The organism is Streptomyces sp. NPDC050988, from assembly GCF_044456225.1.
In the GTDB taxonomy this organism is placed as follows: Bacteria; Actinomycetota; Actinomycetes; order Streptomycetales; family Streptomycetaceae; genus Streptomyces.
On the sequence record NZ_JBITFQ010000003.1, the window covers coordinates 395,444 to 453,114 of the forward strand.

The window sequence follows — 57,671 nt, forward strand, 5'->3', positions numbered from 1 at the left end:
CCGGCCTGAACCTGACACGGGCCGAACATGTCGTGCACTACGACCGCTGGTGGAACCCGGCCGTCGAAGCCCAGGCCACCGACCGGGCGTACCGCATCGGACAGACGCGGCCGGTGCAGGTGCACCGGCTGATCGCCGAGGGGACGATCGAGGACCGCATCGCGGACATGCTGGTGCGCAAGCGGGAGTTGGCGGACTCGGTGCTCGGGTCCGGCGAGTCGGCCCTCACCGAGCTGACCGACACCGAACTGGCCGACCTGGTGGAACTGCGAGGAGGCACCCGATGAGTGACCCGTACGACAACACCCCGGAGCGCACCTTCGCCGCTCTGCCGCCCGCGCACGGGAGGGGCTTCGCGCTGACCTGGTGGGGGCAGGCCTGGCTGAAGGCCCTGGAGGACGCGGCGCTGGACAACCAGCAGGTGAAGACGGGCCGCAGGCTGGCCCGGGCGGGAGCCGTGGGAGCCGTGTCGGTCCGTCCGGGGCGCATCACAGCGGTGGTCCAGGACCCCGACCGCACCTCGCACCGCGCCGACGTCCTGTTGCAGGAACTGTCCGAGGAGCAGTGGGACCGCTTCCTGGGCATGGCCGTCGAGCGGGCCGGGCACATCGCGGCGCTGCTGGACCGCGAGATGCCGACGCATCTCGTCGAGGACGCGGCGGCCGCCGGTGTCGAACTCCTTCCGGGTCTGGGCGATCTGGAGGCGGAGTGCGATTGCGGCGCGTGGGACCACTGCGGTCACACGGCGGCGCTGTGCTACCAGGTGGCGCGGCTGCTGGATCAGGATCCGTTCGTGCTGCTTCTCCTGCGCGGTCGCGGAGAGCGCGAACTGCTGGACGAACTGCAGGTGCGCAGCGTCCCCCGGACCGAGACCGAGGCTCACGGACAGGAGGAGGCGTACGAGGGCGTGGACGCCGCCGAGGCGTACGCGGACGGGCACATCCTGCCCCCGCTGCCCGACGCGCCTCCCGTGCCCGCAGAGCCGGGACTGCCGCCCTCCCTGGACACGGAGACCGATCCGGCACCCGGAGTCGATCCGGCCGCGCTGGAGTTCCTGGCGACGCAGGCCGCCCGCGAGGCGCACCGTCTGCTCACCGAGGCACTCCGGGCAGGCCACGAACAGCGCTCCAGAGCGACCGAGTTGACGCTCGCGCAGGACGCCGTGCGGCTGGCCTCGGGAGTTCCCGACACTTCAGTGGCCGGCCGGCTCGCGGAGGGGTCGGGCCGGGACCGCGAGGGGCTGGCCCTGGCCGTCCGCGCCTGGGAACACGGGGGCACGGCGGCGCTCGACGTCCTGGAGGCCGACCGGCCGGCGGAGGCGGAGACCCTCGTACGCGCGCGTGCCGCCCTGGAGTCGGCCTGGGAGGAGGACCAGCGGCCTGACCTGCGCGCGTCCCGCAGTGGCTGGACCATGGCCGACGGCCGGACACAGTTGCGTCTGGGGACGGACGGCCGTTGGTGGCCCTATCGCAAGGAACGGGGGCGCTGGGCTCCCGCGGGTCCCGCGTCCCAGGATCCGGCGACCGCGCTCGCCCTGGCGGAGGGGCAGGAGTGACGCCTGCCTGACGGGCACACAAGGCCCGCAGGACATGCAAGGCACGCACGGCACTTGGAGCGCTGAGCACCGGAACCGGCACCGTCCACCGGATGAGTGGTGGACGCCCGGTGTTCACTCTCCGGCCGTACGGCGTTCGGGGAGGGGGCGAACTCTGGCCGCTGTCAGCGAATTCGTGCCCCAGGAGGCCCCATGTCCCCGTACGCCGCAGGCCGGCGCAGCGTCCACCGTTCCGTAGCCGCGGGCGTACCGCTCGCCCTGGTGGCCGCTCTCACGGTGGCGGGCACCGCGGTCGGCGCGCCCTCCGGGGAGGCGCGTGTCACGGGCTCCGCGACGCTCGGCGACATTCCGCTCGGCACGTTCAGCAACGCGCTGCTGCCGGGCACGGTGGGCAACGACCGGGCCGTGGATCTCGGCGGCATCGGCAGCGACATCTACCCCGCGGGCCGCAAGGGCGAGTTCTGGACGGTCACCGACCGCGGCCCCAACGGCCAGATCAAGGTGGCCGGCGAGAAGCGCCGCACCTTCCCCGTGCCCGGCTTCGATCCGGCGATCGTGAGGATCCGGGTGTCCGGTGGCACCGTGAAGGTGCTGGACGCGATCCCGGTCACCACCTCCTCGGGGAAGCCCGTCACGGGCCTGTCCAACCAGAAGGGGCGCGACGAGGCGCCGTACTCCTACGACGCGAAGACACCGCTCTCGTACAACCCGAACGGGCTGGACACCGAGGGGATCGTGCGGGCCGAGGACGGCAGCTTCTGGCTCGTGGACGAGTACGGGCCCTCGCTGATCCACGTCTCCACGCGCGGGAAGATACTCACCCGGTACGTACCCAAGGGGCTGGGCCTGACCGGTGCGGACTACCGGGTGGTCGAGGCCCTGCCCGCCGTCCTGCTGCACCGGAAGATCAACCGCGGTTTCGAAGGACTCGCCCAACTGCCGGGCGGGGACCTGGTGATGGCCGTGCAGAGCCCGCTGTCCCTGCCGGACACGGACGCGGGCGAGGCCTCGCTGACGACACGTCTGCTGCGCTTCTCGACAAAGAAGCGGGCCGTGACCGCCGAGTACGCGTACCGGTTCGACCCGGTGGACGTGGTCGACCCGAGCGAGGACGACACCTCCGAGCTGAAGATCTCCTCCGTGGTGGCCGTCGGCCGCGACCGGCTGCTCGTCGAGGAACGCACCGACAAGGCCGCCCGGCTGCAGGTCGTGAAACTGACCCGCGGTGCGGACATTCTCGGGGACAAGTGGGACGACGACACGACGTCACCCTCCCTGGAGCAGCTCGACGACCCCGCGGCCTCCGGCGTTCCGGTGCTGCGCAAACGTCTTGTCGTCGACCTCGGCGCGGTGAAGGGGGTGCCCGGGAAGATCGAGGGCGTCGCGCGCGTGGATCACGACACGCTCGCGCTCATCAACGACAACGACTTCGGGATGACGGACGGCCCGGAGGCCTTCGACGCCCAGGGACGGCTGGTGGACAGCGGCATCGAGACCACCGTGACGTACGTACGACTGCCGCGCGGGATCTGAACTCCCGCCCCCGCTCGGCGTTTTCACGCCTCCACGCGCGTGTGCCTCACGACAGTGGCTTGGTGAGCTTGCGCTTTCCGGCACCCACGTCCGCGGCGAGACTGCAGGCGACCTTGTCTATGCCGAGCTTGTACCCCGTGGGGTCGGGATACTGCACCAGGGTGCCCCGCACGGTGCCGGCGGGCTGCTTGGCCGCCTTGGTGTCCAGGGTTTTCGCGCAGAGAGCCGATGCCGCCTTCTTGAGGGCGGCATCGGTCGTGTACGCGCCTTCCAGTTCGGCCACATTCACGACCTCGGCGTCGTGCGCCGCGCGGCACGAACGCTTCGCGGCCTGGCCCGGCTTGGTGTCGTCGATGTTGAAGCAGTCACCGGTTCGCAGCATGTAGTACGGCACGTCGTCGCCCGCGAGGGACGGGAGCAGCGAGTCCAGGTCGGTCGGCACACCGCTGGGCAGGCCGGACGGCACCTCGGTGGGCAGGGAGGGCAGTTCGCTGGGCAGCTCCGAAGGGATACTCAGCGAAGGAGTCGGCAGTCTCCCCGTAGGGGAATCGCTCTCCGACGGCGACTTCTTGTCGGACGAACCGTCACCGCTGGTGGCCACCAGGGCTACCGCGGAGCCGGCGCCGAGGGTCACGATCACGGCCAGCACGAGGAACAGCACGCGGCGGCGCCCTCCAGGACCGCCCGGCCGCCCGGGAGGCGGCGACGGTGGCGGTGGGGGCGGGGGCTGCCAGCCTCCTCCGCCGCCCTGCCACGGCGGACCGTTGCCTCCCGTTGGGGGGCCGTAGCCCGCTGGAGGAGGTCCGAAGCCTTCGGGTAGCGGGCCGAATCCACCGCCGCCCGGAGGAGGCGTGTTGTCCGGCGGCCGAGGGGGCTGGGGCGGTAAGGGCGGCGTGGCCATACCGTCAAGAGTCGCCTCGAACCGGTCACGACGCGACCCCTGCGCGGAACTTGATACGGACTCATGGCGTGGATCGCATGATTCCGGAGGATTCGGCGCAGGAGTTGCCGGGCCGTGCGCCGACTGATTACGACCGGTCGAAATCGGCCGTAACCAGTCGGGACCGAACGGGAGCCGAACAGAAGCCGTACGGGATCAGCCGCGGACGCCCAGCAGGTGGTCCATGGCCAGCTGGTCCAGGTGCTCGAACGCCATCCCGCGCGCGGCGGCCGTCTCGGCGTCGAAGTCCTCGAAGGCCGCGCGGTCCGCGAGCAGCGCCTGGAGACCGTCCGAGGCGGTGGGCTGCGCCAGTTCGTCCAGGCGCGAGGCACGCAGGGCCTCCTGGACCTCGGGGTCGGCCCGGAAGGCGGCCGTCCGGTCGCGCAGGATCAGATAGTTGCGCATACAGCCGGCGGCCGACGCCCACACGCCGTCGTAGTCCTCGGTCCGTGGCGGCTTGAAGTCGAAGTGCCTCGGACCCGCGTAACCGGCCGTCTCCAGGAGGTCGACGAGCCAGAACGCGGACCGCAGATCGCCCGCTCCGAAGCGCAGGTCCTGGTCGTACTTGATGCCGGACTGGCCGTTGAGGTCGATGTGGAAGAGCTTGCCCGCCCACAGGGCCTGGGCGATGCCGTGCGGGAAGTTCAGCCCGGCCATCTGCTCGTGGCCCACCTCCGGGTTGACGCCGTACATCTCGGGCCGCTCCAGGCGCTCGATGAACGCCAGGGCGTGACCGACCGTCGGCAGGAGGATGTCGCCGCGGGGCTCGTTCGGCTTCGGCTCGATCGCGAAGCGCAGGTCGTAGCCCTGGGAGGTCACGTACTCGCCGAGGAGGTCGAAGGCCTCCTTCATGCGGTCGAGGGCGACCCGTACGTCCTTTGCGGCGCCGGACTCGGCGCCCTCACGGCCGCCCCAGGCAACGTAGATCTGCGCGCCCAGCTCCACGGCCAGGTCGATGTTGCGGATCGTCTTGCGCAGGGCGTAGCGGCGCACGTCCCGGTCGTTGGCGGTGAAGGCACCGTCCTTGAAGACGGGGTGCGTGAAGAGGTTCGTGGTGGCCATCGGCACGGTCATACCGGTCGTGTCGAGAGCCTGCCGGAAACGCTTGATGTGCGACTCACGCTCGGTGTCCGAGGACCCGAAGGGGATCAGGTCGTCGTCGTGGAAGGTCACTCCGTAGGCGCCGAGCTCCGCCAGGCGCTGCACCGACTCGACCGGGTCCAGGGCGGCCCGAGTGGCGTCGCCGAACGGGTCCCTCCCCTGCCAGCCGACGGTCCACAAGCCGAAGGTGAACCTGTCCTCGGGGGTGGGCTGGTAGTTCATGCCGCGGCTCCTTGCTTGCTCCGACTATTTCGTCATGGCGCTTAACAAATTAGTATGCGGAGGCATCTCTGGGAAGAGACAAGATGTCCTCGAACGGGGACGAGGAGTGGAATGCGCGCCGCGTGGGCCCGGATCCACCCCGAAAACACCAGGTCAGATCCCGCGGAGCCGCGGAAGAGGGAGAGCCCGATGTCAGCAGCCGAGGGTCCGCTCGTCGTCGGCGTGGACACGTCCACGCAGTCCACCAAGGCCCTGGTCGTGGACGCGGCCACCGGCGAAGTCGTGGCGAGCGGCCAGGCGCCGCACACCGTCTCCTCCGGGGCGGGTCGCGAGAGCGATCCGCGGCAGTGGTGGGACGCGCTGTGCGAGGCGCTGCACCAGTGCGGGGACGCGGCACGCGAGGCCGCGGCGGTGTCGGTGGGGGGCCAGCAGCACGGGCTCGTCACTCTCGACGCCCAGGGCGACCCGGTGCGTCCGGCACTGCTGTGGAACGATGTGCGCTCGGCTCCGCAGGCCCGTCGGCTCGTGGAGGAGCTGGGCGGCCCGAAGGCCTGGGCCGAGCGCACCGGCAGTGTGCCGGGCCCCTCCTTCACGGTCACCAAGTGGGCGTGGCTCGCAGAGCACGAGCCCGACTCCGTGCGGGCGACCGCGGCCGTACGACTCCCCCATGACTACCTGACCGAGCGCCTCACGGGGCTGGGCACGACCGACCGCGGCGATGCCTCCGGTACGGGCTGGTGGGCGTCCGGTACGGAGGCGTACGACGAGGAGGTCCTCCGCCATGTCGGGCTCGACCCCGCTCTGCTGCCCCGGGTGGTCCGGCCCGGCGAGGTCGCCGGAACCGTACGTGACAGCGGCGACCTGCCCTTCTCCAGGGGCACGCTGGTCGCGCCCGGCACCGGGGACAACGCCGCCGCGGCGCTCGGGCTCGGGCTGCGCCCAGGCACCCCCGTGCTCAGCCTCGGCACGTCCGGCACCGTGTACGCGGTCTCCACGCGCCGCCCCGCCGACCCGACCGGCACCGTGGCCGGTTTCGCCGACGCGCGCGGCGACTGGCTGCCGCTGGCATGCACCCTCAACTGCACGCTCGCCGTGGACCGCGTCGCCGCTCTGCTGGGCATCGACCGGGAGGCCGTCGAGCCGGGCACGGGCGTGACGCTGCTCCCCTACCTGGACGGCGAGCGCACTCCCGACCTGCCGCACGCCTCGGGTCTGCTGCACGGGCTGCGGCACGACACGACACGCGGACAGCTGCTCCAGGCCGCGTACGACGGGGCGGTCCACTCGCTGCTCGGCGCTCTCGACCTGGTGCTCGACGAGGACGCGGACCGTTCGGCTCCGCTGCTGCTCATCGGCGGAGGCGCGCGGGGCACGGCCTGGCAGGAGACCGTACGACGGCTGTCGGGACGGCCCGTTCAGGTGCCCGAGGCCAAGGAGCTGGTGGCGCTCGGTGCAGCCGCACAGGCCGCCGGCGTGCTGACCGGCGAGGATCCGGCGGCCGTGGCCAGGCGCTGGGACACGGCCCGCGGGCCGGTGCTGGACGCCGTGGAGCGCGACGAGGCGGCGCTGGCGCGGATCGCCGGGGTACTCTCCGACGCGGCCCCGCTCCTGGAGCGGGAGGCCGATCAGCGCTGAATCCCGCGCCCGAGGTGGCGGGGGCCGATCAGCACCGGCGGCCCCCCTTCCGGAGGCGTCGCGCACACCGACAGATCGGCACGCACGGACAGAACAACCCTGAGGCGACCGGCCGGACGAGGACTGAACCCGGACGAGGACTGGACGAGGACTGACGGAGGCATGACCGCACCGCTGCACGAGGCCCATCCCAGTAGTCCCGGTCGTCGGCTGCCCGATACGCAACAGGGCATGCGGCGCCGCAACCTCTCGCGGGTGCTGCACACCGTGAACGCCGAGGGGCCGCTGTCCCGTGCCGCGGTCGCCTCACGCATCGGGCTCACTCGTGCGGCTGTCTCCACGCTCGTGGACGAGCTGATCCGCTCGGGGCTCCTCGATGAGCTGGGTCCAGAGCGGCCGGGGCGGGTGGGGCGGCCCGGCTCGGCTCTCGCCCTCAGCGGGCGCGGTCCGGCGGGGATCGGTGCGGAGGTGGGTGTCGATCATCTCGCCGTCTGCGCGGTCGATCTGCGCGGCGAGGTACGGGCCCGGGCGGTGCGGCACGGTGCCAACCGCGGCCGATCGCCCGAACCGGTGCTGCGGGAACTGACCCGGCTGATACGGCAGGTCGTCGCCGAGGCGGCCAAGGAGGGCCTGCGGCCCGCGGGACTCGCCGTCGCCGTGCCCGGCCTGGTGGCGCGCGACGCCCGGACCGTGGTGCGTGCCCCCAACCTCGACTGGCACGACACGGACCTCGGCGCCCTGCTCCCGGACGAGGTCCCGCTGACCGTCGACAACGAGGCGAACTTCGGCGGACTGGCCGAACTGTGGCTCAACGAGACCGCGCCACGCGACTTCGTGCACGTCTCCGCCGAGATCGGCATCGGCGGGGCGGTGGTCGTGGACGGGCGACTGCTGCGTGGGACGCAAGGATTCGCGGGCGAGTTGGGGCACATCCCGGTGCACCCCGAGGGGCCTTCGTGTGCGTGCGGCGGGCGCGGCTGCCTGGAGCAGTACGCCGGCGAGGAGGCCGTCATGCGCGCGGCCGGCCTGGAACCGGGCGAGGACCGTGTCGGCCTGCTGGCCGAGCGTGCGGCGCAGGCCGACGAGAACGTGCGCCGAGCATTGCGTGACGCCGGGACCGCGCTGGGCATCGCGCTGACCGGAGCCGTCAATCTGCTCGACCCCGAGGCCGTCGTACTGGGCGGGGCGCTGTCCGGGCTCGCGCCGTGGCTGCTGCCGTCGCTGGAGCGGGAGTTGGCCCGCAGGACTACCGGTCCCACCTGCGCGGTGTCCGCCTCCCGGCTCGGCCCCGAGGGGCCGCTGCTGGGTGCCGCGCACTCGGTCGTGCGGGCCGTCATGGATGATCCGGCGGCGGTGGGGGGCGGCGGGGCGTAGGGCACACGCCGAGGATGCCCCCTGGACGCCTGCACGGCTCGGGCTCGGGCAGGACGTCCTGGACGGCTCGGGCTCGGGCTCGAATGGTTCTCGGCCTCGTCTTCAGCCCGCCACAGCGCACTCTTCGCTACGTCCCGGCTCCTCAATCCCCCTTACGGGTGGCGGAGTTGTCCACAGTCGCAGCGTTGTCCACGGACCTGAGAGCGTTCTTCCTCCTCAACCGGCGAGAGCCGTACCGTGATTCACGCGAGACGCCGCCGTCGGACGGACCGGACGGAGGCGTGTCCGGGTTGACGGTGCCGGTGTCGTACGTGGATTCGGTAGCCGCTGCCTGGATGATGGCCGCAGTGGTGGTGCTCGTGGTGCCGCTGCGACGTCGTCCGCCATTCTTCGGCAGAACGGAGCTGTGCACCATGAGCGACCCGCGAATCCTGACCGTGCGTCCCGAACCCGGCGAGTACGCCTGGACGTTCGGCGGTGCGCCGCCCGTGGCGCGCATCGCGCCGGGCACGGTCCTGGACCTCTATACGGAGGACTGCTTCGCCGGGCGAGTGCGGTCGGAGAAGGACCTCGTGTCCGAGGTGTGTGAGTTCCCGTTCCTCAATCCGCAGACGGGGCCGTTCCATGTGGAGGGTGCGGAGCCGGGCGACACGGTCGCCGTGCACTTCGTGTCGATCGAACCAGCGCGGGACTGGGCCGCGTCGACGACGGTCCCGCTGTTCGGGGCGCTCACGTCCACGCACACCACGGCCACGCTGCAGCCGCCCCTGCCGGAGACCGTGTGGATCTGGCAGCTCGACCGGGCGCGCCGCACCGCGCTGTTCAGCGCTCGCGACAGCGACATCCAGATCGAGCTGCCCATGGACCCGATGCACGGCACCGTCGGTGTGGCACCCGCCAACCTCGAGGTGCGCTCCGCTCTCGTGCCGGACGCGCACGGCGGGAACATGGACACGCCCGAGATGCGGGCCGGTGTCACCTGCTATCTCGGAGTGAACGTCGAAGGGGCGCTGCTCAGCCTCGGTGACGGGCACGCGCGGCAGGGTGAGGGCGAGACCTGTGGGGTCGCCGTCGAGTGTGCGATGAACACCGTGGTGATCGTCGAGTTGCTCAAGGGGGTCGCCACCCCGTGGCCCCGCATCGAGTCCGACACCCACATCATCTCGACCGGGTCGGCGCGCCCCCTGGAGGACGCGTTCCGCATATCGCAGCTCGACCTGGTGCAGTGGCTGGTGCGGGACTACGGGTTCAGCGAGCTGGACGCCTACCAGTTCGCGACCCAGACCGTCGAGTCGCCGCTGGCCAATGTCTGCGACACCAACTACACGTGTGTCGCCAAGCTCCGCAAGGAATGGCTGCCCGACCGGGAGACCCACCGGGGCCTGCACGCCCGGCTGCGCGAAACCGCCGCCGCGCTGGGACATTGATTCGCCCCGCCTCCGCACTGAGGCGTTGAGTCGTCCTGCCTCCGCACCGGGACATTGAGCCGCCCCGCCCCCGCACCGCTCTCCCCCAACCCCACTTCCGTTCTCACAGTGAGGCACTCTCATGGACCGAGCCAAGTTCCTGCCCACGTCCCTTCCCAGCCGCCGGCGCCTGCTGCAGAGTGCGGCACTCGCCACGCTCTCCACGGCGTTACTGCCCACCACCCGGGCAGGCGCGAAGCCCCAGGGGATCGACTACCCGCCGTCCGAATGGTCGCCGGCGAGCGCGTCCAACTACACGGTCGCCAACCGCCCGACGAGCCATCCGGTCGACTTCGTGATCATCCACGTGACGCAGGCGACCTACTCGGACACCCTGGCCATCTTCCAGAACCCGAAGAAGAAGGTGTCCGCGCATTACGTCGTCCGGTCGGCCGACGGTCATGTCGCACAGATGGTGCGCGAGCGCGACATCGCCTGGCACGCGGGCAACTGGGACTACAACACCCGCAGCATCGGCATCGAGCACGAGGGCTGGGTGGACAAGCCCGCGTACTTCACCAACGCGATGTACGAGGAGTCGGCGAAACTCACCGCGGCGATCTGTACCAAGTACCGGATCCCCAAGGACCGTTCGCGCATCCTCGCGCACTACGAGGTGCCGGGCAGCGACCACACCGATCCCGGCCCGCACTGGGACTGGACGCGCTATATGAGACTGGTCAACTTCGCCTGACCAGCGGTCCGTCGAAAGAAACCCGAAAGAAACCCGAAGGAAAGCCGAAACAGAGCCGAAGGGGGGTCGAAAAAGGGGAGCATCGGTAGCCACCACGGCTTGTGGTGGGGGCGGGACTCGGTGTGGCCGCAGCACTTGTCCGCATCCGCGGCCGGAGTGACGATGTCCCCAGCCGCACAGCCTTCCGGGGAGGCCGAGTTGACCGATCCATGGGTGGCCCTGGAACCGGGTGCCGATCCCGTCGAGCGGGTGCGCGTCCTGCGCCGCGCCCACGAGACGTTCACGGAGGCGGGCACGGTCCCGCGACCGGTCCGGTCCGTGGTGGCCGATTCGTGGCGGCGTTCGGCACGGGCCGGGGTGGGTCCGGACGGCTCTGCATGTGTGGAACTCACCGACGGGGACCTCGGGTCGTATCGGGCGGAGCACCCACTGGCACGGGTGATGCCACTGTTCCGTGAACTCATGGGGACGTTCGCTGCGGACGGCGAACACCTCCTCGCGGTGTGCGACGCGCAGGGCAGGCTGCTGTGGGTCGAGGGCCATCCCGGGACACGGCAGAAGGCGGACGGCATGAACTTCGTGCCGGGCGCGCGGTGGGCGGAGTCGGCGGTGGGCACGAACGCTCCGGGTACGGCGGTCGCGCTCGACCGGCCGGTACAGGTGTTCGCGGCGGAGCACTTCATCCGGAGCGTCCAGCCGTGGACGTGCGCGGCGGCTCCGGTTCACGATCCGCGTACCGGACGGCTGCTCGGAGCGGTGGACATCACCGGCGGGGACGGGCTGGCGCATCCGCACAGTCTGGGTTTCGTGCAGGCCGTGGCCCGTGCCGCGGAGTCCCAGCTGGCGCTGCTCACCCCGGCTCCGGCCATGACCGACGTGCTCGAACTGACCGCTCTGGGCCGGGACGAGGCGCTGCTCGTCGCGGGCGGCAGCAAGGTGCGCCTGAGCCGCAGGCACAGCGAGATCCTGGTGCTGCTGTCCCGGCACCCCGAGGGACTGACCGGCGACGAGTTGCTGTGCGCGCTGTACGAGGACGAGTCGGTGACGCCGGTGACATTGCGCGCGGAGCTGGCCCGCCTGCGCCGCCTCCTCGGGGCGGGGGCGCTGGGTTCGCGGCCGTATCGGCTCACCGTTCCGGTCGAGTCCGACGTCGAGGTGGTGGAGCGCAAGCTCGGCGTCGGCGCGGTCATGGCGGCGGTGGCGGCGTATACCGGGCCCTTGCTGCCCGGTTCGCAGGCTCCGGCGGTGGTGCGGTTGCGCCGCCGGCTCGCCGACGGGTTGCGCGCGGCGCTCGTCTCCGGCCGCGACCCGGATCTGCTGGCGGACTGGGCGCACGCACCGTGGGGCGAGGACGACCTCGACGCGTGGCGGGCACTGGCGGCGATACGGCCGACGCCTCCGGTACGGGCACGCCTGGAGGAGCTGGAGGCCGAGCAGTCCGCGGGCCGAGGCCGTTCTCCGCGCTGAGGGCCACCACCCTCACAACCACGAGGCGTGCTCACACCGTCGGCAACAGCAAGGCAGCCCTCGCCTAGCCCCACCCTCATTTCCGTACACCCACGCCCCACGCCCACGCCCCACGCCCACGCCCTATTCCCTATGCCCTATGCCGACGCCAGCCCCCAGCCCCCAGCCCCCAGCAAGCCTGAGCCCACCAGCGCCGCCCACGAGCCTCAGCCCACAGCCCACGCCCCGGCATCGCAGCCAGGTCGTCGGCGCAACGTACCTGCAACCTCCGCGCGCCTACCCTCGCGCCGAGAGCCGTCCAACGGCGGGCGGTCCTTCCACGGGAGGCAGAGCACATGACCCGTTACGCGGCGCCCGGCACCGAGGGCGCGATCGTCTCCTACCAGGCGCGGTACGACCACTTCATAGGCGGCGAGTACGTACCGCCGGCCCGCGGGCAGTACTTCGAGAACCCGAGTCCGGTGAACGGGCAGCCGTTCACCGAGATCGCGCGGGGTACGGCGGAGGACGTGGACCGCGCGCTCGACGCGGCGCACGCGGCCGCGCCCGCCTGGGGCCGTACGTCGGTGACCGCACGCGCCGACATACTCCTCAAGGTCGCCGACCGGATGGAGGCGAATCTGGAGAAGCTCGCGGTCGCGGAGAGCTGGGAGAACGGCAAGCCAGTCCGCGAGACGCTGGCCGCCGACATCCCGCTCGCCATCGACCACTTCCGCTACTTCGCGGGGGCGATCCGCGCCCAGGAGGGCTCGCTCGGCGAGGTCGACGACGACACGGTGGCGTACCACTTCCACGAGCCTCTGGGCGTCGTGGCGCAGATCATCCCGTGGAACTTCCCGATCCTGATGGCGGTGTGGAAGCTGGCCCCGGCGCTCGCCGCGGGCAACGCGGTCGTCATCAAGCCCGCGGAGCAGACCCCGGCATCGATCCACTACTGGATGAGCCTGGTCTCAGATCTGCTGCCGCCGGGCGTCGTGAACATCGTCAACGGCTTCGGGGTCGAGGCGGGCAAGCCCCTGGCGTCCAGCCCGCGCGTGGCGAAGGTCGCCTTCACCGGCGAGACCACGACGGGGCGGCTGATCATGCAGTACGCCTCCGAGAACATCAAACCGGTCACGCTCGAGCTCGGCGGCAAGTCGCCGAACATCTTCTTCGACGACGTGTGGGCGCGGGACGACGACTTCCGGGACAAGGCGCTCGAAGGCTTCACGATGTTCGCACTGAACCAGGGCGAGGTGTGTACGTGCCCGTCCCGGGCGCTCGTCCAGCAGGGCCACTACAGCGAGTTCCTCGACGCTGCGGTCGCCCGTACCGAGCAGATCAAGCCCGGCCATCCGCTCGACACCGAGACGATGATCGGTGCCCAGGCCTCCAACGACCAGCTGGAGAAGATCCTTTCCTACCTGGACATCGGCCAGCAGGAAGGGGCCAAGGTCCTGACGGGCGGTCACCGTATCGAGTACGACGGTGAGCTGGCGGGCGGCTACTACGTCCAGCCGACGATCTTCCAGGGCGACAACCGGATGCGGATCTTCCAGGAGGAGATCTTCGGCCCGGTCGTGTCGGTCACGTCGTTCGCGGACTTCGACGACGCCATCAAGATCGCCAACGACACGCTGTACGGGCTCGGGGCCGGTGTGTGGACGCGGGACATCAACACGGCGTACCGCGCGGGCCGTTCGATCCAGGCGGGCCGGGTGTGGACCAACTGCTACCACGCGTACCCGGCGCACGCGGCGTTCGGCGGCTACAAGCAGTCCGGCATCGGCCGCGAGAACCACAAGATGATGCTGGAGCACTACCAGCAGACGAAGAACCTACTGGTGTCATACTCGGCGAAGAAGCTGGGCTTCTTCTAAGCATGGGAGAAGGGCGCCTGACCGGGCCAAGTGCCTGCCAGGCGCCCTTCGCGGCGCCGGAGTCAAGCGTTTACTGCTTGATCAACGGGTCGGCATGGTTTCGGCGCTTCGGCCAGAAACTTGGCGTACCAGCAAACCTCAGGGGGCCTCGGGGCCGGCAACATCACCCCGCGCTCCCGCACAGCGGTCGCATCGTCCCCGCCGCCCACGCGGGCGCCTTCACTCTGATCGCCAACCGCACGGTGATCGGGGACTGAGAGCAGTCCGACCGGGGACGGTCCGAGCAGGGCGGTGAAGTCCGGTGCGGTTCGGCAGCGCCCCAGGGGCGCGGGGAACCGCGCGACCCGCCACGACGGCGCCGCAGACGATCGGCAGCACATCACCGCACAGCAGAGCATCACACAGCAAAGCACCGCACAGCGAAGCACCGCACATCACAGCGCTTCCCGCAAAGCGCTCAGCGGACTTCGCCTGCCGGCACCTCGGTGGTGTCGGTCGAGCGGCGGAACAGCAGCCGGGCCGGGATCGCCAGTAGCCACCAGTACTTGGCCAGGGACGGCGAGAAGAAGGCCACCGGGACCGAGGTCGCGAAGACCAGGATCAGCAGAACGCTGCGGCGGACCGCCTCCTTCAGCGCCGTGGGAGACGCGTCCGTCGCCGTCAGGGCGGGCTTTGCGAGCAGGCGCAGGTACATCGCGCACAGCAGAGTGCTGGCCAAGGTGATCGACGCCCCGTAGAAGGCAGTGGCCGTGGTCGTCTCGCCGTATTCGCTGAGCAGCCGGGTCGGGAAGGGCAGCGCTGCCACGACCGCCAGGAGCGCGAAGTAGGAGTGGAGCAGCCAGCGGTCAAGTGCCCCGATCAGCCGGAACAGGGCGTGCTGGGCCAGCCACATCGTGCCGATGACGGCGAAGCTGAGCAGATAGGCGCCGATGGCCGGCAGCGCCTCCCGGACGGCGTGGGCGACTTCGGAGTCGGGCAGGCCCTCCGGAATGGTGATCTCAAGGGCGAGCAGTGTCATCGCGATCGAGAACACGGCGTCACCGAGCAGCAGTAGTCGTTCGGGGCCTACGGAGACTTCACGGCGGAGATGGCCGGAAGAGCGGTTGTTCATGTCTGCGCCACCACGGGAATCGTTGACGAGCAGGGGACGGCAGTAGAGCCGAGAAGGCAAGAAGTAGCACGTGGGGCTGTGCGACTGGGGTAGCTCAGGTGGCTGTTCCGTGCGCACTCAGGGTCACTGGGTTGCGGGAGCGCCAACGCGGGACGAACGGCGGGCATGCGCACTACCGCGGGCGAACGAAGCCTGGCCGGAAGCTGCAACTCGCTTCCTTCACAGCTTACTTCATGTCTTGACGAAAGCGGTCCAGACCTTTAGGTTCACGCCTCAGCATCGCACCGTGTGACACATCCAGCGTTCACAAGGTGAACGGTGCCCCGGTTGCTCACCCCCACGAAGGGCCCCTGCGCGCATGCCCAGATATCTCTCCACAGTTGTTTCCCTCGCCGCTCTCTCCCTCGCCACAGGCCTGCTCACCGCGTCCCCCGCGCAGGCGGCCACCGGCACCATCACCGGCCTCGCCGGGAAGTGCCTGGACGTCGCCGGGGCGAACTCCGCCGACGGCACGGCCGTCCAGCTCTACGACTGCAACGGCACCGCCGCCCAGCAGTGGACGGTCGGCAGCGACGGCACCGTCCGCGCCCTCGGCAAGTGCCTCGACGTCACGGGCGGTTCGACGGCCGACGGCGCCACGGTGCAGCTCTGGAGCTGTACCGGCGCCGCCAATCAGAAGTGGACCACCACCGCCGCGCGCGACATCGTGAACTCGCAGGCGAACAAGTGCCTCGACGTCACCGGCAACAACTCCGCCAACGGCACCCGCATACAGATCTGGAGCTGCGGCGGCGGCGCCAACCAGAAGTGGACCGCGCCCGCCCCCGGCGACGGCGGCACCCCCTCCACGCCAATGGCCGTAGCCCCGTACCTCTACAACGGCTGGGGCAGCCCGCCGAACCCCACCACGGTCACCAACGCCACCGGCGTCAAGTACTTCACCCTCGCCTTCGTGCTCAGCAACGGCTACTGCAACCCCCAGTGGGACGGCGGCCGGGCGCTGACCGGCGGCGTCGACCAGCAGACGATCAACACCGTGCGGGCGAACGGCGGCGACGTCGTCCCGTCCTTCGGCGGCTGGAGCGGCAACAAGCTGGAGAGTTCCTGCTCCACCGCGAGCGAACTCGCCGCCGCGTACCAGAGGGTCATCAGCGCGTACGGACTCAAGGCCATCGACATCGACCTCGAAGCCGACGCCTACAACAGCCCGACCGTGCAGCAGCGGACCGTGGACGCTCTGAAGACCGTGAAGGCCAACAACGCAGGCCTGAAGGTCTACGTCACCATCGGCACCGGTCAGAGCGGGCCCGACACCAGCCTGATCAACCGGGCCGCCACCTCCGGTCTGACCGTGGACGCCTGGACGATCATGCCGTTCAACTTCGGCGGCGCCGGCCAGAACATGGGCAACCTCAGTACGCGGGCCGCCGAAGGCCTCAAGAACGCGCTGAGGAACGCCTACGGCTACAGCGACGATCAGGCCTACCGCCTCATGGGCATCTCGTCGATGAACGGCATCACCGACCAGAACGAGACCGTCACGGTGAACGACTTCCGGACGATGCTCGCCTACGCCCAGCAACACCACCTGGCCCGGCTGACCTTCTGGTCCGTGAACCGCGACCGTCCGTGCACCGGCGGCCCCGCCGACAGCTGCTCCGGTGTGAGCCAGTCCAACTGGGACTACACCCGGGTCTTCGCCGCGTACACCGGCTGATCCAGCTCGACCCCCACCACCCCCACCACCCCCACCACCCCCACCACCCCCACCATTCGCCGAACTCTTCGGCAAGGAGAATCCGTGTTCACCCACTTGCCCGCCGCGCTCAAGCGCCGCCGCAGATCCACTGCCGCCGCGCTGGTCACCGCGGCCGTCGCTTCCCTGCTCACCTCCGCACCCACGCCCGCGAGTGCGGCGGCGAGCGCGGCCGCCGCGCTGCCCACCGGCTTCGCCACGGTCATGAACGCCGCGAGCGGCAGATGTCTGGACGCCAGGTCCGCCGCCACCGCCAACGGCACCGTCGTTCAGCAGTACGCGTGCAACAGCTCGACGGCCCAGCAGTGGAGCTTCACCGCCACCAGCGACGGCTACGTCCGTATCAACAACGGCAACAACACCGGCCAGGTCGTGGACGTCGCCGAAACGTCCACGGCCGACAACGCGCCCGTCCATCTGTGGGCCTACGGCGGCGGCACCAACCAGCAGTGGCTGCCGGTCGACGAGGGCGGCGGCGCCTATCACTTCGTGAACCGGAACAGCGGCAAGTGCCTGGACGACCCCGGCGCCTCGACCGCGGACAGCGTGCAGTTCGTGCAGTACACCTGCAACGGCAGCGCCGCCCAGCGCTTCCAGGTGGTCCCCGTGACCCAGTCCGGCGCGAATCCGGATCTCGGCCCGAACGTCGTCGTCTTCGACCCGTCGATGTCGTCGTCGACGATCCAGACCAGGGTGAACTCGATCTTCCAGCAGCAGGAGACGAACCAGTTCGGCTCCCAGCGCTACGCCGTCCTGTTCAAGCCGGGCTCCTACAACGCCGACGTCAACGTCGGCTTCTACACCCAGGTCGCGGGTCTGGGGCTGACCCCGGACGCGGTCACGATCAACGGCGCGGTGCATGCCGAGGCCGACTGGTTCCAGGGCAACGCGACCCAGAACTTCTGGCGCGGCGCCGAGAACCTGTCCGTCAACCCGACCGGCGGGACCGACCGTTGGGCGGTCTCGCAGGCGGCTTCGTACCGCCGGATGCACCTGCGCGGCAACGTCGCGCTCGACGACAACGGCTGGTCCAGCGGCGGTCTGCTCGCCGACACCAAGATCGACGGGCAGGTCAACTCCGGCAGCCAGCAGCAGTGGCTGACCCGCAACTCCCAGCTCGGCAGCTGGACCGGCTCCAACTGGAACATGGTCTTCGTCGGCAGCCAGGGCGTCCCGGCCACCAGCTTCCCCAGCCCGCCGTACACCACGGTCGCGCAGACCCCGGTCAGCCGGGAGAAGCCGTCCCTGTACGTCGACGGCAACGGCGCCTACCAGGTGTTCGTGCCGTCGACGCGGTCCAACTCCACCGGCACCAGCTGGGCGAACGGGACTCCGGCAGGCAGCTCGCTGTCCCTTGACACCTTCTACATCGTGAAGCCGGGCGCGACCGCGGCGGACATCAACGCGGCACTGGCTGCGGGCAAGAACCTCCTGGTCACCCCGGGCGTCTACCACCTCAACCAGACGCTCCAGGTGAACCGCGCCAACACCGTCGTCCTCGGTCTGGGCCTCGCCACGTTCATCCCGGACAACGGCGTCACCGCGATGAAGGTGGCCGACGTCGACGGCGTGAAGGTCGCCGGCGTCCTCTTCGACGCGGGCACCACCAACTCGCCCACCCTGATGGAGGTCGGCCCGACGGGCTCGTCCGCCTCTCACGCGGCCAACCCGACGTCCCTGCACGACGTGTACTTCCGCGTCGGCGGTGCCGCCGTCGGCAAGGCGACCACCAGCCTCGTCGTCAACAGCGACAACGTCATCGGCGACCACACCTGGATCTGGCGCGGCGACCACGGCACCGGCATCGGCTGGAACACCAACACCGGGGACACGGGCCTGATCGTCAACGGTGACAACGTCACCATGTACGGCCTGTTCGTCGAGCACTACCAGAAGTACCAGACCATCTGGAACGGCAACGGCGGGCGGACGTACTTCTACCAGAACGAGATGCCGTACGACCCACCGAACCAGGCGGCCTGGATGAACGGCTCCACGCAGGGCTACGCCGCCTACAAGGTCGCCGACTCCGTCACCAGCCACCAGGTGTACGGCTTCGGCAGCTACTGCTACTTCAACGTGAACCCGGGCGTGGCCGCCGAGCGGGCCATCGAGACGCCGAACAACTCCAATGTGCGCTTCACCAGCATGGTGACCGTCTCGCTCGGCGGAGTAGGCACGATCCGGCACGTCGTCAACGGCACCGGAGGTCCGTCCAACTCCACGACCAATGTGGCCAATCTGACCAGCTACCCCTAGGCACTCCAGCTCCGCCGACGGCCGTCCCCGCGCTCAGGGGACGGCCGTTCCACCCCCTACACCCAAGGAGCGTCCTCAACCATGCGCAGACCCCGTTTCCTCGGCCGCTTCGCGGTCCTCACCGCGCTGTCCGCGGTCCTCACCACCCTGCTCACCGTGTCGCCGGCCCAGGCCGCCAGCGGCTCGATCACCGGGCTCGCCGGCAAGTGCGTCGACGTCGCGGGCGCGAGCAGCGCCAACGGCACCGCCGTACAGCTCTACGACTGCAACGGATCGGGCGCCCAGATCTGGTCCAACCCGGGTGACGGCACACTGCGCGCGCTCGGCAAGTGTCTGGACATAGTCGACCGCAGCACCGCGGACGGCGCGACGGTCCAGCTGTGGGACTGCTCCGGCGGTACCAACCAGCAGTGGGTGGTCAACGGCGCGAGGGACATCGTCAACCCGGCCGCGAACAAGTGCCTGGACGTCACAGGCAACAACAGCGCCAACGGCACCCGGCTGCAGATCTGGACCTGCTCGGGCGGCGCGAACCAGAAGTGGAACGCGCCCGCGAGCGGTGGCGGCGGCACCCCGTCCGGATTCGTCGTCACCGAGGGCCAGTTCAACCAGATGTTCCCGGGCCGGAACCCGTTCTACACGTACAGCGGTCTGACCGCCGCGTTGAGCGCCTACCCGGGCTTCGCGAACACCGGCAGCGACACCGTGAAGAAGCAGGAGGCCGCTGCCTTCCTCGCCAACGTCAACCACGAGACCGGCGGTCTCGTCCACATCGTCGAGCAGAACACCGCCAACTACCCCCACTACTGCGACTGGGGCCAGTCGTACGGATGCCCGGCCGGGCAGGCCGCCTACTACGGGCGCGGCCCCATCCAGCTGTCGTGGAACTTCAACTACAAGGCAGCCGGTGACGCGCTCGGCCTGGACCTGCTCAACAACCCCTGGCTGGTGCAGAACGACGCCTCTGTCGCCTGGAAGACCGGCCTCTGGTACTGGAACACCCAGAACGGCCCCGGCACCATGACCCCGCACAACGCCATGGTCAACCAGGCCGGCTTCGGCCAGACGATCCGCTCCATCAACGGCTCGCTGGAGTGCGACGGCAAGAACCCGGCGCAGGTGCAGAGCCGCGTGGACGCCTACAACCGCTTCACCTCGATCCTCGGCGTCTCGCCGGGCGGCAACCTCTACTGCTGACAACGGCCGCTCAGCTCAACCAGGAGTCCCCATGCGCAAGTTGAGATCCCTCACCAACGCCCTTCTCGGCACATTCGGCGCGATGACGCTCGTCGTCGCGATCCCGGCGACCGCCCACGCGAACGTCCTGACCCTGCTTCCGCAGAACGCGAACGGCCTGGAGCAGACCTACTCCCCCGCCTACGACTACGACAGTGACGGTTGCTACGCCACCGCCGCGATCGGCGCCGACGGCACCATCAACCCCGGCCTGAAGCTCGGCGGCGACGTCAACGGCAAGTGCCACGACCCCGCCCAGTTGAACAACGCCAACACCTACTCGCGTGAGAAGTGCAACAACGGCTGGTGCGCGGTCATGTACGCCAGCTACTTCGAGAAGGACCAGGTGACCCTCGGCCCGGCGGCCATCGGTCACACCCACGACTGGGAACACGTCATCGTGTGGATCAACAACAACGAGGTCAAGTACGTGTCGGTGTCCCAGCACAGCGGCTATCAGACGCTCGCACGGTCGGAGATCCGCTTCGACGGCACCCACCCGAAGATCGTGTATCACAAGGACGGAATCGGGAGCCACTGCTTCCGCTTCGCCAACGGCAACGACGAGCCGGCGGAGAACGCCACGGGCAACTGGTTCTACCCGCGGCTCGTCGGCTGGGAGGGCTACCCGGCCGGCTACCGCTCCAGGCTCAGCAGCGCCGACTTCGGCTCGGCCACCTTCAAGATCGACGACGGCGACTTCCAGTGGGCTCTCGACTACACGAGCCCGGCTGGAATCCCCTTCGACCCGTACGCCTGACACCCGGCCCTCCGGGGCGGCCCCGGTCCGTCGAAAAGCCCCCGCAGGCTCTGGCCTGCGGGGGCTCCCCTTTTCCGCGGTTCGACGCGTCCCGGTGTCCGGCTGTCGGTGGGCGGTCCTGGCGTCACCGGCCCGGGAGTCGCTCGGTGATCTCCTGCACGGTCCAGTCGTTGCCGTCCGGGTCGATGAACGAGGCGAACGATCCATAGCTCTGCCGCTCAGGACTGGGGCCGGGGAGACGGTCCTTCCGGTCCGCGTGGTGGAACACGCCACCCGCGTCGTGAAAGACCTCACTCACCGCAACGCCGTTCCGGGCCAGCTCCGCCTGAGCCGCCTCGATGTCCGAGACCACGAGGTGCAGGCCCTCGGCGGACCCGGGCTCGGCCGAGCTGACTCCATCGCCGAAGATCACCGAGCAGGCAGAACCGGGAGGTGTCAGTTGCACCACCCGAAAGCCGTCCTCGGCGACGACATCGGCGTCCAGCCGCCACCCCAATGCGGTGTAGAAACTCTTCGACCGGTCGACGTCCGCGACCGGGATCACCACTACTTCGAGTTTCATGTCCACGGTGATGCCCTTCTTTTCCGAAACGCGCTGCAAATGGAACCAGGGCGGCGGCCATGTCGACCCTCGGAATACCCCTGCGAGGTACAGCGGCGATCCAGCTCATCCTTTGGGCAACAGCTGCTGACCGCCGTCGATGTCGTACGTCGCGCCCGTCAATGCCTCGTTGCACATGATGTGTACGGCCAGAGCGGCGACATCCTTGGGGCCGACCACCCGTCGGATGGGGAGCGAGGAGCGGAGCTCTTCACGCCGTGCCTCGATCCGATCGCCCAGGAGTGACGCCGACAAAGGCGTGTCGACGAATCCCGCAGCGATGAGGTTCACCCGGATCGGCGCCAGTTCGAGCGCCAGGTTCGCGGTGAGGGCGGGAAGTGCCGCGGTGAGCGCCGAGGTGACGGACATGCCGATGCCTGGACGGCGACCGCCCGTGCCGCCGATGAACAACAGCGTTCCCAGGTCCCGTACTTTGCCCCGGCTGTACTTGGCTGTGCCGAGGGTCATGGCGAGGCGTTCGCCGAAGTGCCGACCGGTCTCCGCGAGGTCCAGGTCGGCCAGGGGCGCGTACAACGGGCCGCCGGCCGTCGATATGACGTGGTCGACCGGGTAGGGCAAGTCATCGAAGAACTGCTGGAGTCGGTCCGTGTCAGCGGCGTCGAGGGTCGCGGTGCTCCGCGGCCCGACTTCCGCAGCCGCTCGCTCCAGTCGCTGCGGATCCCGTGCGACCATGACCACTTGGCCGCCTGAGGCGCGGACTCGACGCGCGGTCTCGAGTCCCATTCCCGAGCTCGCACCGATCACGACGACGGTCTGGTCGGCCAGGTCCTGGTGTTGGTTCGGCTCGCTTCCGCTCATCAGTGCCTCCGATGATCCGACGGCGGCAACGAGACGACGGTACGGGAGAGTTCCGCCTCCCTCCGGTACGTCACAACGGCGATTGCCCACCGTGCAGTTGTGGGTACAGGACGTCCGGTCCCCCGGGCAGAGCGGCCTGGACCTGCTTGCTGACCTCGTCGGCGAGCACCTCGTGGCGTCCGGCCTCCACGCCGGCGAGCGTTACCCGGGCGACCTCGCCGGGATCGGCTTTCGGACCACTCACCTTCGCGGCCATGTCGGTCGCCAGATAGCTGACATGCAGTGCGGTGACCTGCGTGCCCTGTTCCGCGAGGGCGACGCGCAGGGCGTTGGTCACCGACCATTCGGCGGACTTGGCCGCGGCGTATCCGGCGCTGACCGGGATCGACACCCATGACAGCACGGAGAGAACGTTGACCAGCGCGCCGCCGCCATTGCGCCCGAGTACGGGGGCGAAGGCTCTGCTCATGGCCAGCGTGCCGACCACATGCGTTTCGAACTCCGTCCGGAACGAGTCGAGTTCGGATGTGAGGATGTGGGCACGGGTGGTGGATCCGGCGTTGTTGATGAGGAGCGTCACGTCCTGTGCCCGGTCACTGGCTGCCCGCACCGACTCGTGGTCCGTGATGTCGACGGCCACCGGGACGGCTCCCGGCACCGTGACCTTCGCGGGGTCGCGGGCGCCCGCATAGACCTTGGCTGCTCCGGCCTCGAAAAGGGCTCGTACGAACTGCTCGCCCAGCCCTCGGTTGGCGCCCGTGACGAATGCGACGGACCCGTCGATCTTCATGCGAAACCTCTCCTGCAAGGGATTGGACGCCTTTCGCGCAAGGCATTTGAAGGGCGGCATTTGAAAGGCTGCGGACCGCCCGGTCGCGATGCTCCACCGCAACGTTTCCGGCCTTTCCGAACGTACCTCGCAGGGCTGTCCACCACCACCCGGCATCTGTTGCCCGGGCGACAAGGCAGTGGTGGGATGGATGTGCTCTCGTGCCGACCGAGGGAGAAGCCGATTGCCGGGGGCGTTCAATCCCGTGACACAGACTGCGGTCGATCCGCGGGTCGGCCGCTCCGAAGTACGGAGAAAGGTATGACCACCTATCGAGCCGCGCAGGTCATCGCCCCGAACGGAAGCTTCGAGATCGTCGAGCGCGAGGTGCCACGGCCAGGTCCCAGGCATGTACGGCTGGCCGTCGAAGCATGCGGGATCTGCCACAGCGACGATGTGTTCGTGAGCGGCGGTATGCCCGGAGTGCGTTTCCCACTGGTTCCGGGGCATGAGATCGCCGGGCGTATCGAAGAACTCGGTGAAGAAGCCCGGAGCAACATCTGGAACGTGGGTGACCGCGTGACAGTGGGGTGGTTCGGGGGCAGTTGCGGACACTGCATCCCTTGCAGGCAGGGCGACTTCATGGTCTGCGACAACCTCAAGATTCCTGGCTGGGCATACGACGGGGGCTACGCGGAAAGCATGATCGCGCCGATTGATTCCCTGGCGCGCATACCCGACGCCCTTTCGGCGACCGACGCGGGCCCCATGGCCTGCGCGGGAGTCACGACGTACAACGGGCTTCGGCGCAGTTGCGCCCGTCCCGGGGACCTGGTGGCGGTGCTGGGCATGGGCGGGCTCGGGCACCTGGGTGTGCAGTACGCAGTGGCCATGGGTTTCGAAACCGTGGCCATCGCCCGTGGTTCCGAGAAGGCGGACACCGCCAAGAACCTCGGGGCCCATCACTACGTCGACAGCACGGGGCCGACCCCGGTCGCGGAAGCCCTGCAGGCCCTGGGAGGCGCGAAGGCCGTACTGGCCACCGCCGGCAGCTCCGAGGCCATCGCGGCAACTGTCGAGGGCCTGAGGCACCGTGGTGAACTCGTGGTCATAGGAGTGTCGCCGGACACCCTCGGTATCAGCCCGCTTCAGCTCATCCTGCGGGGCCGGACCCTTCGAGGACACCCGGCCGGTACCGCTCAGGACGTGCAGGACACCATGGCGTTCAGTGCCCTGCACGGCGTCCGTCCCATCGTCGAGACGATGCCCCTGAGTGAGACCGACGCGGCCTACCGGAAGATGCTCTCCGGCTCCGCCCGCTTCCGCATGGTGCTGACCACCGCCTGACGTGCGCCTGTGCGGATGCGGATCCACGGCGACGACCAGCCCGCGGACCTGGCCGACCTCAGGCGGCCTTGAGCAGTTCGGACAGCTGAGTCGTGTCGATCAGGTGGGCGCGGGAGGGGAACACCTTGTCCACCAGGATCCGGTGGACTTCGGGACCGGAGTCGGCGAGGCCGTCGGTCAGGACGTAGACGCGGTAGTCGCGGTCGGCGACGTCGATGAGGGTGGACAGGACGACACCGCTGGTGCTGATGCCGATCAGGACCCGAGCCACGGTCAGGGTCGCGAGGTTCTGGCCGAGGCCGCCGACCACCCCGCCGAGCAGGACCAGCACGATGCCGGAGAGGGAGATCCGGCGCGGTCCGAGAACCTCGGCGAGCTTGCCCGCGGTGGGCTGGGCGACGGCGCTGGCCAGGTAGAGAGAGGAGACGAGGACGGCGGTGCTGCCGATCGAGACGTTCAGGTCGGCGGCGATGGGGACCATGGCGGTCGCGATGATGGAGCTGTTGATCGGGTTGAGGGCGGAGCCCACGTACAGCGGTGTGGTGAACGGCCACGCGAAGGACTCACGCCCGGCCTCGCCCGCCGCAGCGCCGCCCCGAGTGGCGGCGGTCCTCATATCGCGCCGCCACCGAGGTCGGCGTCGGCGAGCCGCTCCAGCAGCTCGATCGCCTTCTCCACGTCCTCCCGTTCGTCCGGAGCGACGACCTGGTCGATGGCGCGCGCCAGGAAGGAGGAGCGGCCGTTCAGGAGCTTGTCGATCAGCTCGGTCGCCGACGGGTCGGCGCTCATCAGCTTCTTGCGGCCGTCCTCGGGGTCGGGCTCGCCGTGGACCAGCCCGGCGGCCTTGAGCACCGCGAGGCTCTGCGCGATGGCCTGCGCGCTGACGTGCTCCAGCGCGGCGAGCCGGGCCGCCGTGACGGGACCCTTCCGAACGACGCTCACCAGGACGCCGAGCTGCGTGGCGGTCAGGCCGACCGCGTGCTGTCCCGACTCCGAGCGCAGGCGGGCGCGCAGCCGCTTCCCGCGACGTCGCGACGTCCAGCAGGCCTTCCATCAGGGCTTGGTCAGGCACCGGTCACGAGGTGGAACTGACGCTCCCCCGGCGGAGCGCGACCTCTCAGCTCGCCGTCCGCCTAATTCGCCCCGCGTACCGCCGCTCAAAGTCGAGGTTCCCCTCGAACCCCCCGGGCACGTTGGCCGAGACGTACACCGGCGGTCGCACCCCCGCCGCAAGCAGCAGCGAGGCCGCTTCGGCGACGGCCATCTGGACGAGCATCACGCCGGTCAGCGTGGACAGGGCGCAGACGGAACCGCCGCCGGGGAGTTCGAGGAGGGCGTCCCCCCGTGGCGCGGCGTTGTCCAGGACGACGTCGGCGATGTCGGCGAGCTTCCGGCCGCTGGGGTGGGAGGCGGGGACGGCCCGGGTGTGGCTCAGCGAGGTGATGGCCAGGACGCGGTGACCGCGCTCCTTGGCCCGCAGAGCCATCTCCACGATCACGCTGTTGACGCCCGAGTTGGAGATGATCACGAACAGGTCCTCGGGCCGGGGCTCGGCGAGGTCGTAGATCCGCTTGGCGACACCGGGCTTGCGCTCCAGGAGCGGGTCGTCGAGGACGCTCGGGTCGTCGCCGCCGTACAGCACGAGGTCGGCGATGCTCAGCCGGTTGGTGGGCACGAGCCCCCCGGCGCGTCCGGCGAGTTCCAGGACGAGGGCCTGGGAGTGCCCGGTGCCGAACGCCTGGACGACGCCGTCGGTCCGCACGCAGTGAGCGATCAGCTCGGCGGCGCGCCGCACTTCACCCTCGGCGGACTCGGCGGACGCGGCGATGCGGTTCAGGGCATCCAGGCCCTCACGCGCAAACCCGCTGGCGTTCACAGAGTCGACGGACACGCGGTACTCCCCACCGGTGGATGAAACCACCATCCCTTTCGAGCTTACTTGAATGAATAAACCATAGGTCACGAGCGGCGGGCAACGCCCCCTCCACCGGCGCCGTCACCGCACCCCGGACCGGACCCGGGCCAGAGGCGCATTCGGTCCTGAGATTCAATCTGCGAGATGATGGGTGGCTGATACATTCTCAGCTGCACTACAGGCACCACTGAGCTGCACAGCAGGCATCACCGAGGAGATCGGGTACCCCATGGAACGGACCGGCGCCGGCAACGGAATGCCCCCGACGGACGTCACCTCACTGATCCGCACCGAGCTGCCGCGGCTGGCCGGCTCACTCCGGAAGGTGGGCGAGCTGATCCTGGCGGATCCCGCGGCGGTCACCCACTCCTCCGCCGCCGAACTGGGGCGCCGCACGGGCACGTCACAGGCCACGGTGACCCGGTTCTGCCGTGCCATCGGCCTCGACTCCTACCAGCATCTGCTGATCGAGCTGGCCCAGGAACGCGGTCGCGGCGAGGTGTCCGACTGGGGCAGCGCGGAGATCGGCCCCGAGATCTCCCCGGACGACGATCTCGAACGCGTCGTCGCCGTCGTCGGCAGCGCCGACCTGCGCGCGGTCCAGCAGACGATCGACCGGATGGACCTGGACGCGCTGGAGCGCGCGGCCCAGGCCGTTGCCCGTGCCCGCCGCATCGACGTCTACGGCGTCGGCGGCAGCGGCGCGGTCGCCCAGGAGACCGAGACCCGGCTGTTCCGCATCGGCTGCGCGGTGCGGGGCTGGAGCGAGGTCCACGGAGCGGCCACCTCCGCCGCGCTGCTCACCCCGGCGGACGTAGCCATCGGCATCTCGCACTCCGGGGCGACCCGCGAGACCATCGAGCCCTTCGAGCTCGCCAAGGAGCGCGGCGCCACCACCGTGGCACTCACCTCCGACCCGCGCTCACCGCTGGCCCGGGCCGCCGACATCCGGCTGATCTCCGCAACCTCTGAGACCAGCTTCCGCACCGGAAGCATCGGCGGCCGACACTCCGTACTCGTCCTCATCGACTGCCTGTACGTCCGGGTCGCCCAGCTCTCCTACCAGCGCGCGAGCGCCTCACTGGCACTGACCGACCACATCACCCCGCAGCACACGGTGAAGAGCCGCCGGACCCGATGACTCCGACCACCGATGACCACCGATGACCGGCGATGCATGGATGAATGATGTATGGATGAACCACCGAGAAACTGAAGGATGGTTGTTTGAGCCATCCTCTCGGTGCCACGATGGTGCTCCGCCGAGCATCCTCGTAGGAGCCCCATGCGCGTCACCTCTGTCGAGTCGACTGAGCTCTTCGTCGGAACCACCGAGCAACCGCGCCAGATCGTGGCCGTCGAGCTGAGCCACACCCCCGGCCGGACCGTCCGTCTCACCGTGGAAGGCTCCGGTGTCGCCGGGGAGGCCCTCGTCACGGTGGCCGACGACGGCACCGCGCGCGCCGAGATACCCGTGCGCACCGGCCTCGCCCCGGGCGAGCGCCGCGACATCTCGGTGACCGCGACCGACGTGATCGCCACCGACGAGGCCCAAGTGGCCGTGCACCCCGCCGAGTTCACGGCGGCGGAGCCCGGCTGGACGATGTTCATGGTCAGCCACTTCCACTACGACCCCGTCTGGTGGAACACCCAGGGCGCGTACACCGAGACCTGGGACGTGGCCGACGACCCGGCGTCGACGGGGCTGCCCGCGCGCACCTTCGACTCCCGCGGCCAGTCCGGCATGAGCCTCGTACGGGCCCACTGCGATCTGGCGCGCCGCGACCCGGCGTACACCTTCGTGCTCGCCGAGGTCGACTACCTCAAGCCGTACTGGGACGCCTTCCCGGAGGAGCGCGCCTTCCTGCGGGAGCTGCTGCGGACCGGCCGGGTCGAGATCATGGGCGGCACCTACAACGAGCCCAACACCAACCTCACCGGCGCCGAGGCGACCATCCGCAACGCCGTCTACGGGGACGGTTTCCAGCGTGCCGTCATGGGTGCGTCGCCGGAGACGGCCTGGCAGTTGGACGCCTTCGGCCACGACCCGCAGTTCCCGGGGCTGATGGCCGACGCGGGGCTGTCCTCCAGCTCATGGGCGCGCGGGCCCTTCCACCAGTGGGGTCCCACCCTCTCGGTCTTCGGCGAGGCGCCCCGGGACCCGAACCGGATGCAGTTTCCAGCCGAGTTCTCCTGGATCGCCCCCTCGGGACGAGGACTGCTGACCGCGTACATGGTCAACCACTACGGCGCGGGCTGGGCCATCGACAACGCACCCACACTGCCCGAGGCCCAGGCGGCCGCGCTCAAGCTCTTCAAGGGGCTCAAGCAGGTCGCGCTCACCCGCAACGTGCTGCTCCCGGTCGGCGGGGACTACGCGCCGCCGTGCCGCTGGGTCATGGACATCCACCGCGACTGGAACGCCCGTTACGTCTGGCCGCGCTTCGTCAGCGCCGTGCCGCGCGACTTCTTCGCCGCCGTACGGGCCGAGTTGGACGCCGAGGGGCGCACGGCGTCGCCTCAGACCCGGGACATGAACCCCGTCTACACGGGCAAGGACGTCTCCTACATCGACACCAAGCAGGCCCAGCGGTACGGGGAGACGCTGCTCGCCGACGCCGAGGCGTGGGCGACGCTCGCCTCGCTCGTCACCGGGCACCCCTATCCGGACGCGGCCCTCGACAAGGCGTGGCGGCAGCTGATCTACGGCGCCCATCACGACGCCATCACCGGCTCGGAGTCCGACCAGGTCTATATCGACCTGCTCACCGGGTGGCGGGAGTTGGCGGACCTCGCCGAGGCCGTGCACGCCGATGCGACCGACGCCCTCGCCCGGCACGTGGCCCCGCTGCCGGGCGGCGGCCCCGACCTGGTGGTGTTCAACTCCGCGACCTGGCAACGGCAGGACGTACTGACCGTCGACGACCCCGGGCTCGTACCACTCGACGACACGGGTCTCCCGCTGCCCGCCGTGCGGGAGAACGGCGAGCTGCGTGTGATCGTGCCGGAGGTCCCCGGCATGGGGCTCAAGGCGCTCCCGCTCGCGCGGGGCACCGTCTCCGAGTGGATGCCGGGCGAAGGCACCACGATCGGCAACGAGTTCTACGAGCTGACCGTGGACCCGGGACGCGGCGGCGGGGTGAGCCGGCTGCGCGCGCTCACGGAGGGCGGACGGGACCTGCTGCGCGCCGGCGACATCGGCAACGAGCTGGTCGTCCAGGAGGAGTACCCGCGGCACCCCCGTTTCGGCGAGGGCCCCTGGCATCTCACCCCGACCGGCACCACCGCCGCCCGCAGCCGCGACGTCACCGCGGGCGTCCGGGTCGAGCACTCCCCCGCCGGTTCCCGCATCACCGTCACCGCCGACCTCGGCCTCTTCCGCTACACACAGCGGCTGTGCCTGTGGAAGGGGGTCTCGCGCCTGGACGTTTCCACCACCATCGACGGGTACGACGGCGCCGACCGGCTGATCCGGGTCCGCTGGCCCTCCGACGTGCGGGGCGGTCTGCCGGTGCACGAGGTGGCCGACGCCGTGATCGGGCGCGGGTTCGGCTTCGTGGAGGTTGACAGCGAACGGTTCCCCTGGACGCTGGACAACCCGGCCAACACGTGGTTCGGCCTCGGCTCCACGGCCCGCGCCGAGATCCGCGACGACACGGGCGCGCTACTCGGCCACCGTTCGATCGGCGTGGCCGAACTCGTCTACGCCTCCTGGGACGAGGCCGGTGAGCTCGGCACCCCGCTCGCGGCGGCCCTGGTCCGCGCGGGCGTCACCGCGACCTCGACGATCGCCGACGGACCGCGCTACGGCGACCTGGAGATCGACTCCAACCTGCCCGACATCCGCATCGCCGTCGGCGGCCCCGAACGCAACACGGTCGTCGCCGAAGCGCTGGGCTGGGACCCGGCCGCCGGACGCGAACTGCGCCGCCAACTCACCGAGCGGGGCGTGGCGGCCGTCTGGGTCGCGCCGCGGGCGAGCCTGCGCGAGGAGTGGGTCCCCGGAGCCGACCTCCGCGACCTCGAACGCCTGCCGCTGCTCGTCGTGGCGGGCGCCCGCCCGCAGGACGACGCCAAGGCGGTCGACGCGCTGGTGGCCGACCTGGACGACGCGGTCCTGCGGGCCACGGCGGCGGGCGGCGGCGAGGCCCTGCCGCCGGGCGACGCCTGGGACGGCCGCAGCTTCGCCGTCCTCAACCGCGGCACACCCGGCTGTGTGGCCACCTCGTCCGGGGACCTCTACATGTCGCTGATGCGCTCGTGCACGGGCTGGCCCTCGGGCATCTGGATCGACCCACCCCGACGAACCGCCCCCGACGGCTCGGCCTTCCAGCTCCAGCGGTGGTCGCACACCTTCGAGTACGCCGTGGTGGGCGGCGAGGGCGACTGGCGGAAGCTGGGTCTGCCGCGCACCGGCCACGCGTACAACCACCCGCTCACGGCACGGCTGCGCGACGGCGACGCCTCGGATGCACCGGATGTATCAGATGTGTCAGACGTGTCAGACGTGTCGGACGCATCGCCGCAGGCCCCCGTCCTGCCGAGGAGAGCGACCCTGCTGGCACTGGAGCCGGAGGGCGAGGTCCTGCTCGACGCGCTCAAGCCGGTCGGCTCGCCGCTGGCCCGCGCCAGCGTGGCCCCGGCCGACCCGGGCCGCGGAGTCGTCGTACGGATGCACGAGGTGTCCGGCCGCCCGGCCCAGGCCCGGGTGCGCGGCCCGCTGATGTGGACTGCCGGAGCCCGCGCCGACGTCCTGGAGAACCCCGGGGCACCGCTGGCCCCGGACCAGGAAGGGGTTCTCGACATAGGCCTGACCGGGTTCGAGGTCGCGACGGTCCTGGCGACTCCCGAGGGCGGGCAGACCCCGAACGGCTCCGGCGTCGCCGCGCACGAGCCCGCGCAACCCGTCCACACCCGGTACTGGCTGCACAACTCCGGTCCCGCACCGCGCGGCAACATGCCCGTCGCGGTGTACGTCTCACCGACCGCGCTCACCCTCTCCGGGCAGCCCGTGACAGCGACGGTCCGCGTCGGCTCGGAGCTCACCGACGCCCCGGTCTCGGGCACGGTCGCCCTGCGCGTACCGCCCGGCTGGTCAGCCGAACCCGCCGAACTGCCGTACGCGCTGGGCCCCGGCGGATTCACCCTCTCCGAGGTCACCGTCACCCCCGCCCCCGACGCCCCACCCGGCCGCCACTGGCTCGCCGCCCGGCTGTCGTACGGCGGTCAGACGTACGAGGATGTCGTGGCCCTCGACGTGCCGGGCACCGTCCCGGAGGGCGAGCCGGACGGTCGTACGGGTCCAACTCTCGTGTCCAGCCTGGGAGTTGAGCGCATCAGAGTGCGCTCGGGCGAGTTCGGCCGGGTTCCGGTGACCGTCCACAACACCACCCGCGGTCCGGTCGACGGCACCCTGTGGGCGGTGTCGTCGTGGGGCACCTGGCCGGGGGTGAGCCCGGGCTGCCAGGGCTTCACCGTGCCCGCCGGGGAGCGGCTGGAGTGCGCGATCGAGGTGGACGGCCGTGCGGTGCCGCCGGGTTCGTACTGGCTGATGGCGAAGATCGCCTGGCACGGCAGCGTCGCCTACACGGAGGCCGTACCGCTGGAGGTGCTGCCGTGAGCGACCACGTACATGCGCGTTCACATCCACCCGGCGGGCCCGCGCACAGCCACCTGCCCGACGGCGTGGCCGCGCTCGTGGACGGAGACACCCTGGCCGCGGCGCACGTCGACGCGCTGCTGAGGGTCGTACCGCCGCGCGATCCCGTGACCCGGCCCGACGCGTCGGCGCGGGCCGAACGGCAGCGGCGGCGCTGGGCGACCCAGGTGGTCGTCGTGGACGAACTGGCCCGGCGGGCCTGCGCGGAGCGCGGACTGAGGCCTCCCGAAGAAGTCCGGCCGGCGCAGGTGCTCGCCGTGGCCGAGGAGGACGTCGCGGATCTCGGCAGCATCGTCGCCGCGGTGCTCGCCCACTCCCCGGCCGCGCGCGTCCTGCTCGCCGCGCTGGAGAGCGAGCAGGACGTGCCGGAGTCGGCGGTACGGGACTACTACGACCGCAACCCGGACCGCTTCCTCACCCCGGACGCCCTGCGACGCGGGGTCGACCCCTTCGGCGGGACGGACACCTCGGACCATCTCCCGTACGAGGGCGTACGCGAGGGTGTCGTCCACGAGTTGCGGCGGTCCGCCGGCCGGCGCGCCTTCTTCGCCTGGCTCGACCGGGCGCGCGCCGGGGTGGTGTACGCCGCCGGACACGAGCACCCCGGCGATCCGTCGCACCCGGACCACGAGCACCGGCACTGACCGCACGACAGCCGCACGACGGCCGTCTACGGGCCGCGCGCCGACGGCGTACCGGCCGCGCAGCGACCGCACGCCGACCGCGTCCGGAACCTAAAAGCAACACAGCACCCATTGACCTCCGATGAATTCTGGTCCACCTTTTCATCAATCGGAGTCGAAGTTGGTGAATTGAACCAGCAGCAGACTGGGTCTCAGGAGGGCAGCAATGCGCGCAAGAAGACTGACCGGGTCCCTGGCCTGGCTCGTCGTACTGACGTTGACGGCCGCAGGCTGCGGCTTCTCCGGCGGCTCCGACGACGGTGGTGCCACCGCGGGCGGTTGCAAGGTCGACAAGGGAAACGTCGGGTCGGGCAAGCTCACCGGTGACGTCGAGGGGAAGATCACCTTCCAGACGACCAACCTGAAGAAGGACTTCGGGGACTTCTTCAACGGAGTGATCAAGGACTTCGAGAAGGCCAACCCCGGCACCTCGGTCAAGTGGATCGACGACCCCGGCGACAGCACCTTCACCCAGCGCACCGTCGCCGACGCCCAGGGCTGCACGATGCCCGACGTGATCAACATCGACGCCCCCACCGCGACCGCCCTCACCAAGGCCGGCTACCTCCTCGACCTGGGCGTCAAGGACCCGGACGCCGCCAAGCCGTTCGTCCCGGCGTTCTGGAAGTCCAGCACCTACAAGGACGCCTCGGGGAAGGCGGCGCACACCGTGCTGCCCTGGTACACCGGCGGCGTCCTCCTCACCTACAACACCGACATGCTGAAGAAGGCCGGGATCGACCCGGCGAAGCCGCCGAAGACGATGTTCGGGCTGTTCGCCGACTACGAGAAGATCGCCAAGTCGGCCAAGGGCAAGTACTTCGCGACGATGGCCAACCCGATCTGGCGGATCCCGGCCGACTGGGACCAGATGGACATCAGGACGCTGTCCGCCGACGGCAAGTCGGCCGTCTTCGCCGACGATCCGAGGACCACCCAGTGGGTGGCCTGGATGGCGAGGCTGTACAAGGAAGGCGCCATGCCGAAGGACTCGCTGTCCTCCAGCAACGACCCCTCCACGCCGTACAGCCAGGGCCAGGTCGCCTACGGTTCGACGAACCCGAGCTTCGTGCGCTTCGTGAAGCAGAACAGCCCGTCGGTGTACGCCAAGACCGGAGTCGGCCAGCAGCCCTTCGACGCGCTCGGCCACACCACGGCCGCCCCTCAGTACATCTCGGTCGCCGCGACCAGCAAGCACGCCCCCACGGCGCTCGCGTTCGCCAGGTTCCTCACCAACGCCGAGAACCAGACGGCCTGGTGCAAGGACCCGAACGTCGTGATCTTCCCGACGACCACGACCTCGCTGGACGACCCGTTCTTCCAGAACGCGACCGGCAGCGACCCCTTCTCCCAGGCCCGCAAGCTCGTCGCCGAGCAGCTCAAGACCACCACCGCCTACCAGACCAACGTCTCCCCGGCCGTGCAGAAGGCCATCGTGTCCCAGGTGCAGCTGGCCATGCAGGGCAAGAAGAGCCCCGAGCAGGCCGTGAAGGACGCCCAGGAGAAGGCGAACGAGCTGCTGAAGCAGGCAGGCTGATCGTGGCGACGCAGACCGCGAAGCCGGTGTCCGCGCCCGGTGCGGAGCACACAGCCTCCGTGCCGGGCGCGGCCCCGTCCCGTATACGCCGACTGGGCCGGGCGGTACTGCCCGGCCCCGCTCCCGGCGCCAACGGCGCGGCGCTGTACCGCCGTTGGTGGTTGCCCTGGCTGTGGACCGCCCCCGCGATCGTCTGCGCGGTGGTCTTCGGCGTGTTCCCGTTCCTCAACACGCTCCTGCTGTCGTTCACCGACGCCAAGCCGCTCGGCGGCGCCGCGGGCTTCGTCGGGCTCGACAACTACACCCGGATGCTGGACGACTCGGACTTCTGGCTGGCGACTCGCAACAGCATCCTGTACGCGCTGATCGTCGTGCCGCTGATGGTCCTGCTGCCGCTGCTGCTGGCCGTCCTGGTGGAGAAGAACCTGCCCGGCATCGGCTTCTTCCGCTCCGCCTTCTACACCCCGGTGCTCGCCTCCAGCGTGGTCGTGGGTCTGAGCTGGCAGTGGCTGCTGGCCGACGACGGGCTGATCAACACCTGGTTGGAGAAGGCCCATCTGATCAGGGACGCCATCCCGTTCCTGTCCGACTCGTGGCTGATCCTGTTCTCCGCGATGGGCCTGACCCTGTGGAAGGGGCTCGGCTGGTACATGATCTTCTACCTCGCCGCGCTCGGGAACGTGCCCAGGGAACTGCACGAGGCGGCGTCCATGGACGGCGCCGGCTCCGTCCGCCGCTTCTGGCACATCACCGTGCCCGGTGTGCGGCAGGCGATGATGCTGGTCGGCACCCTCACCGGCATCGGCTCACTGCGCGTGTTCACCGAGCTGTACATGCTCGGCGGTCCCACCGGCGGCCCGGGGGGCGCGGACCGCACGCTGCCCTTCTACATCAAGGACGTCGGCCTCGACCCGATCACCGGCAACGCCGGTTACGGCTCGGCGGTCAGTGTGGCGCTGTTCCTGCTGACGCTGGGGCTGACCCTGCTGGCGCAGCGGCTCACGAGGGAGGACGAGTCATGACGACCGCGACAGCGACGGCAACCTCGACCGGGTCCGAGACACCACGGCGCAGGAGACTGCTCCCACGCTGGCGGGACTACGGCCGCCCCCGCGAACTGGTCGTCCGCTACCTGCTGTTGCTCTTCGTGCTCGGCATCACCGTCGGGCCGTTGGTCTGGCAGCTCCTGGCCTCGCTGAAGAGCACCAGCGAGGACGTCTTCGGCGCGAACGCCTCGCTGTTTCCGCACGAGCCGACCCTGCGGGCCTACCGGGCGGTCTTCGACCAGGTGCCGGTGGCCACGTACATCAGGAACAGCATGTTCGTGGTCGTCCTGTCGGTCGGCAGCCAGCTGCTGTTCTCCACCACGGCCGGCTACATGCTCTCCAAGCCCAACTGGAAGGGCCGCAAGGCGGTTTGGGTCGTACTGATCGCCTCGATGATGTTCCCTTTCGAGTCGATCATGGTGTCGCTGTTCCTGAGCATCCGCGACCTGGGCCTGGTCGACAACCTGGTGGGCGTGTGGCTGCCCGGGTTCGTCGGTGCCATCAACGTGCTGCTGATGCGTGCCGCGTTCATGGCGGTGCCGCGCGAGATCGAGGACTCGGCGATGCTCGACGGCGCGGGCGAGTGGCAGCGCTTCCGGTATCTGTACCTGCCGTCCGCGTGGGGCGCGATCCTGGTGGTCACCATCAACACCTTCATCAGCGCCTGGGACGACTTCCTCTGGCCGTTGATCGTGTTGCGCTCGGAGGAACACATGACGCTGACGCTCGGTCTCTCGCGCTTGCAGAGCTCGTCGTTCGGCTACGACCAGCGGGTGGTGATGGCCGGCTCGGTGATCTCCGTCATCCCGGTGCTGGTGCTGTTCGTGATCACTCAGCGGTGGTTCTACAAGGGGGTTTCGTCCGGAGCCGTGAAGCTCTGACGGCCCGCCGGCCGTCGCTGTGGACCGTCGCCGTCAACCGTCGATCCGCAGCACGGCCGGTACGGCGTCCAGCGCGGCCCGCGCCGATTCCGCGACCCGGATCTCCATGGTGCCGGGCAGCACGCCCGTCTCCAAGTCGGCGCCGACCTGGGCGAGTTGGTCGGTGCCGAGCGGTATGACGACCCTGCGGGTCTCCCCGGGAGTGAGCTCGACGTTCCTGAAGGCGCGCAGTTCGAGCGTGCGCGGCCACACGGGCGTGCTCAGCCGCCGGATGTAGAGCTGGACGACGGTACGCCCGGCCCGTTCCCCCGTGTTGGTGACGTCGACCGTGACGGTGTGTCCGGACAGGAGCGGCGGCCCGTAGGCGAAGCTCGTGTACGACAGTCCGTGCCCGAAGGAGTAGAGCGGCTCGGCGCTCTCGTCGACGTAGGAGCCGTACTCGGTGTCCTTGTGGTTGTAGTACACGGGGAGTTGGGCGGCCGAGCGCGGGACCGAGACGGGCAGGCGTCCGCGTGGCTCGGCGTGCCCGAGGAGCACTTCGGCGATCGCGTCGCCGCCCCACGGGCCCGGATACCAGGCGGTGAGCAGCGCGGCCGCGCGTTCCGCCGCCTCCGGGACGGCATGCGGTCGGCCCTGCACGAGAACCACGACCGTGGGGGTGCCGGTCGCCACGACGGCGTCCAGCAGGGCGTGTTGGGCCCTGCCGAGCCGCAGTCCCGCGAGGTCGACTCCCTCTCCGCAGGTCATCTCGGACACGGCACCGAGGGCCGCGCCGTTCGCGGCGAAGCCGGTCTCGGGGGTACGGGCGCTGCTGCCGCCCAGCGCGAGCACGGCCAGGTCGGAGACGCCGGCTTGGGCGATGGCCTCGGGGATCCCCGAGAGATCGTCGCCGGTGAGGGCGCAGCCGCGGGCGTGGCGGACGTCCACTCCGGGCGGGGCGAGTCGCCGCAGCCCGTCGAGGAGACTGGCGCCGGCGCCGGGGCGCTGCGGCGCTGTGTAGTCGCCGAGTTGGTGGGCGGTGGTGGCGGCGTGCGGACCGAGGACCGCGATGCGGGACACCGTCGGGCGGACGGGCAGGACGCCGCCGTCGTCGTGGAGGAGTGTGACCGCGCCTCGGGCCAGTGCGGTGCTCAGTTCCCGGCCTCGGTCCGGGGACGGAGCGGTCAACCTGTCCTCGGCACAGGGCCGTTCGAAGAGCCCGAGGCGGAACTTGAGGCGCAGCACCCGGGCGACGGCCGCGTCGAGCACGTCCTCCTGGACGAGTCCGCGCTCGACGGCCTCTTCCAGGTGTGTGAATCCGTCGTCCCAGAGGCTCAGATCGACACCCGCGTTGAGCGCGAGGGCGCCCGCCGAGACCGTGTCGCCGGTGATGCGGGCCAGCCGGTCGACGGCGAGCCCGTCGGCCATGACCAGCCCGTCGAAGGCCCAGCGCTCGCGCAACAGCCCGGTGAGCAAAGCCCTGTTGCCCGCGCAGGGAAGCCCGTCGACCTCGTTGTACGCGGCCATGACGGCAGCGGCTCCCGCCCGGACTCCGGCCCGGGCGGCGGGGAGATGGATCTCGTGGAGTTCCCGTAGGCCGAGTTCGGACTCCGCGGAGTTGCGGCCGCCGACGGTGGCGCCCTGTCCGGCGAAGTGCTTGAGCACCACGGCGGCCTTGTCCTCGGCGAACTGCCCGTCCGTGCAACCGGATTGGCCCTGCATGCCCCGCACCAGGGCCTCTGTGAGCCGGGCGGCCAGATACGGGTCCTCGCCGAAGCACTCCTCGGTACGGCCCCAGCGGGGGTCGCGCGCGAGGTCGAGGGCGGAGACGAGGGCGACATGGCCGCCACTGGCCCGCAGTTCGGCCGCGGCATGGGCGGCGGCCCGCTCGTACAACTCGGGATCCCAGGTGGCTCCGACGGCCAGGTTGACCGGCAGGACCGTGCCGTCCAGGGCCATGAGGCCGTGCGTGACCTCCTCGACCAGAAGTGCCGGGATGCCGAGGCGGCTGCTTTCCATGACGTGGCGCTGCACCAGGTCGGCGAGCGTGGCGCCGTCGGCCGCGCCCGCGCCGGTGGAGTGGTCGACGCCCGACCAGGCGTCGGCGCGCAGGAGTCCGTACAGGGCGCCGAGGCCTGCGAAGCGCTCGGTCTCGGCGTACAGCGCCTCGGTGAGTTCGAAGCCGTCCGGTGTGCGGCGGTAGGCGTCCCAGCCGTACATCCGCTGGTTGAGCTGGCCGGCCTTCTCCCGCAGGGTCATGCGGGAGAGCAGGTCGGCGGCCCGGTCGTCGACGGCGGCGTCCGGGTCCAGGTAGAGGGGGCCGTGCGTGTCGTGGCCCCGGGAGACCTCGGGTGTCTGCTCGGGCCGGGCGGCCGCGTGTTCCGGAGTCGGCATGCGGCCTGTTCCTTCCGTGCTGTTCTCGCGTGGGGCTACGGGGACGTACCGGTCAGCCGGCCCGGGTTCAGGTCACTCGGGCTCAGGTGGCCCGGGTTCAGGTAGTGCGGGTTCATGTGGCCCGGGTTCATGTGGCCCGGGTTCAGGTAGTGCGCGGGTTCAGGTAGTGAGGGACGAGGTTGGCGGGCCGCCGTGCCCGAGCCGGGCCAGGGCCACGGCGCCGCGGCAGCCATCCGCGACCCAGTCCAGCGTCAGGCCGAGCGCCTTGAGGCGCTCGCTCAGAAGAGCTGTCAGGGGGCCTTCGGGGCCGAGCAGCCCTCCCGTGGCGACGATCCGCTCGCCCTGGCGGGGTGCCAGCGCACGGACCGGCTCCAGCAGGTGGTCCGCCGCCTCGTCGAGGATCGCCCGCGCGACGGCGTCCTGGTGCCGGGCCGCCTCGGCGACCAGCGGAGCGAGCCGGGCGAGGTGGATCGGGGGCTCGGCCATGACGGCGGGCAGCAGGTGCATGCGGTAGGCCGCGCGCCGGTCGGGCGACCACTCCGGCTCCGCGTGGAGGCGCTCGCGGGCGGGCCCGGAGGCGCCGGAGACGCTGACAGCGGCGGAGCCATCAGCTCTGACCGGGCCAACCGCGCGGTTCGGACCGCTCGCACTACGCGGGCTGCCCACACCATCCGGGCTCCCCGCACCACTCGGGCTCCCCCCACCATCCCGGCCACCCCCACCACTCGGACTTCCCCCACCATCCCGGCCACCCCCACCACTCGGACTTCCCCCACCATCCCGGCCTCCGGCACCGCCCAGGCCGCCCTCACCGCCCAGGCCACCCAGGCCCGCCGGGCCTCCGTACGGCAGGTCCTCCGCGTACGGCAGCGCCCCGATCGGCACCCCCAGCGCCCGGCCGACCCCGTCGGCCAGCGTCGTCGGACCGCCCCGTCCGTCCGCCATGCGCAGTGCCGCCCGTACCGCGCTGCGGCCGATCCAGAAGCCTCCGCCGTCGTCCCCGAGCAGCCAGCCGTCGCCGCCGACGGTCACCGCGCAGCGGCGGTCCCTGATGCGCATCGCGACCACGCCGGTGCCGGCCACCAGGGCCAGCCCGTCGGCCGGGGTGCCTGGTGCGGAGGCGAAGGCCGCCTCGATGTCGCTGCTGACGCCGACCGAATCCGCGGCGATGCCCAGGCGTCGCAGCGCGGCGGTGAGCGCGGCCAGGGCATTGAGGCGGCCGGGCTCGTCCGGGGCGGTCTCCGCCGCGCCCGCGAACCCACCGGCCACGGCGACGACCCGGGCGCGGTCCGCCTCCGGCACAGCCCGGGCGACGGCCTCGGCCAGGTGGTCGGTGAGCAGCGGCACCGGGACCGTCAGGGCATTGCCGGGCCCTGCGGCGCCCTGGCCGAGCACACGGCCGTCCACGGCGGACGCCAGAACGGCGCGGGTACGGGTGCCACCGGCGTCCAGGCCCACCACGAGATCCCGATCCCGCACCGGATCCCGCACCCGGTCCGGTACCTGATGCCGAGCCTGATCCCGCATCTGACCTGGATCCTGGTTCAAATCATTGTTCATTGGCGACCATGGTGGTTGATACATTCGCCGAGAACAAGCCCCGGCCGCGCGTCGGCACAGGTTTCCGAGGAGGACCCCATCAGCACTCCCCCCGTATCCAGCGCGCCCGCGCCCCGCTTCGGTGTGAACTACACGCCCCGCCGCGGCTGGTTCCACTCCTGGCACGACTTCGATCCGGTCCACGCCCGTGAGGACCTGGCCCAGATAGCCGGGCTCGGTCTGGACCACGTCCGCGTCTTCCATCTCTGGCCGCTCCTGCAGCCCAACCGCACACTGATCCGCGGGGCGGCCGTCGACCAGCTGGTCCAGCTCGTCGACCTGGCGGCCGAGGCCGGTCTCGACGTCCTCGTGGACGGAGTGCAGGGCCATCTGTCCAGCTTCGACTTCTATCCGGAGTGGACCCGCGGTTGGCACCACCGCAACGTGTTCACCGACCCCGAGGCCATCGAGGCCCAGGCGGAACTGCTGCGCGTCCTCGGCCGCGCGCTCGCCGACCGGCCCAACCTCATCGGCCTCCAGCTCGGCAACGAGCTCAACAACCTGGTCGAGCACAACCCGGTGACCGTCGAGGAGGTGGACCACTACCTCGACACGCTCCTCGCCGCCGCCCGGGACGGACTGTCCGCCGCCCCGCCCGGCCGCCTCGTCACGCACTCCGCGTACGACGCGGCCTGGTACGGCGACGACCACCCGTTCACGCCGGAGGCCTCGGCCCTCAAGGGCGATCTGACCACCGTCCACCCGTGGGTCTTCTCGGGCGACTGCGCACGCCGGTACGGCCCCCGCTCACCGCAGGTCCTGCATCTCGCCGAGTACGGCGTGGAGCTCGCCAAGGCCTACGCCGAGGACGTGACACGGCCGGTCTGGGCGCAGGAGACCGGGGCGCCCGAGCCGCACATCCCGGCGGCCGACGCACCGGAGTTCGCCCGCGCCACCGTGCTCAACGCCTCGGAGTGCGCGGGGCTCTGGGGCGTGACCTGGTGGTGCTCCCACGACGTGGACCGCTCCCTGGCCGACTACCCGGAGCTGGAGTACACCCTGGGTCTCTTCGACTCCTCCGGCCGCCCCAAGCCGATCGCCACCGCGTTCGCCGACGCCGTCGCCGAGGTGCGCGCCAAGCCCCGCCCCGGGCGGCCGCGCGACCTGGCCCTGGTCCTGGACTGCACGCCCGCCACCCGCTCCGTCTCGGGCCCGGGCGGCGCGTACTTCGAGGCGTGGATGTGGCTGCGGAGCCAGGGTGTCCGCCCGACGGTGGTCCTGGCCTCGCACGCGGACGACGCCGACCACCTTTCGGCCCGGGGCATCACGGATCTCGTACGGAATCCGTGACGACCGGGCCGGTCACCGGAGCCGTGAACGTGACGGGACGCAGAGACAGCGGTCCCTGCGAAGATGAAAGCGCGGGAGCAGGCCGAGGCGGCGGAGCCCGCCGGTGAGCGGCTACCCGCCCGCCAGCGCCTCCGCCAGCGCCCGCAGGTTGGCCCGGCCCCTCCCGTACGAGCACAGGTCGTCCCCGTCCTCGGGGAGCCCGGTGGAGACCCGTACGGCGTCCGGACGCCGGGCCAGCAGGGAGTCGCGGAGGCGGGCCTGCCAGGGGTGGAGCCCGGCGTCGTTCGTGGCGACGACCAGCGGGGAGCCCTCGGCCCACCGCAGGATCCCGGCGACGAGGGCCGCCGGGTCGGCAGGCTCCCCGGTGACCGCGGTTCCCGAAGCCGTGGGGTCGACGGCGCGCAACTCGGTCAGCAGGTCCTCGCCGCCCCAGTTGAGCGCGGGATGCGGCGGCGGGAACAGGTCGACGACATGGGCGCCGGGCACCGAGGGCCGGACGGACCGACCGCGTACGGCCCGGCGGGCTGCCTCGGCTCCGGCCCCGGAGTCCCATGCGGCGACCGTGCCCGGGGCGGCCGGCGTCGCGTACCGCTCGGCGAGGCGGCGGACCCTCCCGGCGGCCTCCCACACACGCTCGTCGGGCAGCGCTCCGGTGCGCAGCGCGCCGAGTACCGCGTCACGGCAGGCCAGCGTGGTCTCCAGGTCCGGTACGGCGACGATGACCTGGTCGGCTCCCGCGGCGAGGGCGATCCGGGCCCCGGCGGCCTCGCCGTAGCGGTCGGCGATCGCCTTCATCTCCAGCGCGTCGCTGACCAGCACGCCTTCGAAGCCGATGTCGTCGCGGAGCAGATCGCGCAGGATGCGGCGGCTCAGGGTCGCCGGGCGGTTCGGGTCGAGCGCCGGGAAAACGACATGGGCGCTCATCAGCATCGGAACGCCCACGGCGACGGCCGCACGGAACGCTTCGAGGTCGGGAAGCAGTTCGTCGTACGGCCGCGGGTCGACGGCGGTGTCGTGGTGGCTGTCTGTCACGGTGCCGCCGTGGCCGGGGAAGTGCTTGGCGCAGGAGGCGACACCGCGGGCCTCGGTTGCGGTGATCCAGGCGCGCAGGTGGCGGCCGACGAGTTCGGGGTCGGCGCCGAAGGAGCGGGTGCGCACGATCGGGTTGTCCGGGTGGTGCTGGAGGTCGGCGACCGGCGCGTACGAGGCGGTGATGCCGAGGGTGGCGAGGTGTCCGGCGAGCGCGTCGGCGCAGCGGGCGGTCAGATCCGTGTCGTCGACGACGCCGAGCGCGAGGTTGCCGGGGACGTCGGGTGCGCCCGCGCCCACCAGGTGGCCGATGCCGCCGCCCTCGTTGTCGATGCCGACGATCAGGTCGGGGCGTATCGCCCTCAGCTCGTCGGTGAGGCGGCGCACCTGCTCGGCGTCGCGCACGTTGCGGGTGAAGAGGATGACTCCGCCGAGCCCCCGGTCGACGAGCCGTTTCAGGGTGGTGGAGACGCTCGCGGTCCCGTCGAAACCGGCGACGAGGCAGCGGTGGGCGGCCTCGTCCAGATCGACGGGCAGACCGGGACCGTCGAACGCGGCAGGCAGGGGGTGGATCACGTCGACTGTCCTCCGGTCGGATGACTGATCGGATGATGCAAGCCACCAAAAGATAACCCGAAGGTGAATCAATCAACCAGCCCTCTTGACGCAACGTGTACGACGCACCACGCGGCCGCACCACGCGGGGAGGCGGTCCGGAACGATCTCCTGACGCGGCGCTGACGCCCGTCCGTCGGCTCGGTAGGGTCCGCGACAGCGGTCAGGACCTGGTCCGGTACGCCTCGAAGCGATGAGGAGTGATGCACGGTGATCCCATCCGCCCCGCGCGTGGAGCTGACGCCCGCCGCCGCCGAGCTGCTGCGCCGACTGCGGGCCGCCCACGGTCCGCTGATGTTCCATCAGTCCGGCGGCTGCTGCGACGGCAGCGCGCCCATGTGCTACCCGGAGGGCGAGTTCCGGACGGGCGACTCCGATGTACTCCTCGCCTCGCTGGCCGTCGAGGGCGTCGACGAGCCGGTGACGTTCTGGATGTCGCGGAGCCAGTACGAGGTGTGGAGCCACACCCGGCTGATCGTCGACGTGGTGGAGGGGAGGGGCAGTGGTTTCTCGCTGGAGGCACCCGAAGGGGTGCGTTTCCTGACCCGTTCGCGTCTCGTCGGCACGTAGTCGTCGTCACGCCACCTGCTCTGTGGTGAACTCCCTTGTGTCCTGGGCTATTTGAGGAGACAGCGGAGAGAGCAGGGGCAGCGTGACACGACGCACCGGACGACTCAGAACCGCACTGACGGTTGTAGCGGCATGGAGCGCACTGGCCGGTGCCGCCCTCGCGGGGGCGGCACCGGCCAGTGGCGCGCCGGACGGCGGCCCGCCGGGTTTCCACCGGCTCGCACCCGGCGTGCGCTACACCGAGTACGACATTCCGGCCGCCAAGGGCATGGCGCACGCACATGTGCTCAGCGTCGATCTCCGCAACCCACGGGTGAGTGTCGACCTGCTCCACCCCGGCGCGGTGGCGGCGCGGGCTCCCGTGTCGCGGCTGGCCGACGCACAGGGTGCCGTCGCGGGCGTCAACGGCGACTTCTTCAACATCACCGAGACCCAGCATCCGGGGGTCGAGGCGACCGGCGCGTCCGTCGGTCCGGCGATCGCGGGCGGGCGCACGCTCAAGGCGGCGGTCCCCGACGGCCAGCGCTTCGGCCCCGCCCTGCCGCCCGGCACGAGCACCCGGGACGTACTCGGCGTGGGCACGGACCATCGGGCCCGCCTCGACAGCCTCGCCCTCGACGGTTCGGTCACCACAACCGAGGCACGGCTGCCGCTCGGCGGGCTCAACCAGTACGCGCTGCCGGTCGGCTCCGTCGGCGCGTTCACCTCGGACTGGGGCACGCCCTCCCGGGTGCGGGCCACCTGCGGGACGGACACCGACCGGGCCGCGCCCTGCAGCACGGACACCCATGAGGTGACCGTCCAGGACGGCAAGGTCGTGTCATCGGCCGACACTCCCGGCAACGGACCCATCGCTTCCGGCACCACTGTCCTGGTCGGCCGGGAGGCGGGCGCCCAGCAGCTGCGGAAGCTGTCGCTCGGCGAGCGGGTCACGGTGCGGCACCGGCTGGTGGCGGCCGCGTCGCGGACCCCGTACCGGTTCGTGATCGGCGGCTATCCGGTCCTCAGGGGCGGCCAACCGCTCGCGGGTCTGGACACCACGACCGCGGCGGTACGGACCGCCGCGGGCATCTCGGACGGCGGCCGCCAGCTCCTGCTGCTCGCGCTGGACGGGGCACCCGAGTTCCGCACCGGACTCACGATCGCGGAAGTCGCCGACGCCATGCGGGAGTTGGGGTCTGTGGACGCCTTCAGCCTCGACGGCGGCGGCTCGACCACGCTGGCCGCCCGGGAGCCGGGCTCGACGACGGCGACCGTGCGCAACCATCCCAGCGGCGGGGCGGAGAGACCGGTGCCCAACGGGATCGGCGTGTTCTCGCGCTCGTGATCCGCGCGCCCCACCGCTGCCGCGGGCTCACGGCCTGAGGCTGCTGACGACGTCGGCGGTCGCCGTGAGCCCGTTGTGGATGGTCGGCGCCATGCTCGTGCTCGCGAGATAGAAGCCGAGCAGCACGCAGACCGCGGCGTGCGAGAGCTTCAGCGCGCCGTTGCGGATGAAGACCACCGCAAGGATCAAGAGCAACAGGACCACAGAGATGGAAATGGCCATCGTCAACCTCCTCCGCCACGCCCATACCGCGGCTTTCGGCCGCAAGTGTGGCGTAGCGGGGGGTTCGTCCGGGCGGCTGACGTGTCCGCCGAACGTGTGTTGACTGCGCGTGAAAGCGCTGGGCTACGCCCGTCGGTCGGTGATCGCTGGGCTACGCGCGCTCTTGGACCTATTTGCGCGCCCTCTTGGACCTACTTGTGGGCGTCCAGGAACGCTTCGAGGCCCGCGAGGTCGTCGGTGTTGATGTAGTCGGCGTCGGCGGCGAGGAGTTCGCTCCAGACCGCGTCACGGGCGGGGCCCGCCAGATCCGGAGTGGCCCAGAAGCGGACCTTCTGCCTTCGGGAGTGCGCCGCCGCGATGATGCCGCGCAGCTTCTGGCGCTCCACCTCGGGGAACGTGCCGACGCCCTGCCAGGTGAAGTTGAGCGTCCAGTTGTCGCTGATCAGCGGGATGAAGGAGGACGGGGCCGGCACGGGGGCCAGCATGTCGAGGAGGCGGCCGTCGTAGAAGGCCCGTCGTACGGTCTGGGCCTCCATCGGGACCCGGGCCGCGCGGTCGCCGGAGATCACGGCGGTCACCGCGCCGGGGAAGACCCGGCCGTGCGCGTACGTCGTGAACAGGTGCCGGTAGCGGCGCAGTTGGCGGTCGAGTTCCTGGTAGGTGGACGCGCCCTCGGTCTTGATGTCGATGAGCAGCTGGAGCGGCTTGCGCTGCCCCCGGTACACCGAGCCGCGGTTGGCCTTCACGCGGGCGGCGAGGGGCGCGAGGTAGAGGGATTCCAGGGTCCGGGAAGGGTCGAGTTCGACCGGGTCGTGGGCGACCAGGAGCTGGTTCCCGACGAGGAAGATGTCCGACTCGACGCTTCCGAAGCGGTGGTCGAGCGCGTCGAGGAGGGGACGGGTGTGGAGGTAGTCGTTGTGCGCGTGGGCGCGCCACAGCGGGCGCGGCCGGTGCCCGCCCTCGGTCGCCTGCGCGTACGCGGGAACGGCGACGCTGCCCGCCACCGCGGCGGCGAGGGTGGTGAGGGCTCTGCGACGGGTGGTGAGGGCCATGTCTGCCTCCCTGAGAGTTGCCGTACGGGCCTCAGCGAGTATCGGTCCTCAGGGGGTTCAAGGAGCAGGGCCGTGCGGGGAGTTGGCCGGACTGCCGCTGTGCGTTCACTTCGGTCGACCGCCTCCGGCGGACGTTCACACCGAGGTCAACTCCGCCCACCCGACCGTCCGGTCGCACCACCGTTCCAGCAGCACCCGGTCGTGCCCGACGGCCAGCAGTCCGGCCCCGCTCTCCCGCCGGTAGGTCTCCACGACGCCGACCAGCGCGGCCGTGGTCGAGGCGTCGAGCATCGCCGTCATCTCGTCGCAGACGAGCCAGCGAGGCCTCAGCGCGAGCGCCCGCGCGAGACAGGCCCGCTGCAACTGCCCGTCGCTCACCTCGTGCGGCCTGCGGGCCAGCAGGTCCGCTCCGAGCCCCACGGTTTCGGCCAACTCCCGTATGCCGTCCACTGTTTGCCCGGTGGCCCGGAGCGGCTCGGCGATCAGGTCAGCGAGCCGCAGTCGCGGGTCCGCCGAGAGGCGTGGCTGCTGAAAGACGACCCCGAAGGCGGTGCGCTGGGCGCGCGGCGCGCGATGACGCCAGCCGCGGGCCGGCTCGCCGTCGATGACGACCTCGCCGGAATCGGGCCGGTGCAGCAGTGCGGCGACCCGGGCCAACGTGGACTTGCCGCAGCCGCTGGGCCCCTGGAGCCCCACGGCCTCCCCGGCACTCACGGTCAGTGAGACCTCACGGACGACCGGGGCGCGCCGGTCGTACCCGGCCGTGACGGCCCGCAGTTCAAGCACGCGCCGCCACCTCCCGACAACGCATGTGCCCTTCCTGGTCACGCACGCGCCACCTCCACCTGATCCATGTCACTCACGTGATGGCAGGCCACGCCCGCCACGAACTCCGGCAGCACACGGCACGCCTCGCTCACCCGTCCGCACCGCGCGGCGAAGGCGCACCCGTCCGGGAGCGCGCCGAGTTCCGGCGGCATGCCCGGGATCGGGGTGAACTCCCGCTCGGGGAGGGCGTTCAGCAGACCGCGGGCGTACGGATGCCGAGGTCCGGGTGCACCGAAGAACGCGGACGCGTCGGCGATCTCCACCACGCGTCCCGCGTACATCACGGCGACCCGGTCGGCGATCCGCTCGGCCGCCGCCAGGTCGTGGGTGATCAGCAGCAGGGCGCGATGGTCCCCGGTGTGACGGCGGAGTTCGTCGACGGTGCGCTCGACGAGGTCGCGGTCGAGCCCGGTGGTCGGCTCGTCGGCGAGCAGCAGGGGCGCGTCTCCGACGAGGGCGAGCGCGGTGGCGGCCCGTTGGGCGAGCCCGCCGGACAACTCGTGCGGGTAGCGGTCGAGATGGTCCTCGGGAAACGCGGCCCGCTCCGCGGCGGCCACCGCGCCTTCGCCGGACGTCCCCGTCAACTCCCGTACAGCCTCGGCGAGCTGGGACCGTACGGTCCGTACCGGTGTGAGGTGGGCCGCCGGACTCTGCGGTACGAGTCCGACGCGCCGCCCGCGGACCTCTCGGGCGAGCACCCGCTCGTCCGCGGCCAGCAGGTCGAGCCCGTCGCCGCCGAGCAGCGCCGAACCCGCGACCGACGCATTGCCCGGCAGCAGGCCCAACAGGGCGGAGGCGAGCACCGACTTGCCGCAGCCGCTCTCGCCGACGAGGGCCAGGCACTCCCCCGCCGCGAGGTCGAAGGAGACGTCCGTGACGGCCCGTACGTACGCCCGGTCGCGCATCCGGAAACGCACGGAGAGCCCGCGCACCGAGAGGACGTTCACGGCGTCGGATTCCCGGGTCACGCCTTCCGGTGTCACAGCATCAGCTCCGATCGGCTGCGCGGGTTGAGCCGTTCGCGCCAGGCGCCCGCGAGTCCCGCGATGGCGAGGGTGGCGGCGACGGCGCACAGCCCCGGGAAGAGGGTGGGCCACCAGTCCCCGGCGAGGAGCGAGCCGCGCGCGCTCTGCACCAGCGTGCCGAGGCTGGCCTGATGCGTGGGCAGCCCCAACCCGAGGAAGGACAGGGCGGATTCGTGCCAGACGGCGTGCGGCACCATGAGGACGGCGGCGAGTCCGGCCTGGGGCAGTACACCGGGCAGCAGATGCCGTACCGCCACCCGGTAGCGCGAGGCGCCGCCCGAGATCGCGGCGTCGACGTACGGCCGGGAGCGCAGCAAGAGGATCTCCGCGCGGACGATCCGGGCCGTCGACAGCCAGTGGGTGAGCGCCACCGAGACGACGACCGGCCACACCCCGGGCCGGAACATGGCGACGATGAAGATGCCGAGGAGCAGATGCGGCACGGACGCGAACACGTCCACGAGCCGCATCACCAGCCGGTCGACCCATCCCCCGAACGCGCCCGCGACCGCACCGACGGCCGTACCGACCACGGTGGACACCACCGCCGCCACCACGCCGACCAGCAGCGAGACGCGCAGCCCGTAGACACAGCGCAGCAGCAGGTCCCGGCCCACGTCGTCGGTCCCGAACGGGTGGGCCAGGGAGGGCGGTTGGAGCTTGGCGGCCAGGTCCACGGCCTGCTGGTCGAGCTGGACCAGCGGCGGCACGAGCAGCACGGCCAGCACCATCACGCCCACGACGGCCGCCGAGCCGCGCACCCGCCACACGCGCGTCGATCGTCGTACGACCGCACGCGTGCGCCACACCTCAGCCGTCTCGGCGCCCCCCATGGCCCCGGTCGTATCAGTCATCCTGGTCGTCTCAGCCATCGAAGCCCACCCTCGGGTCCGCGAGCCCGTACAGCAGGTCCGCGAGGAGGTTCCCGACCAGCACGGCGATCGTGGCGAGCACGGTCAGCGCGGCCAGCAGCGGGAAGTCGACGGCGGTGGCGGCCTCGACGGTCGCCGCGGCGATGCCGGGCCAGCTGAAGACTGTCTCCACCAGCAGTGCGCCGGTGATGAGTTCGGGCACGCGCGAGCCGATGAGTGTGAGCACCGGCAGCATTCCGGAGCGCAGGGCGTGCCCCAACAGGACGGTGCGCTCGGCGAGTCCACGCGCGCGTGCGCCTCGCACGGGGTCCTCCTGGAGCGCGTCACCGACGCCCTGTCTGACGTACAGCACGAACCACGGCAGCTGCGAGAGCGCCAACACGCCTGCGGGCAGCACGAGATGGCGTACGACCTGGTCGGCCGTGACGACCGTTGTGCCGGTGTCCGTGAGGCCACCCGCGGGCAGCACACCCAGTTTCAGGGCGAACAGCCACATCACGAGCAGGCCCAGCCAGAACGGCGGCGCGGCCTCCAGGGTGTACGCGAGGGAGGTGACGGCCCTGTCGGTCCAGCCGCCCGGTCGGCGCGCGGCGAGGACGCCGAGCAGTCCGCCCAGCAGGACCGCGACGAGGAAGGCGGCGGAGGCCAGCAGCACGGACCAGCCGACGCGTTCGACGATCACGTCGGCGACCGGCTGCCGCAGGGCGCTGGAGTCGCCGAGGTCACCCCGCACGGCGGACGTCAGCCAGTTCCACCACCGGGTGACGAGCGGCTCGTCGGCGCCGAGGTTGGCGCGCAGCTGGTCGAGGGTGTCCTGCGAGGCGCTGAGTCCTGCCGTGCCCGCGTACGCCTTGACGGGGTCGAACGGGGAGGCCGCGGCGATGGCGAAGACCCCGAACGTGACGATCCCGAGGACGGGGACGGCGAACAGGGCCCGCCGTCCCGCCAGCCGCGCCATGGGACCCCACGGCGGACGGCTCACGGCCGCCAGTCCTCGACGTTCCACCAGGGGCCGGCCGCAAGACCGTGGTCATGCGGCTCGACCTGCGTGGTCAGCTCGCCGAAGCGGTCGTCGACCACGTACAGGTGGTCGATGTGGGTCAGGAAGGTGTAGCCGGGGTTCTTCACCAGCTCGCGCTGCACGGTGTCGTAGGCGGCCTTGCGCTCGGCCGGGTCGCCGCTCTCGCGGCCGGCCTTCAGGGCGCGGTCGACGGTGGCGTTGTCGTACCAGCCCATGTTGTTGAAGCCGTCGCCCGCGAGGTCCGACCTGAGGAGCGGGTACTGGTCGAAGTCGGGGTCGGCCGGTGAACCGCCGCCCGCGAGCACCGCGTCCTTGGGCATGCGCGGCTCGATGACCTCCCAGGTGCCCGCCTGCACCTTGACCTCGACGCCGATCTTCTTGGCGTCGGAGGCGTACGCGAGGGCGTGGTCCTGACGGAGCTTGTCGCCGGAGACGTACCAGAGCGGGAAGCTCGCGCGGACGCCGTCCTTCACGCGGATCCCGTCCTTGCCCGGCTTCCAGCCGGCCGCGTCGAGGACCGTCCGCGCCTTCTTCGGGTCGTACGTTCGCTCGGTGCCCTCGGTGAACCACTCGCTGTCCGTCGGGACAGGTCCGTACGCCACCTTGCCGGCGCCTTCGAGGATTCCGTCGACCATGGCCTGCCGGTCGACGGCGATGTCGAGGGCTCGGCGCACGGCGGTGTTCCCGGTGACCTTGTTGCCGGTCGGCAGGGTGACCGTGCGGTAGTCGAAGCTCTTGGCCGCGTACGTCTTCTGGCCCGAGCCCCGGAATGCCTTGGCGAGGTTCGGCGGGAGGATCGCGCCGTCGAGGTCGCCGGAGCGCAGCCGGGTGGCGCGTACGTCGTCGTCCTTGATGATCGCCATGGTGAAGCGCTCGATCTTCGGAGTGCCGCCCCAGTAGCCGGAGTTGGCCTCCAGGACGAGCTGCTCGCCCTTGGACCACTTGGCCAGCTTGTAGGGCCCCGTGCCGACGGGCTTCGATCCGAACGCCCCCGTGTTGACGTCCTGGCCGCCTGCCATGTGCTCGGGCGCGATGGGCAGCACCGTGCGCTCCGCGAAGGGCGCGTAGGGGTACTTGAGCCGGAAGACGACCGTGTCGTCACCTTTCGCCTCGACGCTCTCGATCGCGTCCAGCTCACCCTTGGAGGCGTTGTTGGTCTTCTCGTCGAGGATCGTCTCGTAGGTGAAGACGACGTCCTTCGCGGTGAACGGCTTCCCGTCGCTGAACTTCACGCCCTCGCGCAGCGCGTAGGTGTACGTGCGTCCGTCGTCGCTCACCTTCGGCAGGGCGGCGGCGAGGGCGGGCTTCAGCTTCAGGTCGGCGTCGTGGGTGAGCAGCCCGTCGAAGATCTTGGAGTTGCCGTCCTTGCCGAAGCCGAGGAGCGGGCTCAGGGTCTCCGGTTCGTAGGCAATGCCGACGACGGCCGAGGTCGCCGCGTCCCCGCTGTCACCCTCGCCGGGCGCCGAACACGCGGAGGCGACGGTCGCCAGAGCGGCGGCCGTCGCTAGGGCGCCCATGCCTCGTATCGATCGGGCCCTCATGCCGCCCCCACCCCTAATGAACATCAACAGTTATTGCGAACAGTTCGCAATTATGCATGATGGGGGGCGTGGGTAAAGCGAAGGCCCGCTCCTGTCCGGGGGGTCGGAGCGGGCCTTCGCCCCATGGGTGGGCGCGGAAAGGGCGAGGTCAGGGGGCCTGGAGGTCCACCAGACCGGCCAGTTCCTCACGGTGGGCGCCCGCCGTGCCGTACGCGATCGAGTCGGCCTTGGCGCGCTTCAGGTAGAGGTGGACCGGGTGCTCCCAGGTCATGCCGATACCGGCGTGCAGCTGGACCGCCTCCTCGGCCGCGTGCACCGCGACGGGCGACGCGTAGGCCTGGGCCACGGCGACCGCCACATCGGCGTCCGGGCTCCCGATGGCCAGCGCGTCGGCGGCATTGCGGGCCGCGGCCCTCGTGCCCACGACCTCCTGCCACAGCGCGGCGAGCCGGTGCTTGAGCGCCTGGAATCCGCCGACCGGGCGGTTGAACTGCTTGCGCTCCTTGAGATAGCGGACCGTCTCCGTCAAGCACCAGTCGGCGAGGCCGAGTTGCTCGGAGACGAGCAGGCCGGCCCCGGCGCGCAGGGCACGCCGTACGGCCGGTGCGGCGTCCGGGGTGAGGAGGCGCGCCGGGGCCCCGTCGAAGGTGACCGTGGCGACCGGCCGGGTCAGGTCGAGGGAGACCTGCGGGGTGACCGTGACGCCGTCGGCACCGGCGTCCACGGCGTACAGGCCGCCGTCCTCCGCCGGCACGAGCAGCACGTCCGCGGCGACCGCGTCCGCGATGCCGGTCAACTCCCCACGCAGAGTCCCGTCTTCATGCCGTACGGACTTGTAGGGCGCCCCGGGCCCGGCGGACAGCGCCACCGCGAGCGCGCCGATGGTACGGCCGGACGCGAGGGCGGTGAGCAGTTCGGCGGCCTCGTCGGACCCGCACGCGAGCAGCGCCTCGGTCGCGACGACGGCACTCGTCAGATACGGGACGGGTGCGACCGCGCGGCCCAACTCCTCCAGAACCACGGCGACTTCACGGTGCGTGGCGCCCTGGCCGCCCAGCGCCTCGGGGACAAGAAGGCCCGCGAGGCCCATGCCGTCCGAGAGGGCCTTCCACAACTCTGGGTCGTGCGGGCGGTCCGACTCCGTGCGGGCGATTACGCCCGGCGCGTCGCAAAGGTCCGTGAGGAGGTCGCGGACGGCGGCGCGCAGCGCCTCTTCCTCTTCCGAGTACAGCAGATCGGGGGCGCTCATCGGGCGAGGTCCTTCCAGGCGACGTCCTTGTCGGTGCGCGGCTCGGAGGGCAGGCCCAGCACGCGCTCGGCGACGATGTTGAGCAGGACCTCGCTGGTCCCGCCCTCGATGCTGTTGCCCTTGGAGCGGAGGTAGCGGTAGCCGGCGTCACGGCCGGTGAAGTCGACGAGTTCGGGGCGGCGCATCGTCCAGTCCTCGTACAACAGGCCCTCCTCACCGAGGAGTTCGACCTCCAGGCCGCTGATCTCCTGGTTGAGGCGCGCGAACGCGAGCTTCATGCCGGAGCCCTCGGGACCCGGCTGGCCCGCGACGAGCTGCTGGCGCAGGCGCTCGCCGGTGAGCCGCGCGACCTCGGCCTCCACCCACAGCGTGAGCAGCCGCTGGTGCAGGTCGTGGGTGCGCAGGTCGGGGCGCTCACGCCAGGTCTTGGAGACCGGGCCGATCATGCCGCCCTCGCGCGGGATGCGCATGCCGCCGATGGAGACGCGCTCGTTCATGAGCGTGGTCTGCGCGACCCGCCAGCCGTCGCCGACCTCGCCGAGGCGGTGCGCGTCGGGGATGCGGACGTCGGTGAGGAACACCTCGTTGAACTCGGCCTCACCGGTGATCTGGCGCAGCGGGCGCACCTCGACACCGGGGTCGGTCATGTCGCAGATGAAGTACGTGATGCCGCGGTGCTTGGGCACGTCCGGATCGGTACGGGCGATGAGGATGGCCCAGCGGGCGAGGTGGGCGCTGGACGTCCACACCTTCTGCCCGTTGACCACCCAGTCGTCGCCATCGCGTACGGCTCGCGTGCCCAGCGCCGCCAGGTCGGAGCCCGCTCCCGGCTCGCTGAACAGCTGGCACCAGACCTCCTCGCCGACCCAAAGGGGCCTGAGGAAGCGGCTCTTCTGCTCCTCGGTGCCGAAGCCGAGGATCGTCGGCGCGGCCATGCCGAGGCCGATGCCGATGCGCCGCGGGTCGTTGTCGGGCGCGCCCGCGGCCTCCAACTCGGCGTCCACGACGGCCTGGAGGGAACGCGGCGCACCGAGTCCGCCGAGGCCCTCGGGGTAGTGCACCCAGGCGAGGCCCGCGTCGAACCGCGCCTTGAGGAAGTCGAGCCGATCGGTCGTGGCCGGCGGCTGCGCGGCCAGCAACTCCTGGGTGCGGCGGCGCAGTTCGGCGGCATCCGGTGTCTTGCTCGCAGCGTCGGTCATGCGGCTGCTCCGTCCTCAAGCGCGGGCACCACGGCGACCCGGCCGGTGGTGACGCCGTCGGCGACCCGCTGCACAGCGGCGGCGGCCCCGCTCAGCGGTACGCGCTCGCTGACGAGCGGCTTGATCCCGCCCCGGGCGGCCAGCTCGGTCAGTTCCTCGTGGCAGCGCAGGACCAGCTTCGGGTCCTTGGTGTTGTAGAGGCCCCAGTGCAGGCCCAGGATCGAGTAGTTCTTCACCAGCGCGTGGTTGAGGCCCGGGCTCGGGATGCTGCCGCTCGCGAAGCCCACGACCACGATGCGGCCCTCGAAGGCCACGACCTTGGTGGACTGCGTGTAGGCGTCGCCGCCGACCGGGTCGTAGATCACGTCGGCGCCCCGGCCTCCGGTGGCCTCCTTCACGGCGGCGACGACATCCGCGGCACGCCGGTCCACGACGACGTCACAGCCCAGCTCACGCGCGACGGCCGCCTTGTCGGCGCCGCCCACGACGCCGATGACCTTGGCGCCCGCGGCCTTCCCGAGCTGCACGGCCGCGCTGCCGACCCCTCCGGCGGCAGCGTGGACGAGCAGCGTCTCGCCTGCCTCCAGACGAGCCCGCCGGTGCAGTCCGAACCAACCCGTCTGGTAGCCGATGTGCAGCGCGGCGGCCTCGGCGTCGTCCAGCGCCTCGGGGGCCGGCAGCATGGCCGCGGCGTCCGCGACGGTGTACTCGGCGAAGCCGCCGTACGGCAGCGCCGGGTTGGCGATGACGCGCCGCCCGTCCTCAGTCTCGCCGCAGATCTCGACGCCCGGCGTGAACGGCAGGGGCGGCCTGACCTGGTACTGCCCCCGGCACATCAGGGCGTCCGGGAAGTTGATGTTCGCGGCGCGCACCTTGAGCAGGACCTGGCCCTCACCGGGCGTGGGCCGCTCCACGTCCTCGAGCCGCATCACCTCGCTCGGCTCGCCGATCTCGTGCACTTGCCATGCCTGCATGCGGAGCCTCCACGGACTGCTTCGTCTGACCGGGGTCAACTGCATACTAAGCGGTCGCTTGCATGCCTGGGAACACTCCGCGTAGGCCGTTGTCAGTCGTCTTCGCCACGCTTCTTCGGGCGCGCCCGAACGTGCATCCGCTCCCCCTGCCGCCCGAAGAGGCTCAGGAACTCCACCGGCCCCTCCCCCGTCGACCCGAACCAGTGGGGCACGCGCGTGTCGAACTCGGCGGCCTCCCCCGGGGTGAGTACGACGTCGTGTTCGCCGAGCACCAGGCGCAGCCGCCCGGACAGCACGTACAGCCACTCGTAGCCCTCGTGCGTCCGGGGTTCCGGCTCCAGTTTCCGCTGCGGTTCGAGCACCTTGTAGGCCTGGAGGCCCCCGGGCTGGCGGGTGAGCGGCCAGTGCGTGCGGCCGTAATGGACGATCGGCTTCGCCGCGCGGATGCGGGGGTCGCCCACCTGAGGGGCCCCGACTAGTTCGTCGAGGGGCACCTGGTGGGCTCGGGCGATGGGCAGCAGAAGCTCCAGGCTGGGTTTGCGCAGCCCGGACTCCAGGCGGGACAGGGTGCTCACGGAGATTCCGGTGGCGGAGGACAGACCCGCGAGGGTGGCGCCCCGCTCCTTGCGGATGCGGCGCAGTCGCGGCCCGACTTCCGCGAGGACTCCGTCGGTGTCGGTATCGGCGTCTGCACCGGTGCCAGTGCCAGTGCCAGTGTCCGTGGCGGTCCCCTCGTGCTTCTTGTGCTCGTCGCGCTCGCTCATCTCTTCATTGCAGTTTCGGCAAAGACGTTTGTCAATACGGCAGGAGGTGGGCGACCTTCTCAGTGGAGGTGGTCACCATGACCGAGAGGTACGAAGTGGTCGTCGTCGGAGGCGGCGCGGCCGGACTGTCCGCCGCGCTCGTCCTGGGACGCGCACGGCGGAGTGTGCTCGTGATCGACACGGGCGAGCCGCGCAACGCGCCCGCCGCCCACATGCAGGGCTATCTGTCGCGGGACGGCATGTCGCCGCTGGAGTTCCTCGCCGTGGGACGCGAGGAGATCGCGCGCTACGGCGTCGAACTCGCCCGGGACCGGGCGGTGGACGTGGCCAGAGGTGCGGACGGGGAGTTCGACGTGACGCTCGAAGGCGGGCGCACGGTGCACGGGCGCCGGCTGGTCGTCGCCACCGGCCTCGCGGACGAACTGCCGAAGGTGCCGGGTGTCGCCGAGCGCTTCGGGCGGGACGTGCTGCACTGTCCCTACTGCCACGGCTGGGAGGTACGGGACCAGGCCTTCGGCGTGCTCGCCACGACCCCGATGGCCGTCCACCAGGCGCTGATGGTCTCCCAGTGGTCGAAGGACGTGACGCTCTTCCTGCACACGGTCGCCGAGGACGAACTCGCGGACGAGGATCTGCGCAGGCTCGCCGCGGCCAGGGTCGACGTGGTGCCCGGCGAGGTCGCCGGGCTGGCCGTCGACGACGACCGGCTCACCGGGATCCGGCTCGCGGACGGCACGACCCACGAGCGCTCGGTCCTGTTCGTCGCGCCCCGGGCAGTCCCGCGCACGGGCCTCCTTGAACGGCTCGGTGCCGAGCTGCAGGAGACACCGTTCGGCACGTATGCCGTCGTTGACGCGACGGGTCTGACCAGCGTGCCCGGCGTCTGGGCGGCGGGCAACGCGATCGGTTTCGGCGAACAGGTCGTGAACGCGGCGAGCGGCGGCTACCGGGCGGGAGCCACGATCAACGGCGAACTGCTCTTCACGGACCTCGACGCGGCTGTGGGGGCGTAGGCCGGAGCAGATTCGCGGTCGCCGGCTGGGCAAGCGCCGGCCGAAGGCGTGGGCCGGGCGCAGACGTGAGGCGGGCGGACACGGGCCGGGCGCGGCCCAGGGCGCGGGCCAGCCGGGCGCGAGCCGAGGAACCCGCCCGTGCTGGGCGCGGGCCCGAGAAGCAGCCGGGCCTGCCCGGGCCAAAGACCCTGTCATGCCGCTGTGGGCCAACGACCCTGCCATGCCGGCGCGGGCCGAAGACCTCGCCGTGCAGGCGCGGATCGGGCGCCTCCGTTGCACCATGGCTGCATGCTGCTGCACCGGCTCGCCCGTGTGTCCCAGGAGGTCTCCGCCACCTCGGCGCGGTCCCGGAAGACGGCTCTGCTCGCGGAGCTGTTCCGGGACGCCGAGGCGGACGACGTGCCGATCGTCATCCCGTATCTGGCGGGCCGCCTTCCCCAGGGCCGGCTCGGTATCGGCTGGAAGATCCTCGGCACACCGGTCCCGCCCGCCCCGGAACCCACGCTGACCGTGCGGGAGGTGGACGCCCGCCTCACGGCCCTCGGCAAGGTCTCCGGCACCGGCTCCCAGGCGGAACGGGCGCGGCTGGTCGGGGAGTTGATGGGTGCGTGCACCGAGCCCGAGCAGCGGTTCCTGCTCGGGCTGATCGGCGGTGAGGTGCGTCAGGGCGCCCTGGACGCCGTCGCCGTGGAGGGCCTCGCCCAGGCGACGGGCGCGCCCTCCGCCGACGTACGGCGGGCGGTGATGCTGGCGGGTTCGCTCCAGACCGTGGCCGAGCGGCTGCTCGCCGAAGGACCGGAGGCCCTCACCGCGTTCCGGCTCACCGTCGGCCGCCCCGTCCAGCCGATGCTCGCGCACAGCGCCTCGTCCGTCACCGAGGCGA

General features: G+C 70.9%; 46 protein-coding genes and 2 pseudogenes (2 of these 48 running past the window's edge). 25 read left to right on the forward strand and 23 right to left on the reverse strand.

From position 1 onward, the window contains the following. The 3 genes from ACIBEI_RS10015 to ACIBEI_RS10025 form a co-directional block, all read left to right on the forward strand. Window positions 1-287, forward strand: the 3' portion of a protein-coding gene (locus tag ACIBEI_RS10015; RefSeq protein WP_398886972.1) for a DEAD/DEAH box helicase. 2,569 nt of this gene lie to the left of the window's left edge; 287 of the gene's 2,856 nt are visible here — the last part of the coding sequence; its start codon lies beyond the left edge, outside the window; it ends in the stop codon at window positions 285-287. Continuing rightward, window positions 284-1,555, forward strand: coding sequence for an SWF or SNF family helicase (locus tag ACIBEI_RS10020; protein ID WP_398886974.1), 1,272 nt, complete (start codon window positions 284-286; stop codon window positions 1,553-1,555). The genes ACIBEI_RS10015 and ACIBEI_RS10020 overlap by 4 nt, the downstream gene beginning before the upstream one ends. Before the next feature lie 192 nt (window positions 1,556-1,747). Beyond that, complete coding sequence (locus ACIBEI_RS10025) at window positions 1,748-3,088, forward strand: esterase-like activity of phytase family protein (protein WP_398886976.1); 1,341 nt, start codon at window positions 1,748-1,750, stop codon at window positions 3,086-3,088. Between the two features lie 46 nt (window positions 3,089-3,134). Here ACIBEI_RS10025 and ACIBEI_RS10030 read toward each other — a convergent pair whose 3' ends face one another. Together ACIBEI_RS10030 and xylA are read right to left on the reverse strand one after the other, a co-directional pair. Further along, the gene (locus ACIBEI_RS10030) at window positions 3,135-3,749 is read right to left on the reverse strand and encodes a hypothetical protein (RefSeq protein ID WP_398886977.1); all 615 of its coding nucleotides are present in this window, start codon (window positions 3,747-3,749) and stop codon (window positions 3,135-3,137) included. 435 nt (window positions 3,750-4,184) lie between these two features. Beyond that, window positions 4,185-5,351, reverse strand: coding sequence for a xylose isomerase (gene xylA, locus ACIBEI_RS10035; RefSeq protein WP_055611788.1), 1,167 nt, complete (start codon window positions 5,349-5,351; stop codon window positions 4,185-4,187). A 189-nt stretch (window positions 5,352-5,540) separates the two neighbouring features. Here xylA and xylB point away from each other — a divergent pair, with 189 nt between their 5' ends. From xylB to ACIBEI_RS10065, 6 genes are all read left to right on the forward strand, one after another. Continuing rightward, the gene (gene xylB / locus ACIBEI_RS10040; protein ID WP_398886979.1) at window positions 5,541-6,986 is read left to right on the forward strand and encodes a xylulokinase; all 1,446 of its coding nucleotides are present in this window, start codon (window positions 5,541-5,543) and stop codon (window positions 6,984-6,986) included. A gap of 162 nt (window positions 6,987-7,148) precedes the next feature. Further along, a complete protein-coding gene (locus ACIBEI_RS10045; protein WP_398886981.1) occupies window positions 7,149-8,360 on the forward strand; it encodes an ROK family protein in 1,212 nt (403 codons plus the stop codon). 413 nt (window positions 8,361-8,773) lie between these two features. Continuing rightward, complete coding sequence (locus ACIBEI_RS10050; RefSeq protein ID WP_398886983.1) at window positions 8,774-9,787, forward strand: acetamidase/formamidase family protein; 1,014 nt, start codon at window positions 8,774-8,776, stop codon at window positions 9,785-9,787. A 121-nt stretch (window positions 9,788-9,908) separates the two neighbouring features. Next, complete coding sequence (locus ACIBEI_RS10055) at window positions 9,909-10,520, forward strand: N-acetylmuramoyl-L-alanine amidase (RefSeq protein ID WP_398886985.1); 612 nt, start codon at window positions 9,909-9,911, stop codon at window positions 10,518-10,520. A 162-nt stretch (window positions 10,521-10,682) separates the two neighbouring features. Beyond that, the gene (locus tag ACIBEI_RS10060) at window positions 10,683-11,987 is read left to right on the forward strand and encodes a GAF domain-containing protein (RefSeq protein WP_398886987.1); all 1,305 of its coding nucleotides are present in this window, start codon (window positions 10,683-10,685) and stop codon (window positions 11,985-11,987) included. 335 nt (window positions 11,988-12,322) lie between these two features. Further along, window positions 12,323-13,846, forward strand: a complete 1,524-nt coding sequence (locus ACIBEI_RS10065; protein WP_398886989.1) for an aldehyde dehydrogenase family protein — start codon at window positions 12,323-12,325, stop codon at window positions 13,844-13,846. A 457-nt stretch (window positions 13,847-14,303) separates the two neighbouring features. Here ACIBEI_RS10065 and ACIBEI_RS10070 read toward each other — a convergent pair whose 3' ends face one another. Continuing rightward, entirely contained in the window at window positions 14,304-14,957 is a 654-nt protein-coding gene (locus tag ACIBEI_RS10070; protein WP_398886991.1) for a TMEM175 family protein, read from the reverse strand. 358 nt (window positions 14,958-15,315) lie between these two features. Between ACIBEI_RS10070 and ACIBEI_RS10075 the strand changes: the two genes are divergently transcribed. The 4 genes from ACIBEI_RS10075 to ACIBEI_RS10090 all read left to right on the forward strand — a co-directional run bounded on the left by ACIBEI_RS10075 (window position 15,316) and on the right by ACIBEI_RS10090 (window position 20,968). Continuing rightward, on the forward strand, window positions 15,316-16,674 hold the full coding sequence (locus ACIBEI_RS10075) for a lectin (RefSeq protein ID WP_398886993.1): 1,359 nt from the start codon (window positions 15,316-15,318) through the stop codon (window positions 16,672-16,674). 165 nt (window positions 16,675-16,839) lie between these two features. Beyond that, the gene (locus ACIBEI_RS10080; RefSeq protein WP_398887382.1) at window positions 16,840-18,972 is read left to right on the forward strand and encodes an RICIN domain-containing protein; all 2,133 of its coding nucleotides are present in this window, start codon (window positions 16,840-16,842) and stop codon (window positions 18,970-18,972) included. 81 nt (window positions 18,973-19,053) lie between these two features. Further along, window positions 19,054-20,169 (forward strand): glycoside hydrolase family 19 protein, encoded by a 1,116-nt coding sequence (locus ACIBEI_RS10085; protein ID WP_398886995.1) that lies wholly within the window; start codon window positions 19,054-19,056, stop codon window positions 20,167-20,169. Between the two features lie 31 nt (window positions 20,170-20,200). Beyond that, window positions 20,201-20,968 (forward strand): NPP1 family protein, encoded by a 768-nt coding sequence (locus tag ACIBEI_RS10090; protein WP_398886997.1) that lies wholly within the window; start codon window positions 20,201-20,203, stop codon window positions 20,966-20,968. Window positions 20,969-21,092: 124 nt separating this feature from the next. Here ACIBEI_RS10090 and ACIBEI_RS10095 read toward each other — a convergent pair whose 3' ends face one another. The 3 genes from ACIBEI_RS10095 to ACIBEI_RS10105 form a co-directional block, all read right to left on the reverse strand. Continuing rightward, a complete protein-coding gene (locus tag ACIBEI_RS10095) occupies window positions 21,093-21,530 on the reverse strand; it encodes a VOC family protein (protein ID WP_398886998.1) in 438 nt (145 codons plus the stop codon). Window positions 21,531-21,635: 105 nt separating this feature from the next. Further along, window positions 21,636-22,388 carry an SDR family oxidoreductase gene (locus ACIBEI_RS10100; protein WP_398887000.1) on the reverse strand — a complete coding sequence of 251 codons (753 nt, stop codon included), beginning with the start codon at window positions 22,386-22,388 and terminating at the stop codon, window positions 21,636-21,638. A 70-nt stretch (window positions 22,389-22,458) separates the two neighbouring features. Beyond that, window positions 22,459-23,178 carry an SDR family oxidoreductase gene (locus ACIBEI_RS10105; RefSeq protein ID WP_398887002.1) on the reverse strand — a complete coding sequence of 240 codons (720 nt, stop codon included), beginning with the start codon at window positions 23,176-23,178 and terminating at the stop codon, window positions 22,459-22,461. Between the two features lie 300 nt (window positions 23,179-23,478). On the opposite strand from ACIBEI_RS10105, the gene ACIBEI_RS10110 reads away from it, so the two are divergent. Next, window positions 23,479-24,504, forward strand: a complete 1,026-nt coding sequence (locus ACIBEI_RS10110; RefSeq protein WP_398887003.1) for an alcohol dehydrogenase — start codon at window positions 23,479-23,481, stop codon at window positions 24,502-24,504. Between the two features lie 58 nt (window positions 24,505-24,562). Here ACIBEI_RS10110 and ACIBEI_RS10115 read toward each other — a convergent pair whose 3' ends face one another. The 3 genes and pseudogenes from ACIBEI_RS10115 to ACIBEI_RS10125 form a co-directional block, all read right to left on the reverse strand. Further along, window positions 24,563-25,120 (reverse strand): MFS transporter, encoded by a 558-nt coding sequence (locus ACIBEI_RS10115; protein WP_398887005.1) that lies wholly within the window; start codon window positions 25,118-25,120, stop codon window positions 24,563-24,565. Beyond that, window positions 25,117-25,524, reverse strand: a pseudogene (locus ACIBEI_RS10120) (MarR family winged helix-turn-helix transcriptional regulator); the annotation flags it as partial. The pseudogene ACIBEI_RS10120 and the gene ACIBEI_RS10115, both read right to left, overlap by 4 nt. Before the next feature lie 97 nt (window positions 25,525-25,621). Continuing rightward, window positions 25,622-26,395: a sugar isomerase domain-containing protein gene (locus ACIBEI_RS10125; RefSeq protein WP_398887007.1), complete on the reverse strand. Its 774-nt coding sequence runs from the start codon at window positions 26,393-26,395 to the stop codon at window positions 25,622-25,624. A 280-nt stretch (window positions 26,396-26,675) separates the two neighbouring features. On the opposite strand from ACIBEI_RS10125, the gene ACIBEI_RS10130 reads away from it, so the two are divergent. The 6 genes from ACIBEI_RS10130 (at window position 26,676) to ACIBEI_RS10155 (ending at window position 36,225) form a co-directional block, all read left to right on the forward strand. Beyond that, window positions 26,676-27,560, forward strand: coding sequence for a MurR/RpiR family transcriptional regulator (locus ACIBEI_RS10130; RefSeq protein WP_398887384.1), 885 nt, complete (start codon window positions 26,676-26,678; stop codon window positions 27,558-27,560). Window positions 27,561-27,704: 144 nt separating this feature from the next. Further along, window positions 27,705-32,039 carry an NEW3 domain-containing protein gene (locus ACIBEI_RS10135; RefSeq protein WP_398887009.1) on the forward strand — a complete coding sequence of 1,445 codons (4,335 nt, stop codon included), beginning with the start codon at window positions 27,705-27,707 and terminating at the stop codon, window positions 32,037-32,039. Next, window positions 32,036-32,722 (forward strand): peptidyl-prolyl cis-trans isomerase, encoded by a 687-nt coding sequence (locus ACIBEI_RS10140; RefSeq protein ID WP_398887011.1) that lies wholly within the window; start codon window positions 32,036-32,038, stop codon window positions 32,720-32,722. The genes ACIBEI_RS10135 and ACIBEI_RS10140 overlap by 4 nt, the downstream gene beginning before the upstream one ends. 205 nt (window positions 32,723-32,927) lie before the next feature. Further along, complete coding sequence (locus tag ACIBEI_RS10145) at window positions 32,928-34,298, forward strand: extracellular solute-binding protein (RefSeq protein ID WP_398887012.1); 1,371 nt, start codon at window positions 32,928-32,930, stop codon at window positions 34,296-34,298. Beyond that, a complete protein-coding gene (locus tag ACIBEI_RS10150) occupies window positions 34,298-35,320 on the forward strand; it encodes a carbohydrate ABC transporter permease (protein WP_398887386.1) in 1,023 nt (340 codons plus the stop codon). Before ACIBEI_RS10145 ends, ACIBEI_RS10150 begins: the two co-directional genes overlap by 1 nt. Continuing rightward, window positions 35,317-36,225, forward strand: a complete 909-nt coding sequence (locus ACIBEI_RS10155) for a carbohydrate ABC transporter permease (RefSeq protein ID WP_398887014.1) — start codon at window positions 35,317-35,319, stop codon at window positions 36,223-36,225. Before ACIBEI_RS10150 ends, ACIBEI_RS10155 begins: the two co-directional genes overlap by 4 nt. Window positions 36,226-36,258: 33 nt before the next feature. On the opposite strand, the gene ACIBEI_RS10160 is transcribed toward ACIBEI_RS10155, so the two are convergent. Together ACIBEI_RS10160 and ACIBEI_RS10165 are read right to left on the reverse strand one after the other, a co-directional pair. After that, complete coding sequence (locus ACIBEI_RS10160; RefSeq protein ID WP_398887388.1) at window positions 36,259-38,463, reverse strand: glycoside hydrolase family 3 N-terminal domain-containing protein; 2,205 nt, start codon at window positions 38,461-38,463, stop codon at window positions 36,259-36,261. A 294-nt stretch (window positions 38,464-38,757) separates the two neighbouring features. Then, the gene (locus ACIBEI_RS10165; protein WP_398887016.1) at window positions 38,758-40,158 is read right to left on the reverse strand and encodes a BadF/BadG/BcrA/BcrD ATPase family protein; all 1,401 of its coding nucleotides are present in this window, start codon (window positions 40,156-40,158) and stop codon (window positions 38,758-38,760) included. 8 nt (window positions 40,159-40,166) lie between these two features. On the opposite strand from ACIBEI_RS10165, the pseudogene ACIBEI_RS10170 reads away from it, so the two are divergent. Continuing rightward, a pseudogene (locus ACIBEI_RS10170) lies at window positions 40,167-41,487 on the forward strand (glycosyl hydrolase). 111 nt (window positions 41,488-41,598) lie between these two features. Here the strand turns inward: ACIBEI_RS10170 and ACIBEI_RS10175 are convergent. After that, window positions 41,599-43,089, reverse strand: a complete 1,491-nt coding sequence (locus ACIBEI_RS10175; RefSeq protein ID WP_398887390.1) for a glycoside hydrolase family 3 N-terminal domain-containing protein — start codon at window positions 43,087-43,089, stop codon at window positions 41,599-41,601. 255 nt (window positions 43,090-43,344) lie between these two features. On the opposite strand from ACIBEI_RS10175, the gene ACIBEI_RS10180 reads away from it, so the two are divergent. Further along, window positions 43,345-43,701: a DUF779 domain-containing protein gene (locus ACIBEI_RS10180; protein ID WP_186001443.1), complete on the forward strand. Its 357-nt coding sequence runs from the start codon at window positions 43,345-43,347 to the stop codon at window positions 43,699-43,701. 82 nt (window positions 43,702-43,783) lie between these two features. Further along, on the forward strand, window positions 43,784-45,028 hold the full coding sequence (locus ACIBEI_RS10185; protein ID WP_398887018.1) for a phosphodiester glycosidase family protein: 1,245 nt from the start codon (window positions 43,784-43,786) through the stop codon (window positions 45,026-45,028). Between the two features lie 27 nt (window positions 45,029-45,055). On the opposite strand, the gene ACIBEI_RS10190 is transcribed toward ACIBEI_RS10185, so the two are convergent. The 11 genes from ACIBEI_RS10190 to ACIBEI_RS10240 all read right to left on the reverse strand — a co-directional run bounded on the left by ACIBEI_RS10190 (window position 45,056) and on the right by ACIBEI_RS10240 (window position 55,775). Next, entirely contained in the window at window positions 45,056-45,250 is a 195-nt protein-coding gene (locus ACIBEI_RS10190; protein WP_398887020.1) for a hypothetical protein, read from the reverse strand. 191 nt (window positions 45,251-45,441) lie between these two features. Then, entirely contained in the window at window positions 45,442-46,302 is an 861-nt protein-coding gene (locus ACIBEI_RS10195) for a phosphatidylinositol-specific phospholipase C/glycerophosphodiester phosphodiesterase family protein (RefSeq protein ID WP_398887022.1), read from the reverse strand. Between the two features lie 135 nt (window positions 46,303-46,437). Further along, window positions 46,438-47,088, reverse strand: coding sequence for an ABC transporter ATP-binding protein (locus ACIBEI_RS10200; RefSeq protein WP_398887024.1), 651 nt, complete (start codon window positions 47,086-47,088; stop codon window positions 46,438-46,440). A 38-nt stretch (window positions 47,089-47,126) separates the two neighbouring features. After that, on the reverse strand, window positions 47,127-48,077 hold the full coding sequence (locus ACIBEI_RS10205) for an ABC transporter ATP-binding protein (protein WP_398887392.1): 951 nt from the start codon (window positions 48,075-48,077) through the stop codon (window positions 47,127-47,129). 32 nt (window positions 48,078-48,109) lie between these two features. Further along, a complete protein-coding gene (locus ACIBEI_RS10210; RefSeq protein ID WP_398887026.1) occupies window positions 48,110-49,027 on the reverse strand; it encodes an ABC transporter permease in 918 nt (305 codons plus the stop codon). Continuing rightward, a complete protein-coding gene (locus ACIBEI_RS10215; protein ID WP_398887394.1) occupies window positions 49,020-49,985 on the reverse strand; it encodes an ABC transporter permease in 966 nt (321 codons plus the stop codon). Before ACIBEI_RS10215 ends, ACIBEI_RS10210 begins: the two co-directional genes overlap by 8 nt. A gap of 20 nt (window positions 49,986-50,005) precedes the next feature. Then, on the reverse strand, window positions 50,006-51,589 hold the full coding sequence (locus ACIBEI_RS10220; RefSeq protein ID WP_398887027.1) for an ABC transporter substrate-binding protein: 1,584 nt from the start codon (window positions 51,587-51,589) through the stop codon (window positions 50,006-50,008). A gap of 148 nt (window positions 51,590-51,737) precedes the next feature. After that, on the reverse strand, window positions 51,738-52,838 hold the full coding sequence (locus ACIBEI_RS10225) for an acyl-CoA dehydrogenase family protein (protein WP_398887028.1): 1,101 nt from the start codon (window positions 52,836-52,838) through the stop codon (window positions 51,738-51,740). Then, entirely contained in the window at window positions 52,835-54,037 is a 1,203-nt protein-coding gene (locus ACIBEI_RS10230; RefSeq protein WP_398887030.1) for an acyl-CoA dehydrogenase family protein, read from the reverse strand. The genes ACIBEI_RS10225 and ACIBEI_RS10230 overlap by 4 nt, the downstream gene beginning before the upstream one ends. Further along, window positions 54,034-55,011 (reverse strand): NADPH:quinone oxidoreductase family protein, encoded by a 978-nt coding sequence (locus ACIBEI_RS10235; protein ID WP_398887032.1) that lies wholly within the window; start codon window positions 55,009-55,011, stop codon window positions 54,034-54,036. Before ACIBEI_RS10235 ends, ACIBEI_RS10230 begins: the two co-directional genes overlap by 4 nt. A 92-nt stretch (window positions 55,012-55,103) precedes the next feature. Continuing rightward, window positions 55,104-55,775, reverse strand: a complete 672-nt coding sequence (locus ACIBEI_RS10240; RefSeq protein ID WP_398887034.1) for a helix-turn-helix domain-containing protein — start codon at window positions 55,773-55,775, stop codon at window positions 55,104-55,106. A 77-nt stretch (window positions 55,776-55,852) separates the two neighbouring features. On the opposite strand from ACIBEI_RS10240, the gene ACIBEI_RS10245 reads away from it, so the two are divergent. Both ACIBEI_RS10245 and ACIBEI_RS10250 read left to right on the forward strand, forming a co-directional pair. Next, complete coding sequence (locus ACIBEI_RS10245) at window positions 55,853-56,788, forward strand: NAD(P)/FAD-dependent oxidoreductase (protein WP_398887036.1); 936 nt, start codon at window positions 55,853-55,855, stop codon at window positions 56,786-56,788. Window positions 56,789-57,076: 288 nt separating this feature from the next. Beyond that, window positions 57,077-57,671: the start of an ATP-dependent DNA ligase gene (locus tag ACIBEI_RS10250; protein ID WP_398887038.1), read on the forward strand. 953 nt of this gene lie beyond the right edge of the window; 595 of the gene's 1,548 nt are visible here — the first part of the coding sequence; the start codon lies at window positions 57,077-57,079; its stop codon lies beyond the right edge, outside the window.

Excerpts from the sequence above, each read along its gene's own strand:
- ACIBEI_RS10090 (WP_398886997.1), top strand. The coding sequence starts at position 20,201 with ATGCGCAAGTTGAGATCCCTCACCAACGCCCTTCTCGGCACATTCGGC.
- ACIBEI_RS10115 (WP_398887005.1), bottom strand. The coding sequence starts at position 25,120 with ATGAGGACCGCCGCCACTCGGGGCGGCGCTGCGGCGGGCGAGGCCGGG.
- ACIBEI_RS10105 (WP_398887002.1), bottom strand. The coding sequence starts at position 23,178 with ATGAAGATCGACGGGTCCGTCGCATTCGTCACGGGCGCCAACCGAGGG.
- ACIBEI_RS10025 (WP_398886976.1), top strand. The coding sequence starts at position 1,748 with ATGTCCCCGTACGCCGCAGGCCGGCGCAGCGTCCACCGTTCCGTAGCC.
- ACIBEI_RS10085 (WP_398886995.1), top strand. The coding sequence starts at position 19,054 with ATGCGCAGACCCCGTTTCCTCGGCCGCTTCGCGGTCCTCACCGCGCTG.
- ACIBEI_RS10165 (WP_398887016.1), bottom strand. The coding sequence starts at position 40,158 with ATGAACAATGATTTGAACCAGGATCCAGGTCAGATGCGGGATCAGGCT.
- ACIBEI_RS10110 (WP_398887003.1), top strand. The coding sequence starts at position 23,479 with ATGACCACCTATCGAGCCGCGCAGGTCATCGCCCCGAACGGAAGCTTC.
- ACIBEI_RS10135 (WP_398887009.1), top strand. The coding sequence starts at position 27,705 with ATGCGCGTCACCTCTGTCGAGTCGACTGAGCTCTTCGTCGGAACCACC.
- ACIBEI_RS10225 (WP_398887028.1), bottom strand. The coding sequence starts at position 52,838 with ATGAGCGCCCCCGATCTGCTGTACTCGGAAGAGGAAGAGGCGCTGCGC.
- ACIBEI_RS10210 (WP_398887026.1), bottom strand. The coding sequence starts at position 49,027 with ATGGCTGAGACGACCAGGATGACTGATACGACCGGGGCCATGGGGGGC.
- ACIBEI_RS10215 (WP_398887394.1), bottom strand. The coding sequence starts at position 49,985 with ATGGCGCGGCTGGCGGGACGGCGGGCCCTGTTCGCCGTCCCCGTCCTC.
- ACIBEI_RS10095 (WP_398886998.1), bottom strand. The coding sequence starts at position 21,530 with ATGAAACTCGAAGTAGTGGTGATCCCGGTCGCGGACGTCGACCGGTCG.
- ACIBEI_RS10160 (WP_398887388.1), bottom strand. The coding sequence starts at position 38,463 with ATGACCCTGCGGGAGAAGGCCGGCCAGCTCAACCAGCGGATGTACGGC.
- ACIBEI_RS10230 (WP_398887030.1), bottom strand. The coding sequence starts at position 54,037 with ATGACCGACGCTGCGAGCAAGACACCGGATGCCGCCGAACTGCGCCGC.
- ACIBEI_RS10220 (WP_398887027.1), bottom strand. The coding sequence starts at position 51,589 with ATGAGGGCCCGATCGATACGAGGCATGGGCGCCCTAGCGACGGCCGCC.
- ACIBEI_RS10245 (WP_398887036.1), top strand. The coding sequence starts at position 55,853 with ATGACCGAGAGGTACGAAGTGGTCGTCGTCGGAGGCGGCGCGGCCGGA.
- xylA (WP_055611788.1), bottom strand. The coding sequence starts at position 5,351 with ATGAACTACCAGCCCACCCCCGAGGACAGGTTCACCTTCGGCTTGTGG.
- ACIBEI_RS10050 (WP_398886983.1), top strand. The coding sequence starts at position 8,774 with ATGAGCGACCCGCGAATCCTGACCGTGCGTCCCGAACCCGGCGAGTAC.
- ACIBEI_RS10060 (WP_398886987.1), top strand. The coding sequence starts at position 10,683 with ATGTCCCCAGCCGCACAGCCTTCCGGGGAGGCCGAGTTGACCGATCCA.
- ACIBEI_RS10130 (WP_398887384.1), top strand. The coding sequence starts at position 26,676 with ATGCCCCCGACGGACGTCACCTCACTGATCCGCACCGAGCTGCCGCGG.
- ACIBEI_RS10045 (WP_398886981.1), top strand. The coding sequence starts at position 7,149 with ATGACCGCACCGCTGCACGAGGCCCATCCCAGTAGTCCCGGTCGTCGG.
- ACIBEI_RS10065 (WP_398886989.1), top strand. The coding sequence starts at position 12,323 with ATGACCCGTTACGCGGCGCCCGGCACCGAGGGCGCGATCGTCTCCTAC.
- ACIBEI_RS10190 (WP_398887020.1), bottom strand. The coding sequence starts at position 45,250 with ATGGCCATTTCCATCTCTGTGGTCCTGTTGCTCTTGATCCTTGCGGTG.
- ACIBEI_RS10235 (WP_398887032.1), bottom strand. The coding sequence starts at position 55,011 with ATGCAGGCATGGCAAGTGCACGAGATCGGCGAGCCGAGCGAGGTGATG.
- ACIBEI_RS10155 (WP_398887014.1), top strand. The coding sequence starts at position 35,317 with ATGACGACCGCGACAGCGACGGCAACCTCGACCGGGTCCGAGACACCA.
- ACIBEI_RS10240 (WP_398887034.1), bottom strand. The coding sequence starts at position 55,775 with ATGAGCGAGCGCGACGAGCACAAGAAGCACGAGGGGACCGCCACGGAC.
- ACIBEI_RS10075 (WP_398886993.1), top strand. The coding sequence starts at position 15,316 with ATGCCCAGATATCTCTCCACAGTTGTTTCCCTCGCCGCTCTCTCCCTC.
- ACIBEI_RS10055 (WP_398886985.1), top strand. The coding sequence starts at position 9,909 with ATGGACCGAGCCAAGTTCCTGCCCACGTCCCTTCCCAGCCGCCGGCGC.
- ACIBEI_RS10070 (WP_398886991.1), bottom strand. The coding sequence starts at position 14,957 with ATGAACAACCGCTCTTCCGGCCATCTCCGCCGTGAAGTCTCCGTAGGC.
- ACIBEI_RS10100 (WP_398887000.1), bottom strand. The coding sequence starts at position 22,388 with ATGAGCGGAAGCGAGCCGAACCAACACCAGGACCTGGCCGACCAGACC.
- ACIBEI_RS10195 (WP_398887022.1), bottom strand. The coding sequence starts at position 46,302 with ATGGCCCTCACCACCCGTCGCAGAGCCCTCACCACCCTCGCCGCCGCG.
- xylB (WP_398886979.1), top strand. The coding sequence starts at position 5,541 with ATGTCAGCAGCCGAGGGTCCGCTCGTCGTCGGCGTGGACACGTCCACG.
- ACIBEI_RS10145 (WP_398887012.1), top strand. The coding sequence starts at position 32,928 with ATGCGCGCAAGAAGACTGACCGGGTCCCTGGCCTGGCTCGTCGTACTG.
- ACIBEI_RS10020 (WP_398886974.1), top strand. The coding sequence starts at position 284 with ATGAGTGACCCGTACGACAACACCCCGGAGCGCACCTTCGCCGCTCTG.